The sequence below is a fragment of the Glycomyces mayteni genome, from assembly GCF_042428885.1.
Lineage (GTDB): Bacteria > Actinomycetota > Actinomycetes > Mycobacteriales > Micromonosporaceae > Glycomyces > Glycomyces mayteni.
Map to the genome: position 1 here is coordinate 615374 of NZ_JBHMBP010000004.1, position 56901 is coordinate 672274.

Sequence of the window (56901 nt, forward strand, 5' to 3'; positions counted from 1 at the left end):
AAACCTGCACATGCATCGTGTCGATTCAAGGGCCTCGCTCGTTGTGTCGGATATGGGACACAACCGAGTCGTCGCGCGCCGCGAACATCGACGCGCCTTCCGCAGGGCCTTCCTGACCGCCGCCGTCGCGACCGCCGTCGCGGCCGTGCTGGGGTACGCGATCGCCTTCTCGCCGCTCGCCGGATGGGCGGCGCTCGGCGTCGCCGCCGCCGGGGCGGTCAGCCTGTGGCTGGAGTCGCGCGCGGGCCGCGCCGCGACGCCGCCGCCGTTCTACTTCTGGGGCGACGGGGAGTAGCTAGTTGAGGCGGACCACCAGGCACTTGCCGCCTTGGTACACGCCGCCGTCCACGTTGAGGACGAGCCCGTCGCAGTAGCGGCGGGCCTGGGTCACCTGGGACGGTTCGAGCTCGGTCGTGTCGGGGATCGTGGAGTGCCCGTGGACGAGCTCCTCCCCGCCGAACGAGCGGAGCATCGAGCGGACCCGCGCGGGGCCCTCCTCCCCCATGAACTCGTGGCGGCGCGTCAGCTCCCTGAACAGCTGCCACCACTCCTCGGGCTCGTCGGAGGCGAGGATCTTGCGGACGGCCGCGTTGACCGCCTCCTCGCTGCGCCCGTACCCGAGGTACGACTCGGTGTCGGAGTGGACCAGGAGCGACTTGTCGACCACGTGGAGGACCCGGCGGGTCTCCAGCCAGCGCACCTCGTCCTCGGTGAGGGCGGCGAGGTCGTCCTCGAAGCCGCCGTTGAGGACCCACCAGTGGAGGAACTGGCGGTCCATGCCGTCGACGTCGGTGAACGCGACGTCTCCGAAGCGCCGGGACCCGAGCACGAGCACCTCGTGGTTGCCCACGAGCGTGTCGACGTGGCCGCCCTCGGCGGCGGCCTGCCCTGCGAGCCGGCGCAGGAGCCGGACCACGGCCACGCCCTCCTCGCCGCGGTCGAAGAGGTCCCCGAGGACCCACAGCCGGGCGTCGCCGCCGGTCCACTTCGCGTCCTCGTCGACGAGCCCGCGACCGCGCAGCGCCTCGGTCAGCGCGTCGTAGTGGCCGTGGACGTCGCTGGCCACGAACAGCGGACTCGATGCAGACATGGGGACGATATTAATCCGGGGCGGGGCCGTTCGGTGAGGTTGTCGCCTCGACTTCCGCGAGCGGAGCCATTCCACTTGCCGCGCGGCAGGCAAGGGCAATAGGATTCGGCCCACCGCCATTGGAAATGAACGCAGCGAGGAGCCAGCGTGACCGAGAACCCGTTTCTGAACCCCTCAGAACTCCCCTACAAGCTCCCGCCGTTCGCGGACATCGCCAACGAGCACTACGTGCCCGCGTTCGAGGCGGGCATGGCCGAGCAGCTCGCGGCCGTCGAGGCCATCGCGGCCGACACCGCGGAGCCGACGTTCGACAACACCGTCGTGGCCCTGGAGCGCTCCGGGCTCGGCACGCTCCGGCGGGTCTCCCTGGTGTTCTTCAACAAGTACTCCTCGGACACCGACGACGAGCTCAACGCCATCGAGGCCGAGCTGAGCCCCAAGCTCGCCGCCCACGGCGACAAGATCCTCCTCAACGGCGACCTGTACGCGCGCATCGACGCCCTGTGGGGCAGGCGCGAGGAGCTGGGCCTGGACGAGCAGGACCTGCGCCTGCTGGAGCGGTACCGCACCGAGTTCGTGCGCGGCGGCGCCGCCCTGGACCAGGAGGGCAAGGACCGCCTCGCGGCGATCAACACCGAGCTGGCCGAGCTCGCGTCCAAGTTCAACCAGGTCATCCTCGCCGACATCAACGACGCGGCCGTCCACGTCACCGACGTCGCCGAGCTCGACGGCCTCGGCGAGGACCAGATCGGCGCCGCGGCCGCGGCCGCGAAGGACCGCGGCCTCGACGGGTACCTGATCACCCAGTCGAACTTCTCGCGCCACCCGCTGCTGGAGGACCTGAAGGACCGCGCGCTGCGCGAGCGCCTCTACAAGGCCACCGTCGGCCGCGGCCGCGACAACGCCGCCACGCTCCTGCGGATGATCCGCCTGCGCGCCGAGAAGGCGCAGCTGCTGGGCTTCGAGCACTTCGCCGCGTACGTCGCCGCGGACGGCACCGCCGGGAACGCGGGGATCATCGCCGAGCGCCTCGCCGGGCTCGCCGAGGCGTCGGTGCGCAACGCGCGCCGCGAGGCCGCCGAGCTCCAGGAGGTCATCGACGGCCAGGGCGGCGGCTTCGCGCTCGCCGCCTGGGACTGGTCGTTCTACTCCAAGCAGGTCCGCCAGGACAAGTACGGCTTCGACGCCGAGGCGCTCAAGCCGTACCTCGAACTCGACCGGGTCCTCGTCGACGGCGTCTTCCACGCCGCCGAGCAGGAGTTCGGCCTGACCTTCGCGCTCCGCGAAGACCTCCAGGGGTACCACCCCGAGGCCCGCGTGTGGGAGGTCCTCGACGGCGGGCGGCCGCTGGGCCTGTTCGTGGGCGACTTCTTCACCCGCGACTCCAAGAAGGGCGGCGCGTGGATGAACCCGCTCGTCGTCCAGTCCGACCTCACCGGCGACAAGCCCGTGGTCGTGAACAACCTGAACATCGTCAAGCCCTCCGAGGGGCAGCCCGCGCTCATCTCCGTGGACAACGTGACGACCCTGTTCCACGAGTTCGGGCACGCGCTCCACGGCCTCCTGTCGGCCTGCCGCTACCCGAAGACCTCGATGACCTCGACGCCCCGCGACTTCGTGGAGTACCCGTCGCAGGTCAACGAGATGTGGGAGGACTGGCCCGAGGTCGTCGCGAACTACGCGCGCCACCACGAGACCGGCGAGCAGGCCCCCGCCGAGCTCATCGAGCAGTGGAAGGCCGCCGCCAAGTTCGGCGAGGGCTTCGCCTCCACCGAGTACCTGGGCGCGGCCCTCCTCGACCAGGCGTGGCACCGCCTGTCCCCCGAGGACGTCCCCGACGGCGGCGACGACCCGTACGCGGCCGTCGAGGCGTTCGAGCGCCAGGCCCTCGAAGCCGCCGGGATCTACCTGCCGGAGATCGCCCCGCGCTACCGCTCGGGCTACTTCGCGCACATCTCCATCGGCTACGCCGCCGGGTACTACTCGTACATCTGGTCGGAGATCCTCGACGCCGACACCGTCGAGTGGTTCAAGGAGAACGGCGGCCTCACCCGCGCCAACGGCGACCACTTCCGCGAGACGCTCCTGTCGAAGGGCGGCTCCATCGACCCGATGGAGTCCTTCCGGCGCTTCCGCGGCCGCGACGCCGAGATCGACCCGCTCCTGGAGCGGCGAGGACTGAAGTAGCGATCAGGGCCCGGAGCATCCGCTCCGGGCCCTTTCGCTTACAGCGCCAGGCCCTTCTCCCAAGGCGAGGCCACCGGGAAGTACGCGTCCAGGAACCGCTGCATGAGCGCCGAGCGCTCCTCGGCCAGCTCCGGCGGGAGCCCGGCGTCGTTGATGCAGAACGTCTCGCGGTCGCGCCGCTCCAGCAACAGCTCCAGGCGCTCGGCGACGCCCGGCATCGACAGCTCCAGGTACTCGACCTGCGCGTGGCCGGAGACCGCGCGGCCCGAGAGGTACGCGTAGTAGTGCTGGAGGGTCACCGTCGAGACGTCGGTGACGTTGCGGAAGGCGCTGCGGGCCGTCCGCTCCATCTCCTCGTCGAACTCCTTCTCCATCTCGGCGAGGACGCTGCGCTGCAACGGGTACGGCACGTGCTTCATCATCCGGGAGATGGTCCGCCCGAAGGCCCGGTCGATGAGCGCGCGGTCGTTCTTGAACGCGGCATTCGGGGGCGTGTCGGCGCGTGAGACCGGGTCCATGTCGATGAACGTCTGCGCGGGGAAGAACCGCGCAAGGCCGTTGGGCTCGAAGAACAGCTGCGGGCCCACGGGGCGGCCGATGAACATGTCGTCGTTGAAGTACAGGAAGTGCTCGCTCAGGCCCTCGATGCGGTGAAGCTGCGTCTCGATCGAGTGGGAGTTGAAGGTGGGCAGGGCGTCCGGGTCCTCGAACAGGTCGGCGTGGTCGACGACGGTGAGCCCGGGGGCGTCGGCGTCGAGCCAGTGCGGGCGCTGCCGGTCGGTCACGAGGTATACGTGGCGCACCCACGGCGCGTTCAGGTGCAGGGAGCGCAGGGAGTACCGCAGCTCCTCGCGGTCGAGATAGCGGGCGTCGTTGTCGGACTCGGCGTGGTACGGCGACTGGTCGGCGTCGGCGCGGCGCCGCCGCCAGGCGTGGTCGGCGCCGTCGACCCAGGTGTACACGACGTCCACGGGGAAGCCGACGTGGTCGGGCCCGGGGCGCGCGAACTCGGTGCGGGTCGGCAGGCTCGGCAGGTCCCGGTGGCCGCCTCCGGCGAGGGTCGTGAACAGGCGCCCGGGGGCCGACACGCGGGCGCCGCCCTGGCGCACGACCGGGCTGATGCGGTTGTGCCTGGGCGCCAGGAGGTGCCCGTCGCCGGTGTCGGTCCAGAACTCGACGTCGCAGCCGTAGTCGGGGCCGAAGACGAGGTCCCGCCCGGTGTCGGTCCACAGCCAGGAGGCGCGCACGAGCGGCACGTCCCCCATGTCGGCGCGGCGGGCCCACTCGGGGCGGTTCAGGCCCAGCTCCGACTCGCGGAACGCCGGCTCGGGCACCGAGAGGCGCCCGCCGGTCGACTCGCAGAGCATGGCGAGGGCGGTGCAGACGCGCTGGCGGTCGGCCGCGGCCACGCCGAGGACAGGCCGGGTCAGGCTGAAGCCGGGGACGGCGAAGAAGTCGACGCCCGCGGCCGTGAGGATCGCGGTGACGATCTCCAGGTTGCGGCGCCACACCTCCAGCGGCGTGGGGGCGCCGAGCGCGTAGGCGGGGCGGATCTCCCCGGAGTGGAGGATGTGGCCGGAGTCGAGGTCGGTGAAGAAGCCGTAGGGCTCGGTGACCTCCGTGCGGGCGGCGGCGGGAGGGTCGAGCGGCTTGGGCTCCACCAGTTCTTCGGCCGGTCGGACGAACTCTGTCGCTCGGGTTGCGATGCGACGGTCATCGGCTGCGAACAATCGACACCTCCTGACGCTTGCGGCTTTCGCCGATCCGGGGTCTACCGGGACTGCTGCCGGCGCAGGGCGGAGGCGCGTCTTCGTCGACCACGCCTGAACGCCACGTGGCCGGTCTCTGACACGTGTCTCAACAGTAGGCCACAGGGCAGTGACAAAATGGTTGCAGATTCGCGTCCCAGGCGTCAACCGCAACGGGCGCCGCCCGGAGGCGACGCCCGTTGGTCAAATGAGATCCCTACGCGCCCAAGGGAATCCGCGCCACGTGCTCCCACGTGTACGTCGAGGCGTCCTCGCTTTGGATGACTCGGACGAGGTCTACCCCGGTGACTGTGATTTCCGTCCGACCCGGCCGCACGTCGCGCAGCTTGTTCTGGATCGCGCCGCGGGTGGCGTCCACGCCGACCGCGCCGGAGCGGTAGGACAGCGACACGTGCCCCGGCCCGCCGCACGGGCGGCCGACGTCGCCTTCCACGATCTCGTTGATCGCCTCGACGCAGTTGCCCACCAGCGCATCGAAACTCGTGCCCGGGAACGTGTCGAGCAGGACGCCGCCGGTCGCGGCCAGCGCGGGCCCGACGGTGAGTTTGAACGCGGGGATCTCGGCGGCCTTCTCGCGCAGGCGGTCGACGAGCTTGCGGCGCACGTCGTCGCCGATTCCGGCGGCGTCGCACTCGACGGAGGCGATCGTGGCGTGGAGCCACTCGTGGGGGACGGGCTTGTCCGCGGCGAGGTCGATGACCGGGCGGTAGGACTCCGCGACGGCTTTGACCTCGTCGAGGTCGGTCAGGTAGACGTGGAGCTTGGTCCATCCGTCGGGCCAGCGCTGGCCCGAACTGGGCGGCTTGGGTCCGGTCGTGGGAGCAGATGTGTTCACTGCTGCATCAATGCCTTAGGCGAGTCGGAAGGCCCCGGACGGGGCCGGTTCTATGCAATTCCACCGCTCGGTGCGGCTAGCACCGTTCCGGGAGTCTACCCACGTTGCGCCAGGTCCAAAAGCGAACTGAGCGGCGCGTCACGGGGAGCGGGCACGGGCGGGCGCAGATGCACGGTCCGGTCGACCACACCGTCGGGCAGCGGCCGGTGGGTGATGATGACGGCGGTCTTGCCTTCAAGAGCGGCGGCGGCGGTGCGGAGTACGCGTTCGGCGGTGGCGGCGTCGAGGTGGGCGTCGAACTCGTCGAGGACGAGGACTTCGCGGTCGGCGAGGAGGCAGCGGGCGAGGGCGATGCGGCCCCGCTCGCCGCCGGAGACGGCCCGGCCGTGCTCGCCGAGCGGGGTCTGGAGCCCCAGCTCAAGGCCGTCGAACCAGTCGCGGAGCCCGGCCCAGCGCAGGGCCCGCACCAGCTCGTCGTCGGTGGCGGAGGTGCGGGCGAGGCGGAGGTTCTCGGCGAGTGTGGTGTCGAACACGTGGGCGTCCTGGGAGCAGAGGCCGACGGTGCGTCGCACGTCGTCGCCGTCGTACTCGGCGAGTTCGACGCCGCCGAAGCGCAGCGATCCCTCGTAGGGCAGGAAGCCCATGAGGGCGGCGGCGAGCGTGGACTTGCCGGACCCGGAGGGGCCCATGACGGCGACGCGCTCGCCGGGCTGGATCTTGAGGTCGAAGCCTTCGAGGGCGGGCCGGTCGGCGCCGGGCCAGGTGACCGAGAGGCGCTTGATCTCGATGAACGGGGGGCCGCCGAGCGGGTTGGGCTCGAAGTCCATGGGCTCGTCGGGGTCGGGCCGCGGTTCGCTCTCGCGGGTGATCTCGACGAGGCGGCGGCCGCTCTCCTTGGCGGCGGCGGTCTGCTGGGCGGCGGCGGGTAGGGCGAGGACGGGCTCGAACGCGGCGAGCGGGACGAGCGCGAGGCACGCGAGGAGGACCCCGTCGAGGGTGCCCGCGGCGACGGCGGGGATGCCGGTCCACAGGGCGCCGGTGACGGCGGCGGCCATGGCGAGGAGCCCGGCGGCCTGGCCGAGTCCGGCGCTCCAGGCGATGCGGGCGTGGGCGCGGCGCAGGCGCTCGTCGCCGGCGAGGGCGCGTTCGAGGGCGACGGCGTCGGTCCCGGCGGCGACGAGTTCTTCGCGGCCGTGGAGGCAGGCGCGCACGTTCTCGGTGAGGTCGCCGCGTTCGGCGGCGGTGGCGCGCAGGGCGTACCGGGCGGACCAGGACGCGAGCGCGGGCCCGGCGAGGGCCGCGGCGAGGAGCGCGGCGGCGAGGATCGCCCCGGCGGCGGGGAGGATCGCGGCCTGGATGACGACGGCCGCGGCGGCGGTGATGACGGCGGCGGCGAGGGGGAGGGCGCCGCGCAGCCACCGGTCGCCGGTGCCGTCGACGTCGTCTACGAGGCGGGCCTGGAGGTCGCCGGAGCGCCACACGGGGAGCCCGGCGGGGGCGAGGCGCACGAGCTTGCGCCACACGGCGACGCGGAGGCGTTCGAGTCCGCGGAAGGCCGCGTCGTGGGAGACGAGGCGTTCGGCGTAGCGCAGGACGCCGCGGCCGATCCCGAAGGCGCGCACGGAGGTGATGGCGACCATCAGGTACAGGATCGGGGGCTGCTCCCAGGCGCGGGAGATGAGGTACGCGGAGACGGCGAGGAGGCCGAGCGCGGACAGCTGCGCGAGGGACCCGAGGACGGCCCCGAGGCCGAGCCGCAGGGCGATCGTGTTGGGTCGCTTAGGCATTACCAGTCCACCTCTCGGTCGGCGATCGCGCGCACCGCTTCGCGGTGGGAGGCGATCAGGACGGTGCGGTTCTCGCGGTAGGGCTCGAAGGATTCGAGGACGGCCCGCTCGGTGTCGGCGTCGAGGTGCGCGGTCGGCTCGTCCAGCAGGAGCACGGGCGTGTCGAGGAGGTCGGCGCGCAGCAGGAGCCGCGCGAGGCCGACGCGGGCGGCCTCCCCGGCGGAGAGCCCGGCGCCGCTGGCGGCGACGCGACGGCGCCCGTCGGGCGCGTGGGCCGCGGCGAGGGCCTTGGCGACGGCCGGGTCGGAGGGCTCGTAGGGGACGGCGAGGCGCACGTTGTCGGCGACCGTCCCGTCGATGAGGACCGGCTTCTGCGGGAGCCACGCGATGGAGCGGCGGATCGCCTCCAGGTCGAGGCGGGTCAGGTCGGTGCCGTCGAACGCGATCGAGCCGCCGGCGGGCCGCCGGAACCCCAGGAGCGCGGCGAGCAGCGTGGACTTCCCGGCGCCGGAGCGGGCGGTGAGGACGGTGGTCTGCGCGGCGGGGACCGTCAGGCTCAGCTCTTGCAGCGGGTCGCGGCCCGGGTAGGCGAAGACGGTGCGGCGGAACATGATCGTGGGCGCGCGGCGCAGCGGCGGCGCGATGTGCGGGGCGCTGGGGAGCGCGGCGGCGCCGGTCTGCGGGGCCTCCGGCGCGGGCTCGGCGCCCGGTTCGGGGGTCTCGGCGAGGATGCCGAAGACCTGTTCGGCGGCGGCGAGCCCTTCGGCGCTGGCGTGGTAGTGGGCGCCGACATTGCGCAGCGGCAGGTACGCCTCGGGGGCGAGGATGAGGACCAGGAGCGCGGTCTGGAGCCCGGCGGCCCCGGCGAGGCCGCCTTCCACGAGCTGGACGCCGACGGTGACGGCGACGACGGCCACGGACAGGGACGCGGCGAGTTCGAGGACGAGCGCGGAGCAGAACGCCACGCGCAGCAGCGACATCGAGCGGCGCCGGTACTCCCCCGTGGTTGCCTGGATGGCCCCGGCCTGCTTGGCGGCGCGGCCGAAGGCCTTCAGGGTCGGGAGTCCGGCGACGAGGTCGGCGAAGTGGTGCGCGAGCGCGGAGGTGGACGCCCACTGGCGTTCGGCGCGGGCTTTCGTGTAGCGGCCGATGAGGATGCCGAACAGGGGGATGAGCGGGAGCGTCAGGAGCACGATGAGCGCCGCGGGCGGGTACGCGATGAGCATGACGACGAGGACGCCGACGGGGACGACCGCGGCGAGCACGAGCTGGGGCAGGTACCGCGCGAAGTACGCGTCGAGGGCGTCGATGCCGCGGACGAGGAGGTTCGCGGTCTCGCCGGTGTGGCGGGTCCCGGAGGGCAGGTGCATGAGCTTGTCGAGGGCTTGGCGGCGCAGGCCGGACTTGACGACCGCGGCGGCGCGGTTCGCGGCGGCCTCCTGGACCGAGGCGAGGAGCGCGCGGGCGGCGAGGACCGCGGCGAGGCCGATGAGTTCGGGACCCAAAGCGGCGAGGTCTTCGCCTCCGGCGAAGGCCCTCGCGATGAGCGCGGACATGAGCCAGGCCCCGGCGACGACCAGCGCGGTCTGGGCGAGCCCGAGCCCGGCGCACACGCCGATGTAGACCTTGGCGCCCTCGGCGCGGTGGAGCAGGCGGCGGTCGAACGCGCCGGCGGCGGGTTTCGGGGCGAGCTGGGTCATGCGACCGGGATCCTCTCTACTGCGACGCGCTTGCGGAAGACCCAGTAGGTCCAGCCCTGGTACAGCAGGACGATCGGCAGGAAGACGATCGCCACCCAGGTCATGATGCCGAGGGTCTTCTGCGTGGCGGCCGCGTTCTCGTGGTTCAGGCTGTTGGCGGCATCCGATGTGGACGGCAGGACGTCGGGCCACAGGGCGCAGAACAGCGCCGCCGACGCGAGACCGATGGTGACCGCGGTGGCGGCGAACGCCCATCCGCTGCGGCCCTTGAAGTCCAGTGCCAGGCCCGCGACGAGCGCGAGCACGGCCACGACGATGAGGACCAGCGACACGGCGTTCCCGTGGGCGATCTGGGTCCACAGCAGGAACGCCAGCGCGGGCACGGCGGTGGCGGCGCCGAGCCGCAGCCCGAGGGCGCGGGATCGGGCGCTGAGGTCACCGGTGGTGCGCAGGTGCAGGAAGTACGCGCCGTGCGTGGCGAACAGGAGCAGCATCGTCAGGCCGCCGAGGAGCGCGTACCCGTTGAGCAGGCCCCAGAACGAGCCGGTGTAGTCGAAGTTCGCGTCGAGGGGCACGCCGCGCACGATGTTGGCGACGACCGCGCCCCACAGGAACGCGGCGAGGGCCGAGCCCGCGGTGATGCACAGGTCCCAGCCGCGCCGCCACTTCGCGGTGTCGCCCTTGCCGCGGTACTCGAAGGCGACGCCGCGGACGATGAGCGCGAGGAGGATCAGGAAGAACAGCAGGTAGAACCCGGAGAAGAGGCTGGCGTACCAGTGCGGGAAGGCCGCGAACATGGCGCCGCCCGCGGTGATGAGCCAGACCTCGTTGCCGTCCCAGACCGGGCCGATGGTGTTGATCATGGCGCGGCGCTCGCGCTCTTCGCGTCCGAGGACGGGCATGAGCATCCCGACGCCGAAGTCGAAGCCTTCGAGGATGAAGTAGCCGGTGAAGAGCACGGCTATGGCGATGAACCAGATCGTCGTCAGTTCCATTGGGCGTCCTCGGCTAGTAGGCGAAGGCCATCGGCTTGTCGGGGTCGTCGGACGGGCTCGACGAGGCGAGCGCCTGCTCCTCGGGGGGCGGGCCCGCCTTCGCGTACTTGAAGAACAGCTTCAGCGCGATGACGGCGAGGACGAGGTACACGAGGGTGAAGCCGATGAGGGAGGTGGCGACGGTGGCGGCGCCGACGCGCGGCGACACGGCCTCGCTGGTCTGGTAGAGGCTGAACACGACCCACGGCTGGCGGCCCATCTCGGTGAAGATCCACCCGGAGCTGTTGGCGAGGAACGGGGTCACGGCCATCCACATGGCGATCGGCCAGAACAGGCGGTGCTCGGGCAGGCGGCCGCGGCGGGTGAACCACCAGACGATCACGGCCATCGCCATGGACAGGAGGCCGAACCCGATCATGAACCGGAAGGACCAGTAGGTGAGCGGGATGTACGGCACGTAGTCGCCGGGTCCGAAGAGGTCGTTGTACTGGGCGTTCAGGTCGTTGATGCCTTGGACGGTGCCGCCGAAGGAGCCGGTGGCGAGGAACGACAGGAGGCCGGGGATCTCGATGATCGGGGTGCCGTGGCGCCCGTCGAGGGACCCGATGGTGAGCACGGAGAACGGCGCGTTCGAGGTGGTCTGGTAGAGGGCCTCGGCGGCGGCCATCTTCATCGGCTGCGTCGAGGTCATGACCTTCGAGAGCGAGTCGCCGGAGAGGATGAGGCCGAGGCCGCCGACGAGGGTGGTCATGACGCCCAGGCGCATCGCGGGCCGGTGGACGTCGAGGTCGCGGCGGTGCATGAAGTGGTAGCCGGAGACGGCGACGACGACGACCCCGGCGGTGAGCCAGGACGCGAACACGGTGTGGGGGAACGCGGCGAGCGCGACGGGGTTGGACAGGACCGCGCCGAAGTCGGTGAGCTCGGCGCGCCCGGCGGTCTCGTTGAGCTGGTAGCCGACCGGGTTCTGCATGAACGCGTTGGCGGCGAGGATGAAGTACGCGGAGGCCATGGTGCCGAAGGCGACGAGCCAGATGCACGTCAGGTGCAGGCCGGGTTTGAGGCGGTCCCAGCCGAAGATCCACACGCCGATGAACGTCGATTCGAGGAAGAACGCGACGAGGGCCTCGAACGCGAGCGGGGCGCCGAACACGTCGCCGACGAACCGGGAGTACGCCGACCAGTTCATGCCGAACTGGAACTCCTGGACGAGGCCGGTGACCACGCCCATGGCGATGTTGATGAGGAAGAGCTTCCCCCAGAACTTGGTGGCGCGCAGGTACACCGACTTGCCGGTGGAGCGCCACATGGTCTGGAGGATCGCGACCAGGAGCGAGAGCCCGATGGTCACGGGCACGAACAGGAAGTGGTAGACGGTCGTGACGCCGAACTGGATCCGCGCCAAGTCGAGAACGTCCATAACGCCCCAATCGCCCTTGAGTGCCTGAGTCCGATTATCGTGGCAGCTCGGCCGGACCAAGGTGACGAAACGCGCAATACATCTACTTTTCGCATTATGGGACAGCATCGCGCCCGTTCGGCGGGTCGCGAGGCACAATCGACTGGCAGTCGTACGCGAGAGGAGCGGTGATGCGGAGAGTCGCGGTACTGGGAGCGGGGAAGATGGGGCAGGCCATCGTGTCGGGCCTGCTGCGCGCGGGGTGGTCCCCCGAGGCGGTCACGGCCACGGCCCGCAGCGAGGAGCGCGCGGCGGCGCTGTGCGAGCAGTACGGGGTGCGGGTCGCGCCGAACGCGGCGGCCGTCGCGGACGCCGACGTCGTCGTGGTCGCGGTGAAGCCGCAGGACGCGGGAGCGCTCCTCGACGAGCTGTCCGGCGCGTTCCGGCCGGACACGCCGCTGGTGAGCATCTGCGCGGGGCTTCCCGTGGCGTTCTTCGAGAAGCGCCTGCCCGACGCGACGCCGGTGGTCCGCGCGATGCCGAACACCCCCGCGCTCGTGGACGAGGCGATGACGGTCCTGTCCCCCGGGACGCACGCTGACGCGCGGTGCCTGGAGGCCGTCGAGGAGCTGTTCAAGCCGCTCGGGCGGACCCTCGTCGTGGATGAGAAGCACCAGGACGCGGTCACCGCGATCTCCGGCTCGGGCCCGGCGTACTTCTACTACCTGGCCGAGGCCATGACCGAGGCGGGCGTCCTCATGGGACTGCCGCGCGACGTGTCCAAGGAGCTGGTGACCCAGACGGCCCTGGGCGCGGCCCGGATGCTCCGCGAGAGCGGCGACTCCCCCGTGGCGCTGCGCGAGGCCGTCGAGTCCCCGGCCGGGACGACGATCAGCGCGGTGCGGCAGCTGGAGAACCACCGGGCGCGGTCGGCCGTGACCGATGCGATCGAGGCGGCGAGGGACAGGGCCCGTGAGATAGCGGACGAGTACGCGTAGCTTGCGGAGCGTCCAACGGGCACAGGCGCGTAGCTTGCGGAGCGTCCAGAGGCACAGTTGCACGAGCGTCCAACCGCTCGAACGGGAACGCTGCTCTAATGGCGGGTATGCGTGAAATTCGACAGGGCCGCTTCGGCGAACTCGACGGGCCCACGGTGTTCGCCCTGGCCAGACTCCGGCAGAACGTGTTCGTGGTCGAGCAGGAGTGCCCGTATCCGGACCTCGACGGCCACGACACCGCCGCCGCGACGGTCCACTTCTGGGCCGACGGCGACGAGCCGGGCGAGGCCGTGGCGTGCCTGCGGCTCCTCCACGACGGGACGAACCTGCGGATCGGGCGCGTCTGCTGCGTCCCGGCCGAGCGCGGCACCGGGCTGAGCGGGCGGCTCATGGCCGCGGCGCTCGACCTGGCCGGGCCGGAAGCGGACGTGGTGCTCGACTCGCAGACGTACGCGGCGGGCTTCTACCGCAAGTACGGGTTCGTCGAGGACGGCGACGAGTACGTCGAGGACGGCATCCCCCATGTCCCCATGCGCCGCCCCGGAAAGTGAGCCCGGGAGCGGGGCCCCGGATCTGAACGCCCCGCTCCCGGACGTCTCTAGGGGAGCGGTTCGAGCTGGGAGGGGTCCACGACGCCCCAGTACGCGGCCTTCGCCTGGAGGCGGTCGTCGAAGAACAGCGGCGCCTCGTGCGGGCGCGGCACGGGCCAGGTCCGCAGCCACGAGACCGCGTCGTACAGGCCCCACACGGTCACCGATTCGAGGTCGCGGGAGCGTTCGCGCAGCACGTCGAACAGCTCCTTGTAGTACCAGCCCTGCGCGACCAGGCGCTCCGGCGGCGTCGCGGGCAGGGACTCCTCCATGTAGTCGGAGACCGACACGTCGAGTTCGGTGACGGTCTGGAGCACCCGCAGGCGCTTGAACGCGTCGATCGTCTCGCCAAGGAGCTGCGGGTCCCGCTTGTAGTCGACGTGCGCCTGGTGGCCCACGCCGTCGATCGGGACGCGCTTGCGTTTGAGGTCCTGCACCAGGTTGTAGACCGCTTCGCGCTTGTCGGGGAACTCGGTGTTGTAGTCGTTGAGGAAGAGCTTCACCTTGCGCGGGAGCACCCGGCGGGCGATCTTGAAGACCTCGCCGATGTAGGCGCCGCCGCCGAAGACCTCGTACCAGCGCGAGCGGCGCAGCCCGTCGGACTGCTCGGGGTCGACCACCTCGTTGACGACGTCCCAGGCCCACACGCGGTCGCCGTAGTGGTCGGCGATCGCCTTCGCGTGGGCCTCGAAGCGCGCGAGCAGGAGCGCCCGGTGCGCGCGCGTGCTCTGGAGCGGGTTCCCGGCGGCGTCCAGGAACCACCACGCGGGGGTCTGGTTGTGCCACAGGAGGGTGTGGCCCCACACGCGCATCCCGTTTGCCTCGGCGAAGGCCACGATCTGGTCGGCGTTGGCGAAGTCGAAGACCCCTTCGGTCGGCTGGATCGCCTCGGGTTTCATCTGGTTGCCGGTGGTGACCTGCGCGAAGTGCTTCGCGAGGAGTTCGGCGGGCTTGCCGACGACCTCGCGCGGCTCGACGGCGCAGCCGATCGGGAAGTCGCATTCGAGGACGTCTTTGAGCGGGGGCAGGTCCTGGATCTCGGGCTCCTCGATGCGGGTGAGCGTGAAGTTGTCGACCAGGACCGGCGTGAGGCTGGACGCGGACTCGACGTAGAACTGGAGCTGGTCGGCGGCCTGGGTGATCGAGTACGTGCCGGTGAACTCGGTCCAGGCGTCGGGGGTGACGGCGGTGTTCCACGTGACCGACTCGTAGGCGGTCGATCCGGCGGCGTCGCGCTGCACGGTGGTCCGCAGGTCCGCCGCCTCGGTGCCCGAGGGCAGGCGCATGAGGACCCGCAGCTGGTAGCGGGCGCCCACTTCGATGTGGGAGGTGAGGTCGATGGCGGCGCCGTTCCAGGTGGCGGTGCGGCCCTCCACGAGGAGGTTCCCTTCGGCGTTCACCGAGAGGGACACCGCGCCGCGGACGTACCAGCCCTCGGTGGTGCCGGACGAGAAGTCCGTGGACAGCAGCAGGTCGTCGGCGTGCGCCGGGCTCGCGAACGCGAGGGGCAGCACGGCGGCGCCGCTCGCTGCGGCCGCGCCGGCGAGGACGGTGCGGCGGGTGGCGGTGGGGGAAGCGGGGGCGTGAGGGGAGGAATGCGGCATGGACGCTCCTTCGCGTAGGGGTACGCCGCGGCCGGAGTCGTGGAGTGCCGGCCCGCGACTGCTCGCTCAGCATAGACCGTCTCCGAAACTCTCGGAAACTTCCATTCAAAGTATTGATATGTTACGATCCTTGCGTCGGCGCTGTCAAGGCGGCGACCTACCACTGTGGTGGAGATGTGAGGGGCTCTGCCGCAAGAAGAAAGGGGGCCGGCGAAAGCCGGCCCCCTCAAAGCGCGTGCGCGCCTAGGCTTCTTCGGGCTGCTCGATGAGGCTCTGGATGTAGAGCGGCTCGCCGATCTTCTCCAGGATCTCCAGCTGCGTGTCCAGGTAGTCGATGTGGTGCTCCTCGTCCTTGAGGATCGACTCGAACAGGTCGCGCGAGACGTAGTCCTTGACCGACTCCATGTGCTCGATGCCGCGCTTGAGGCGGTCGATCGCCTCCACCTCGATGAGGCGGTCGCACTCGAAGACCTCCTTGATGGAGGTGCCGATGCGCAGCGGGAACAGGCGCTGGTAGTTCGGCATGCCGTCGAGGAAGAGGATGCGGTCGGTCAGGATCTCGGCGTGGCGCATCTCGTCCATCGACTCGGCGCGGGTGTACTTCGCCAGCTTCGTGTAGCCCCAGTTCTCCTGGAGCTTGTAGTGGAGGAAGTACTGGTTGATCGCGGTGAGCTCCGCGGTCAGCTGCTCGTTGAGGAATTCGATGACCTTCTTGTCGCCCTGCATCGGCGGTGTCCTTCCCGGTCGTCCAGTGGCCCGGTCCGCGACCGGTGGCCCAACCCTAGGCACAGATGAGGGGCCAAATCCAGCCAGGAATACCTAAAATAGGACAACCTATCCTAACGGAGGACCGCCTAAAGGGCCGGGAAAATGCCGACAATCCGGGGCGGTCAGGCCGCCGCGGGAGCCGCCTCCGTGAAGTAGCTCTCGATCATGTCCTGGAGGCGGTCGTGGCACGTGCCGCAGCTCGTGCCCGCGTCGCACGCCTCGCCGATGGCCTCTTCCGTGCGCGCGCCCGCGCTGATGCAGTCGCGGACCTCGTTCTCGTGGACCGCGTGGCAGATGCAGGCGTACACGCACCGACCTCCGACAGGTTAGGCAGGACTAATAAAGGCATGCCTAACCTACCTAAGCCGGACGACTTCGGCAACCGTCCGTTCGGTCACTTGCCGAGCAGCGTGCCCAGGACCTTCACCGCGTGCTCGATCCCGGCGTCGTCCACGTCCAGGTGCGTGAGCATCCGGCCCCAGTCGGCCCCGAGCACCGAGATCTTCACGCCCTGGTCGGCGGCGGCCGCCGCGACCTTCGCGATCTCGGGGATGCGCACGAGCACGATGTTGGTCTCCACCTGCGCGGCGTCGCAGATCCCGAACGGCTCCAGCGACCGGGCGAGGTGCTGCGCGCGGGCGTGGTCCTCGGCCAGGCGGTCGATGTGGTTCGCCAGCGCGTAGCTCCCGGCCGCGGCGAGGAACCCGGCCTGGCGCATGCCGCCGCCGAGGCGCTTGCGGATGACGCGGGCGCGCTGGGCGCGCTCGGCGTCGGTGATGAGGAGCGAGCCGACGGGCGCGCCGAGGCCCTTGGAGAGGCACACGGAGACGGTGTCGAAGAGGCGGCCGTACTCGGCGAAGGGGGTGCCGGTGGCGGCGTGGGCGTTCCAGATGCGGGCGCCGTCGAGGTGGAGGCCGAGGCCGTAGGCGTCGGCGAGGTCCTTGAGGCGCCGCAGCTCCTCGACGGGCTGGACGGTGCCGCCGCCGATGTTGTGGGTGTTCTCGACGGCGATGGCGCGGGTGACGGTGACGTAGGGGTTGGGCCGGTTGATGAGGGGTTCGACCTGGTCGGCGTCGATGCGGCCGTTCGGTCCGGCCCAGGTGCGGGTGGAGATGCCGCCGAGCGCGGCGGCGGCGCCCATCTCGAAGTTGACGACGTGGGCCTTGACGTCGGCGAGGAGCTCCTCGCCGGGGCGTACGAGGAGCTGGAGGCCGATCTGGTTGGCCATGGAGCCGGTCGGGGTGAACACGGCCGCCTCCTTGCCGAACAGGGCGGCGGCTTCGGCTTCGAGGGCGTTCACGGCGGGGTCCTCGCCGTAGACGTCGTCGCCGACGTCGGCGCTGCTCATGGCGGCGAGCATGCCCGGGGTCGGGCGGGTCACGGTGTCGGAGCGGAGGTCGACGATCATGATCCGATTCTAGCCGCGCGGCTAGTTGGTTCCGGCCGCCGCTAGTAGGGGTTCTCGCCGTTGCCGATGCCGAGGACCGGGAGGTACATGCGCTCGCCGTCGGCGGTGAAGCCGTCGTAGACGATGTCGAAGAGGTCCTGGATGCCGAAGGCGCGCAGGGCGTCGACCATCATGTGGGCGGCCTGGTTGGTGGCGGTGCGGTCGGTGGAGTTGAAGGTGCGCGACCAGTTCGGCTGGGTGCCGCTGGGGGCGCGGAAGCCCATGCTCGGGAGGTTGGAGAGCCCGCCGCGCCAGGAGCCGCTGACGGCGGCGCTCGCTTCGACGCGCAGGCCGTCGTCGACGAACGCGGCGACGTAGCGGGCGGACCAGTCGCCGGTGCGCAGGAGGACGGTGCCGGAGGTGTCGACGACGGGGACGTCGGCGGCCATGTCCTGGAGGAGGGAGCTGAGGCGCTCGGTGAACTCGCCCATGTCGTGGCAGGCGGGCTCGGGGGGCCGCGAGCCGGAGCGGGCGTAGGCGGACCAGCCGGAGATGTCGCCTTTGCCGATGGCGTGGGCTTCGAGCTGCTCGAACAGGTCGGGCGAGAGGAGGCGCAGGGTGACGCCGCCGTGGAAGCGGCGCAGGTGGAGCTCGAAGATGAGGCCGTCGCGGTACCAGCGGATCCAGGGGCCGCCGTCGCCGCCGCGGATCTCGGGGGCGCCGAGTTCGGCCATCATGGTGCGGAGGACTTCGCGGAAGATGAGGGTGCGGTGGTTCTCGCCTTGGCGGCCGCGTTCGGCCGAGCGCAGGACCATGACCTCGATCGAGTAGAAGTCGGCGCGTCCGGTGACGGGGGTCTGGGGCGGGACCGAGTCGGCGATGGCGTTCCCGGTGTCGTAGCCGGTCTCGGCGCGCCACATGCCGATGTCGACTTCGGCGGAGCGGACCTGCCAGCCGAGGTCGGACATGCCGCGGACGAGGTCGGCCTTGTTCCAGCGGCCGAAGTCGGTCTTTCTGGCACGGCGGAGCAGGTCGACGAGCTGCGTTTCGGTGATCCGATGTGTGCCGAGCATCCGGTACCGTGCCAATCCATCCGTAGTCGAGGCCGCGGGCCTGACGCCCGGCCGGCCACTGCGGTTAGGGTAGCCTTGCCTGAGATACCGGGTCGAGAGGTGAGGGTCGGGAGTTGTCCGATACTGTGCGGCAAGACACGCTCGTCAGCCTACTAGGCGGCAAGCGCGGAGCCTTCGACGCCACCGCCCCGCTTGTGGTGTTCGTCCTCACCTGGCTCCTGACCGGGAACTCGATCGCCTGGGCCGCTGGGGCGTCGCTCACATCGGCCGCCGCGATCGCGGTCGTGCGGCTCGTTCAACGACAGCGGCCACGGGCCGTGGTCCTCGGGCTCCTGAGCGTGGCCGTCGCGGCCCTGATCGTCCTCCACACCGGACGCGCCCAGGACATCCTCCTCCCCCGCATCGTCTCGAACGCCGCCAGCGCCCTCGTCTGGGCCGGCTTCATCGTCTTCCGCCGTCCTCTCCTCGGCCTCATCGTCGGCGGCCTCCTGGGCCAGCGCACCCACTGGCGCCTCGACCCGGCCCTCCTGCGCGCCTACTCCCTCGCCTCCTGGATCTGGGTCGCCATGTACGCCCTCCGCGTCGCCGTCCTCACCCCGTTCTGGAACGCCGCCAGCGACGACCTCGCCGTCATCGGAGGCGGCCTCGCCCAAATCCTCCTCTCCTGGCCCCTCCTCATCCTCTGCCTCATCATCAGCGGCTGGATCATCAAAGCAACCCTCCCGCAAGACCACCCCGGCCTGAGACACCCCGTCCTCCCCACCGGGGCCCCCGAACCGGAGAAGACCGCTTCGTAACCCAGTCCCCTTCAGCCCCAAGGGAACCAACTTCCAGTCGGATTCACGACACTCCGGCGGCTCATTGCCGAGATCTCCTTGTGTGTACCACTACACTCAACAACATGTCCGGCAACACACAAGCGAGTGGATTCCTCACACAAGAGGAACTCGACCGCCTCCTGCCCGCCGGCCACCCGGTGTCCTACCCGACCGGCACGATCCTGGTCCGAGAAGGCGACCAAAGCGACTTCGTCCTCTACCTCCGCTCCGGCCACATCAAGGCGATCACGGGCGAGCCCAAACGGATCATCTACATCTACTCGCCCGGAAGCATCGCCGGCGAACTCGCCGCGATTCTAGAGAAACCACGCTCAGCCGACCTCGTCTGTATCAACGAGGTCGAGGCCCACTTCATACCAGGTCCGGTCTGGCTTGAGTTCCTCATGGCCGAGACGCGAGTGAACCTGGCCATGATGCGGCATCTCGCCAACCGGCTCCTCGTCAACGATCGGCCAGAAGTCGAATCCGCGACGACAAGCGAGTTCAAGATCGCGAAAGGCATTTGGCGCCTGCTCTCGGCAGGCATGGGCAAGCAGGTGGCTGATGGCATCCGTATCAGCGGTGTGACCCAGCGAGATCTCGGCTCACTGAGCGGACTCTCAAGGGAATCCGCAGCGGCGGTCCTGAAGCGCCTGCGCGAGACCGGGGTCGTGACCACCGGCCGCGCAAGCCTCATCGTCAAGGACCCGGCTGCGATCGAGCGCCTCCTCCTCAACGAAAGGAAGGCGCCGTTAACGACCAGAGCTGCCCATGCGCGCGTCCCGTCGTTCCAACGGTACCGGCATCGCCTCTGATCGTCGCCTTCTCCGTCAACACACTGCTGCCCAGCTAGAGAGAGTCAATGGCGGACATCCGCGACGTCGTCGAAGACGGCGCATACTTGATCGGCCTTGTCCGATCACTGGTTGAGTACTCCGGATTCGATCCGAACGACTTCGTGCTCGCGGGAAGCGCCCGCCTGCTGCACGACCGGGTGATCGACGGGATCTCCGACATCGACATCGTCGCACGCGGTGCTTCACTCGACCTGGCGTTCGATCTGACCTTCCAGGACCATCACGGAGGAATCGAGCTCGGCGAGCAGACCGGGGACAAGATCGCGAGGTTGTTCGGAGGCAAGGTCAATGTCAGCGCTCGCTGGCTCAGGGGTCTTGGCAGTGCCGACGAGCTCATCCAACGCGCCGACGTGTTCGACGGCCTGCGTTATCTCTCTCTACCCGATGTGGTCGGCTACAAGCGAAAGCTCGGCCGGGAGAAGGACAGGGAGGACCTCGCTGCGATCGAGCGGCATTTCTCGGCACCCGACAGGGAGTCGTACCGTGCGATGCTGTTAATCAGCATTGAGACCTCGGAGGTTGCTTTGAGTGCCCCGCATCCCGAGTTGGTCAAGGCCGCACTCGCGGAAATCCATCGTCAGATCGACCACGCCCGGATCAACGTGAGTCACGCCGACACAAAGGCGGCACTGCTCGCGGCTGGAGCGATTCCGATCGCGGCTGTGCTCATCGCTGCACCCTCATTAACCCGGCCCCTCGGCCTACACAGCACGGCCGCTTGGACAGCTGCCGTGTTCTTGTTCCTGGGCATCTTCATGTTGGGCATGGTGGTCTGGCCGCGGCTCTCCGGCGGGTCAGGCATCAAAACCGGTGCCCGTCGAAAGCCCTCGCAGATCATCGAGACTGCTCTGCGTGTCTCCGCAAGCCCTGAACGGAAACTGAAGTACGCAGCGGCTGAGTTGTCCTTGCTGGCAACACTCGCGTACGTCAAGTACAGGAGGATTCAAGCCGCCATCCTGTGCTTCGCGGTGGCCGCAGTGTTCATGGTGGTTGCTGCCATCGGGTGAATGCTGGGCGGGTGGGGGTTGGTGGGGAGGGGTTAGGGTCTGGGGGGCAGCGGGTTGCTGTTACCCCTTTGGTGAGATGGACGTTGGATGGGCGAGTGGGCTGGCTCTTGCGGTGAGTCGGTTCGCGCGTGATCGCGGTGTACCTGTCTACGTTTGCGAGTGGGTTGGTGTCGGCGTTTTTGCCTGTTGCTCCTGTTGAGCCGTATGTGGTGGGGGTGGTGGCGGTGGCGGGGTGTTGGCCGGTCGGGGTGGGGTTGACGGCGGCGGCGGGGCAGACGGTGGGGAAGACCGTGATCTTTCTGGGGGCGCGGGGGGTCTTTCGGTCGGAGCGGGTGCGGGAGTGGGTGAGTGCGGCTTCGGAGCATCGGAGGCGGAGGCGGGCGGTGCGGGGGAACCGGCCGGTTTCTTTGGTGCGGGAACGGGTCGGTAGGTTGGCCGGGCCGTTGAAGGCGGCCGGGGCACGGTTGACGGTGCTCTTGGAACGGCCTGCCTTGACCATTCCCGTCCTGTTCGTCAGTGCCTTTTTGGGGTTGCCTCCGTTGTTGGCCACCAGTATTTACATTGCCGGTACGCGCGTTCGGACACCGGTTTTCGTTGTGGTTTGTTTTGTCGGGCGTTCGGCCCGGTTCATTGTGATCGCCTACGCGCCGCAGTTCATTCTCGGATGACCGCCGTTTCGCCGGGCGCGAGTTCACCGGTCCACTGCGTTCCCGTCAGCAGGTTCTGGCCGGAGGCGTCCACGGCGTGGAGCTGGTCGGTGTGGTTGATCGCGAAGAGGTACGTCCTGCCGTCGTCGTGGCGGCGGCGGACCAGTTCGAGGCCCTCGGGGGCGTCGGAGAACAGGCCGAGGCGGTTGAAGAGCGGGTTGAGGTCGGCGGGGCGGGTGGCGAGGTACCAGACTTCGCCGCGGCCGAGTCGGCGGTGGAAGACCGCGCCGGTGGACGGGTAGTCCTTGAAGCTGGCGAGGACGTCGGCGTCGATCGCGTGGGCGGCCTCGGTCCAGGTCTGGCCTTCGGTGCCGTCGTCCAACAGGGCGCGTTCGCCTTCGGGGAGCGGGACGAACTCTTCGACGCGGACGCCGGTCAGGTCGCGGATCGCGCCCGGGAGGCCGGGGTGGACGTGGTCGTTGCGGTCCACGACGCCGGAGTACGGGCCGATGACGAGTCGTCCGCCGTTCTCGACGTAGGCGCGGAGGTTCGCGTCGGAGTCGAGGAGGTAGAGGTGCGGGGCGAAGACGTACTCGTAGCCGGACAGGTCCCAGGCGGGGTTGGCGAGGTCGGTGGTGACGCCCCGGCGCCAGAGGGCGGCGTGCCAGCGGCGGAGTTCGGGGTAGGTCGCCATGTCAGAGAACGGCTGCCCCGGTGTCTTCGCGGCCCAAACCGATTCGAAGTCAAGGAGGATCGCAGCCCTGGAGACTACTTTGGAGCCCTTGATCTCTCCCAGGCGCTTGAGCTGGGCGCCGAACTCCTTCACCTCGCGGAAGACCTTAGAGTCCTCGCCGCCGTGCGGGAGCATCGCCGAGTGGTAGCGCTCGGCGCCGTATCGCGAAGCGCGCCATTGGAAGTACATGGCGCCCTCGGAGCCGCGGGCCACATAGGAGAGGGAGTGGCGGAGCTGGTCGCCGGGGCGCTTGGCGAAGTAGCCGCGGCGCCAGGCGCTGGAGTTGGTCGACTGCTCCATGAGGAGCCAGGGGGACCCGGCGGCGAGGCCGCGGGAGGCGTCGGCGCCGAAGGCCACCTGGGCGGGCCATTCGATGTCGCTGTCGTGGGGCGGGATGAGGTAGTGGTCGGTGGCGACGAGGCGGTTCGGGCCCGTGACGTGGTCGCCCCAGCGGTGGTAGTCGAGGCCGGAGAAGTCGCCGGTGACCATGAGGTTCGTGGTGATCGGCTTGTCGGGGCTGAAAGCGGTGATCGCGTCGGCCTCGGAGCGGAAGAGCGCCAGGAGCGCGTCGGAGGAGAAGCGCTGCCAGTCCAGGAGGAGGCCCGGGTTGGGGGTCTCGGCGCAGATGCGGGGCGGGAGGACCTGGGACCAGTCGGTGTAGGTCTGGGACCAGAACGTGGTGCCCCAGGCGTCGTTCAGGCCCGCGAGGGAGCCGTGGCGGTCCTGGAGCCAGGCGCGGAAGGCGTCGGCGGCGAGGTCGCAGAAGCAGGAGCGGTAGTACTCGTTGCCGACGTGCCACATGGCGAGCGCCGGGTGGTCGGCGTAGCGCTCGGCGAGGCGGGACGCCATCTCGACCACTTTGGACTGGAAGGCCGGGGCGTGCGGGCAGTACTCGGCGCGGGCGCCGGAGTTCAGGCGGATTCCTTCGGCGTTGACCGGGAGGGTCTCGGGGTGGAGCTGGGAGAACCAGGGCGGCGGGGACGCCGTGGAGGTCGCCAGGTCGGCTTTGATGCCAGCAGAAGCGAGGAGGTCCATGACGGCGTCGAGCTGCTCGAAGTCCCACGTGTCGGGCCCGGGATGCACACTGGCCCAGGCGAAGATGTTGACGCTGACGATGTTCACGCCCGCGTCGCGCATGAGCCGCACGTCCTCGTCCCAGACCTCGCGCGGCCACTGCTCGGGGTTGTAGTCGCCCCCGTAGGCCAGGCCCTCGACGGTGGGGATGATGTCGGAGTTCGGGTGTGCCACTACCGGCCCTTCAAAATCGTTGGCAAGCGCATTCAGGGAGTGTCTTCAGGATGGTGCCACGACGATGCCCTGGAGGTCAAGCTCCCCGCGCCGCACGCAGCGGGCCCCGTCTTCCAGGGGGATCGCGCCGGTGTCGCAGCGGCCCGGCTCGGCGTGGCGGCAGCGGCGCGCGAAGGCGCAGCCCGGGGGCGGGTTCGACGGGTCGGGGAGCTCGTCGGGCAGGAGGATGCGGCCGCCGCGGCCCTTCAGGGCCGGGTCCGGGATCGGGACGGCCGACATGAGGGCCTCGGTGTACGGGTGCCGCGGCCGCTCGTAGAGGTCGGCGGTCGACGCGAGCTCGACGATGCGCCCGAAGTACATGACCGCCACGCGGTCGGCGAGGTTCTCCACGACGGAGAGGTCGTGCGAGATGAACAGGTACGTCAGGCCCAGTTCGGCTTGCAGTTCGCGCAGGAGGTTGAGGATCTGGGCCCTGACGGAGACGTCCAGTGCGGAGACCGGCTCATCCGCGACCACCAGGCGCGGGTTGACGATCAGGGCCCGCGCGATGTTCACCCGCTGGCGCTGGCCGCCGGAGAACGCGTGCGGGTACCGGTCCATGTAGTCCGGGCTCAGGCCCACGCGCCGCATCATCTCGGCGACGCGGTCCTCCAGCTCCGAGCCGCGGGCCTCGCCCGTGGCGACGAGCGGGTCGCCGATGATCTGCCGCAGCGTGAAGCGCGGGTTCAGCGAGGAGAACGGGTCCTGGAAGACCATGCGGATCTGGCGCCGGTAGCGGGCCCGGTCGCGGTCGCGCATCGCCGTGAGGTCGTTGCCCTCGAACAGGACCGAGCCGCTCGTGGCCTTCTGCGCTCCGACGATGGTGCGCCCGAGCGTGGTCTTCCCGCACCCGGACTCCCCCACCAGCGCGAGGGTCTCGCCGGGCACCAGGGCGAGGTCGACGCCGGAGACGGCGTGGTTCTCCACCGTGGTGCGCCCCAGGAGGTTGCGGCGCACCGGGAATCGGACGTGGAGGTCGCGGACTTCCAAAAGCGGGTCGCTCATGCCTGGGCCCCTTCCGTGTCGTAGAGGACGCATTCGACGCTGCGGCCGCCGAAGTCCACTTCGGGCGGTGCGTCGAGGTCGCACTTCCCGGCGACGGCCTCGGCGCAGCGGGGGTGGAACGAGCAGCCGGACGGGCGGTGCAGCGGGTTGGGGACGGTGCCGGGGATCGTCGGCAGGTCGCGCCCGCGGTCGCGGCCGAGGACCGGAACGGAGGCCAGCAGCGCCTTCGTGTAGGGGTGCTTGGGATCGGCGAAGAGCTCGTCCACGGGGGCGCGCTCGACCACGCGGCCGAGGTACATGACGGCGACCTCGTCGGCGAGCTCGGCGACCACGCCGAGGTCGTGGGTGATGAACAGGACCGCCATCCGGTGCTTCGCCTGGAGCGAGCGGATGAGATCGAGGATGCGGGCCTGTGTGGTCACGTCGAGGGCCGTGGTCGGCTCGTCGGCGATGAGCAGGGAAGGGTTGGCGCACAGGGCGATCGCGATCATGGCGCGCTGGCACATGCCGCCGGAGAGCTGGAACGGGTAGGCGTCGATGCGGCGCTTCGGGTCGGGGATGCCGACCGCGTCGAGCAGCTCGATCGCGCGGGCGCGGGCGGCCCTCTTGTCGAGTCCGGTGTGGATTCTCAGGGTCTCGACGAGCTGGGCGCCGATGGTGCGCAGCGGGAGCAGGGACGCGGCGGGCTCCTGGAAGATCATGCCGATGTCGCCGCCGCGGAGCTTCTGGAGGCGCTTGTCGCGCGGGTCGAGGGCGAGCACGTCGAACGGCTCGCCGGTGCCGTCGAGGGCGTCGCCGTGCCAGGTGATGGTCCCGGCGTCGATCGAGCCGGAGTCCTCCACGAGGCGCAGGATCGAGCGGGCGGTGACGGACTTGCCGCAGCCGGACTCGCCGACCACGCAGAGGGTCTTGCCGGCGTGGACCTCCAGGTCGACGCCGTCGACGGCGCGGACCTTCCCGTCGAAGGTGCCGAAGCTGGTGTGCAGCCCCGAGATCTCCAGCAGCGGTTTCAAGGGTTGCTCCATTGCTCACCTAGTGCTTGTAGGGGTCGGCGGCGTCGCGCAGGCCGTCGCCGACGAAGTTGAACGCGAGGACCACCAGGACCACGCACAGGCCCGGGATGAGCAGCCACGGCGCTCCAGAGAGGACGCTCCACTTGCTCGCGTCCTGGAGCTGCACGCCCCACGAGACCGCAGGCGGGCGCAGGCCCATGCCGAGCCACGACAGGGCGGTCTCGGCGAGGATCATGCCCGGGATCGACAGGCTCAGCGCGGCGATGACGTGCGAGGAGAACGAGGGGAGCATGTGCCGGAACATGACCCGCGCGTGGCTGGAGCCGTCGAGCCGCGCCGAGGTCACGAACTCCTCCGAGCGCAGCGCGAGGAACCGGCCGCGCACTTCTCTCGCCAGGCCGGTCCACGCGACGAGCGCGAGGATCGTCGTGATGATGAAGTACCTGCCCACCGGGCCCATCGTGGCCGGGAGCGCGGCGGCGAGGCCGAGCCACAGGGGGATCGACGGGACCGACATGATGAGCTCGATGACGCGCTGCACGACGTTGTCGATCCACCCGCCGAAGTACCCCGAGACGCCGCCGAGGACGATGCCGAGCAGGAACGCCAGCAGCACGCCGATGATGCCGACCGAGGCGGAGACGCGGGTGGCGTACACGAGCTGACTCAGCAGGTCCTGGCCGTCGGTGGTGGTGCCGAACAGGTACATCGGGTCGTCGACGTCTTCGGGCCCGATGAGGTGCCGGTCCATGGGGATGAGGCCGAAGAGCTCGTACTCCTCGCCTTTGACGAAGAGGCCGACGTCCACGCGGTCGTCGGGGTTGGGCTCGTAGGTGATCCGCAGGGACCGGGGGTCCTGTTCGGACGTGTAGCCGTCGACGTGGAGGCCGAAGCGGAACCCGTCGGGGCCGTCGGTGTCCCAGAGCTTGAGGACCTGCGGCGGGGCCGTCGTGTACTCCGAGTCGCGGTGGCGGTCGGTGAAGGGGGCCATGAACTCGCACAGGGCGATCACGACGAGCATCGCGGCGAGGAGCCACGCGGAGACGAGCGCGAGCCGGTGCTTCTTGAAGGCCCACCACACGAGTCGGCGCTGGGAGGCGCGGGTGCGCCGGGCCTCGCTCGGGCCGGGGGTCGAGCCGGGGGCGTCCGATTCTTTGAGCGTCATCGGGGCGTCACCTCTGGTGTCCGAGTCGGATGCGGGGGTCGAGCCAGCCGAGCAGCAGGTCCGAGACGAGCGTGCCGATGACGGTGACGACGCTGAGGACCATGATGATCGACCCCGCCAGGTACATGTCCTGGGACTTCAAGGAGCCCAGGAGGATCGGGCCGAGCGTCGGCAGGCTCAGGATCTGGCCCACGACGATGTCGCCGACCAGCAGGAGCGGGAGGATCCACCCGATCGTGGACACGAACGGGTTGAGGGCCACGCGGAGCGGGTAGCGGCGCAGCAGCGGGCCCTCGGGGACGCCGCGGGCGCGCGCGGCCGTCACGTACGGGCGGCGCAGCTCGTCGAGCAGGTTGTTGCGGATGATCCGCACCAGCCCCGCGACGCCGCCCGTGCCGATGACGATCATCGGAATCCACAAGTGGCCCAGCAGGTCGAGGAGCTTCCCGAGGTTCCAGGACGCGTCGCACCACTCCGGGGAGCACAGTCCCGAGGGGACGGACCCGAACCAGGTCACGCTGAAGTAGATGAACACCAGCGCGATCAGGAAGTTCGGGGTCGCCAGGCCCAGGAAGCCGACGGTGGTCACCGCGTAGTCGCCGATCGAGTGCTGCTTGACGGCCGAGTAGACGCCGATCGGGAACGCCAGCGCCCACGTCACCAGGAGGGTGATGAGCGAGACCGCGATGGTCCAGCCCAGGCGCGGCGCGATGACCTGCGAGACGGGCTTCTCGTGCTCGAAGGACATGCCCAGGTCGCCGTGCAGGACGATCTGCGTGAACCAGTGCCAGTACTGCTGGAGCAGGTTGCCGTCGAGGCCGTACCTGACGCGCAGGTTCTCCAGGTCCTGTGTGGTCAGTCCCTGTCCCTGTGCGGCGTAGCGGGACTGGAGGGCGGTCACGTAGTCGCCGGGCGGCAGGTTGATGATCACGAAGACCACCAGCGAGATCGCCAGCAGCGTCGCCGCCATGTAGAGCGCGCGGCGACCCAGGTATCGAAGCACGGTCGTCCCTCTGCCTGACTAGTTCTCGTCGATGTACCACTGCTCGGGCGCGGCGGGGCCCGGCGTCCCGTAGCTGGGGTTCTCGGGCATGGTGCCGCCGACGTTCTTGAGCCGGTCGGCGACCACGGCCCAGGCGCCCTGGCCGCGGACGGTGCCGATGGCGAGGAACTCGTCCTTGGCGATGGCGAGGATCTGCTTGAAGATCTCGTCGCGGGCGGCCTCGTCGGGCTCGGCCTTGAACTGGTCGTAGAGGTCCCACTGCTCGGTGATGAACGCGGGCGGGTCCGCGACGAGGGGGTCCTGGGTGGTGCCGTTGGTGTACAGCTCGGACCACTGGCGGGCGAAGAACGCGCCGCCGCCGGGGCCCGCGGCCATGTACCAGTAGGTGGACGTGGTCTCGTCGATGTTGCCGCCGTCGCCGGTCCACACGGTGAGGTCGAAGTCGGACTCGTTGACGACGACCTGCCAGTTCTCGCGGGGCTGGCTGCCGATGTGGAGCTGGACGCCGACTTCGGCCCAGGTGTCGACGATCATGTCGAGGGCGTTGATCCAGATGGTGCCCAGGAGCGCGTCGTCGGCGACCGCGGCGGTGAATTCGAGGCGGGTGCCGTCGGCGGCGGCGCGCACGCCGTCGGAGCCGAGGGCGTAGCCGGCGTCGTCGAGGAGCTGGTTGGCGGTGTCGGGGTCGTATTCGAGGTACTGGGTGTCGAAGGCCTCGTCGTAGAAGCGGGACTCGGGCCGGGGGGCGGCCTGGGCGGGTTCGCCGACGCGGTTCCAGAGGACGTCGATGAGCTCCTGGCGGTTGATGGCGTGGGACATGGCGATGCGGAACTGCTTGTCCTGGAAGATCGCGCGCAGGGCGGGGTTCTCGTGGTTCATGTTGAACGCGAGGTTCATGTCGCTGGAGTAGGTCGATTCGAGGTCGAGGACGGTGTAGCCGCCGTTCCCCTCGTTGTCGACGGCGTCGGCGCGGTGGGCGTTGTCGTTGAAGTGGCGCGAGTGGAAGTCGTAGTCGCCGTTGATCGCGTGGGCGAACATGGTCTCGACGTCGGCGATGATGTTGTAGCGGACCTCGTCGAGGTACGGGAGCTGGCTGCCGTCCTCGTCCACTTTCCAGTAGTAGGGGTTGCGCTCGAAGAGGGCGTAGTCGGCGTCGGAGATCGGCTTCTTGCAGATCCACGGCAGGAGCGTGGGGAGGTCGGGGTTCTCCCACATGAAGTTCCAGAGGTTGCCTTTGGAGGTGAAGCGGGCGACCCAGCCGTCGAAGCCCTCGTCGATGGCCTCCTGGTCGGCGTTCGGGTTGAAGTCGAGGTGGAACTGCTCCAGGTAGTGGCGGGGGTACATGGTGAAGCGCTGGCCGGAGGTGCCGGCGGCCATGTCGTCGCGGAAGAGGGGCTTGGGCGAGTTGAACCGGATGATGAACGTGTAGTCGTCGACGATCTCCAGTTCGGCGGGGCTGCCGTCGATGGAGGAGAGCTCGGTCGGGAAGCCTTGGGTGAGTTCGGGGTTGGAGGCGACGTTGACGAAGGCGAACTCGACGTCGGCGGTGGTGAGCGGCTCGCCGTCGGACCACTTGACGCCTTCACGGAGGACGATCGTGAACTCGGTGGCGTCGGCGTTGGGTTCGAGGCTGACGGCGATGTTGGGGCGGATCTCGGTCCAGTCGCGGGAGCGTTCGAGGAGGTGGCCGTCGTTGATGGTGCGCCACAGCCAGGGGCCGTCGGCGGCGCCGGTGACGGCGGTGGTCCAGGTGCCGCCGTACTGGCCGGAGGACTCGGCGGGGGTGACGACGAGGGGTTCCTTGGGGAGGCGCTCCTCGACGGGCGGGAGGTCGCCGGCTTCGACGCGCTCGGCGAGCATGGGGGCTTCGGGGCCCTTGTCGCCGCCGCCTTCGGCGGCGTCGTTCTCGGTGGAGAAGAAGCTGCATCCGGCGGCGGAGGCGGTGATCGCGGCGGCGCCGCCGAGGACGAGGCCGCGGCGAGTGAGGGCGGGGTGCCATTGGAGGGCGGGCCGTTCGGAGGGGTTGCTGCGGGGCTGCTGAGTGCTCATCGGTGAGCGCTCCTTCCGTGGTCGCGCAGTGCACATGAAGGGGTCCGCCGGAGCCCTGCACGACTCCGCGGCGTACCGAAACTGTTGGGGGATTTCCGGAAGAGGTCCGAAAACTTTCGGTAATAGCGGTGAGCGTACGGCAGCGCAAAAACCGGGTCAAGGCTGGTAAGTCGCCGTAAAGGTCACGATAGCGTCACGATTGGCAATCGCATTCCGCCTCGGTGGCACTGAAATGTTTCGGAAGTTTCAGGATGTGAGTGCGCTTGCCGACAGTGACGCTGGTCGATGCCGTTATTCGCCGGAGCGGCGCGGCGGGAGGCCCCGCCGGTACCCCTCCCAGAGGGACCGCATGACGAAGATCTTCTCGTCCAGTTCGGCGTCGGCCGAGAGCGCGCGGCCGGAGTAGGGGGCCCGGAGGCGCCAGGGCTTCTGCGCCGGGTCGCTGACGTAGACGACCGGGACGGTGCGGCCCGCGCGGCGCTCGGCGCGGATGTCGGCGACCTCGGTCCACGCGGCGTACCGTTCGGCCTTCGGTTGCGTCCCTTGGGCGTCGAGCGGGTGGATGCCGCGCTCGTCGAGGACCACGCCGTGGCGGCGGGCCCCGGCGTAGGCGACCGCGAGGGCCACCGCGGCGGCGACGAGCACGAGGCCGCCGAGGGTGAGGTGGGACCAGTGGCCCGCGGCGAGCATGTACCCGACGGCGGGCACGAGCGCCACCAGCGCGGAGACGCCGCCGAGGAACAGGGCGCGGCCGATGACCTGTCGCGTCGTCGGACGGAATGTGATCTTGACGGCCACACTCACCCCCACCAGGCTCGTTCCGCTGCCGATGACCTGATCGTGCCACGTGCGACGCTCACGTCAAGCGACAATCGGACAGAAACCGGACCGGCACTGTGCGGACCCCGCGCCCGGGTGTGTCAATCTGGACCCATGACGCCCGCAGACTCCCCGCTCCCGACCCGCCGCCTGCGCATCCGCCGCTCCGCGGCCATCACCGGCGCGGCCTTCGTCGCCTGGCTGACCGTGGCCCCGCTGTCCCTCTCGCTCATGCTGGAGCAGCCGCTCTGGAGCCCGGTCTCGATCGTCCTCGGCGCGCTCCTGCTCCTCGCGCCCCTCGGGATCTCCATGTGGGCGTGGCGCTCCGGCGTCGACGTCACCACCGACGGCATCAGCGTCCGCGGCGTGTTCACCACCCGCGAGATCCCCTGGAAGCAGATCGACGGCTTCGCCACCGGCAACGAGGGCGTCCAGGCCATACTCGCCGACCAGTCCCAGATCAAGCTCGACCCCCTCAAGCCCGAGAACCTCCCGCAGGTCCTGGAGATCGGCGGCCAGGAACTGCGCGAGAACGCCCCCGAGGAGCGTCAGTAGCCGTCGGCGACGACGTTCTCCAGGGGCTGTCCTGCCGCGAAGCGGCGGATCTGGGGGCCCACCGGGGCGTAGGCGCGGTCGAGGGTGCCGTCCACTGACGCTCCCGCGTGGGGGGTGATGAGGGCGCCTTCGAGGTCCCAGAGGGGGTGGCCCGCGGGAAGGGGTTCGGGGTCGACGACGTCGAGGGCGCAGCGGAGGCGGCCGGAGGCGACCTCGGCGACGAGGGCGTCGGTGTCGACGATCGGACCGCGGGCGGCGTTGACGAGGAGGGCGCCGTCCTTCATGCGGGACAGGAACTTCGCGTCCACGAGGCCGCGGGTGGCGTCGGTCAGCGGGAGGATCAGGACCACGATGTCGAACTCGGGCAGGAGGGTCTCGACCGCGGCGATCGGGTGGACGCCGGGGCGCTCGCGGCGGGCCACTTTCTCGACTTCGACGCCGAGGACGGTGAGCACCTCGGCGACCTTCTCGCCGATGTCCCCGGCGCCGACGATCAAGGCGCGCTTGCCGACCGCGGTGGTGGTCCACTCGACGCGCCACTCGTGGCGGGTCTGCTGGCGGGCGAACAGGTCGAAGCCGCGCATCGACGCGATGACCGCCCCGACGGTCCACTCGGCGGTGACGCCGGTGTGGACGCCGCGGGCGTCGCAGAGGGTCACGCCGGGCGGGACGACCGGGACCCAGACCTCCGCGCCCGCGCTGAGGAGCTGGATCGCCTTCAGGGACGTCATGTCCCGCAAGGGGGTCGTGACCTTCGACTGGGCGAGGAACGGCGGGACCCAGAAGTCGACGGCGGCGGGGTCGGACGGGTAGTCGGACTTGCCGTCGTAGACCTCGACCTCGACGTCCGCGGGGAGTGGGCCCAGGAGTGCGCGGCCCGCTTCGTGGGCGATCCAGACTTTCACAATTCCCGAGCCTAGCCGCAGCAATCGCTTTCGACCGCCGGGGCCGTGCATAGAACCGGGCCGCCCTGGGGACCCCGGGGCGGTGGATCGCGGGGAGCGGGACGTGTCGTGGACGGCCTATAAGGTTGTCGCCATGCGCAGGTTGCTAACGGCCGCGGCGGCTGCCGCCGCCGCATTCTCGCTCGCCTCGTGCTCCTTCGGCGAGCCGCCCGAGCCCGAGTCCGGCGAGCCCCCGAACCTGCCGACCCCCTCGGGCGCGCCCGAGAGCCCGGCCACGTTCATGGACGTCGTCGCCGAGGGGCTCGAAATGCCGTGGGGCCTGGACTTCCTCCCCGACGGCACCGCGATCGTCGGCGAGCGCACCGGGCGGCTCCTCCAGATCCCCGTCGCCGAGGACGGGACCGCGGGCGAGCCCGCCGAGCTGCGCACGATCGACGTGGACGACACCGGCGAGGGCGGTCTCCTCGGCGTCGCCGTCTCCCCCGCCTACGACGACGACCACGCCGTGTACCTCTACTACACGAGCGACGAGGACAACCGGATCGTCCGCATCGACCCGACCACCGACGCCGCGCCCGAACCGGTCCTCACCGGCATCCCCGCCTCCGACCACCACAACGGCGGCGCGCTCGAATTCGGCCCCGACGGGTTCCTGTACGCGGCCACCGGCGACGCCGGGAACGGCGAGGCCGCGCAGGACCCGGACTCCCTGGCCGGCAAGATCCTCCGCATCACCGCCGCGGGCGAGCCCGCCGAGGGGAACCCCGACCCCGCGTCCCCCGTCTACTCGCTGGGCCACCGCAACATCGAGGGCCTCGCGTGGAACGCCGCGGGCGACCTGTACGCCACCGAGTTCGGCCAGGACATCGCCGACGAGGTCAACCTGATCGAGCCCGGCTCGAACTACGGCTGGCCGTACTACGAGGGCCCCGGCGGCGACGACCAGTACGCGGACCCGGTCCTGACCTGGGAGCCCTTCGAGGGGTCCTGCGCCGGGGCCGTGTTCCTGGAGGACTCGCTCGTCACCGCGTGCCTGCGCGGCCAGCGCCTGTGGATCGCGCAGTTCGACTCGTCCGGCGCGCCCGCGGGCGAACCGCAAGCCGCCGTCGTCAGCGAGTTCGGTCGACTACGATCGGTCGCCATGGGCCCCGACGGGATGCTGTGGGTGACGACCTCGAACCGCGACGGCCGCTGCGTCGAGGAGCGCGGCTGCACCGCGAACGAGGCCGACGACCGCATCATCCGCTTCTCCACCAGCTACGCCGCACAAGGAAGGGTCTAGATGAACGACCGGTCCCCCGCCCTGCGCCGCCTCCGAGACGCCGCACGCCCCGTCGCACGGCGCGCGAGATCCCTGTGGCGCAGGACGGCCGCGGGCTGGTCGCGCTTCAGGAACTCCCCCGCGACGCGCCGCGGGGCCGTCGCCGCCGCGATCCTGGCACTGGGTGTCGGGGCCGCCGCCGCGGGGCTCGCGCTCGTCGGCGGCACGAAGGCCGACATCGGGCCGTTCGACACGACCGTGTCGATCCGCCCGGACGTCAGCGGCGAGACGACGGTGAACATCCCGCCGCTGGGCGACATCATATTCGACAGCCACGACGGGCCGATCGGCCTGGACCTGTCGCTCGACTCGATCGACCCGGTCGAGGCGCAGTACATCATGAACTCCCCCGACGGGTTCACGACCGCGTCGCAGAACCTCGCGAAGGACGTCACGGACGCGGTGATCCGCGTGGCCGTGGAGGCGCTCGCGATCGTGACGCTGTGCGGGCTGCTGGTCGGGGCGCTCGCGTTCCGGAACATGCGCCGCGCGCTGCTCACGGGGCTCACGTCGCTCGCGGTCACGACCGCGCTGGTGGGCTTCGCGGCGGGCACGCTGCGGACCGAGTCGATCTCGCAGCCGCGGTACGAGGGGCTGCTCACGTACGCGCCCAGCGTGGTCGGCAGCGCCGAGAACATCGCGGAGAACTACGAGGAGTACGTCGGGGACCTCCAGCAGATCGTCACGAACATCTCCGGGTTCTACACGCTGGCGATGGACATGCCGCAGGTCGGCATCGAGGACGACTCGATCCGGGTCCTGCACGTCTCGGACCTGCACCTGAACCCGAACGCGTGGCACCTGATGGAGACCGTGGTCGGGCAGTTCGACATCGACGCGGTCGCCGACACCGGCGACATGAACGACTGGGGCTCGGAGCAGGAGGCCGAGATCTTCTCGCGCGGCGTGGAGCAGATCGACGCGCCGTACGTGTTCGTCAAGGGCAACCACGACTCGGCGACCACGGTCGCCGCGCTCGCGGCCTACGACAACGTGGTGATCCTCGACGGCGAGGTGCGGGAGATCGCGGGGCTGCGCTTCGGCGGGGTGCCCGACCCGCAGTTCACGCCGGACAAGGGGAACCTGCCGGGCAAGGAGTACGTGCAGCAGATGCTCGCCGAGTCCGGGGAGCGGCTGGCGGGCGCGATCACCGACGCGGGCGGCGCGGACGTGGCGATGGTCCACGAGCCGCCGATGGCCGAGCCGCTGGCCGGGGTGGTGCCGCTGGTGCTGGCCGGGCACATGCACGAGCGGTCGGTGTCGGACCTGGGGGACGGCACGATGCTCATGGTCGAGGGGTCCACGGGCGCGGGCGGGCTGCGCCACTTCACGTCCTCGTCGTCGGGGAAGATGGAGATGGACATCCTGTACTTCGACCCGAACACGAAGGCGCTCACCGCCTACGACTCGATCTCGGTCGGCGCCGGGGACTCCACGGACGTGACGCTGGACCGGACCGTGATCCCCCTGGACGACCAGGTGAACGAGGGCGAGATCCAGAGCGGCACGGAGTCGACTGCGCCGCAGGAGGATTAGCGACTTCCGTTCATCTCCCGTCCGTCTTGAGCTGATCTTGAGTTAACCCAGAGTTCAAAATCAGTTTGCGCGGTTTGACTCATTGCGTTCCCGATTGACAAGGAGCGCCAATGACCGGACCCGACGCCGGACACCTGCGCCGCACCGCCAGCGCACTGCACTCGTTCAACCGCTTCGAGATCAAGTACCTCCTCTCGTACGAGGAGGTCCCGCGGCTCCGCGAGGAGCTGGCCGCCCGCATGGAGGCCGACCCGTTCACCGTGCACGGCGGGTACCCGGTCGCGAGCCTGTACTACGACTCCGCTTCGCTGCGGTACTACTGGGAGAAGATCGAGGGCCTGCGGTTCCGCCGCAAGGTCCGGGTGCGCGCGTACGGCGAGCGGCACGAGCTCACCGACGACACGCCCGTGTACATCGAGATCAAGCAGCGGGTCAACCGGGTCACGCAGAAGCGGCGCGTGAAGGTGCCGTACCTGCTGGCGCGCAAGCTGTGCGACGAGGCGGTCCTCATCGACCACCTGCCGGAGCAGCGGCCGTTCCTCGAAGAGGTCATGGGCCTGGTCGAGGGGCACGGGCTGCGGCCCACCGCGATCACCGCGTACAGCCGCGAGGCGTACCTGGGCTCCGACGCGGACCTGGGGCTGCGCGTGACGATCGACCACCGGGTGCGGGGGCGCGACCGCGACTTCCACCTGGGCGCCGAGGTCGAGAACCGGCTCATCATCCCGCCGCACAAGGCGATCGTGGAGGTCAAGGCCAACGAGCGGGTCCCGTACTGGGTCACCGACATGGCCGCGCGCCTCGGCATGTCCGTCGTGCGCATCTCCAAGTACTGCCAGAGCATCGAGGCGCACGGCATGGCCCCGCGCTCGGTCTTCCACGTCCCCACCGAGGACGACTACTCGGTCCACTCCAAGAACGAGGCCTCGGCCTCCGTCTAACACCAGAAAGCGACCATGGACTTCCTTACCGGTTTCAACGACCTCTCGGCCGAGTTCAGCGTGGCGGACATCGCCATCTCGCTGACGCTCTCCTTCATCCTGAGCTGCGTGATCGGGCTCGTCTACCGGTGGACGCACCGGAACGTCTCGTACAGCCAGTCGTACGTGCAGACCCTCATCGTCATGGGCATGATCATCGCGGTGATCATGCTGATCGTCGGCTCGAACGTGGCGCGGGCGTTCGCGCTCGTCGGCGCGCTCTCGATCATCCGGTTCCGCAACGCGCTCAAGGAGACCCGCGACGTCGGGTACATCTTCCTGGTGATGGGCGTGGGCATGGCCTGCGGGACCAGGTTCTACCTGCTCGCGATCATCGCCACGGTCGTCGTGTGCCTGGTGCTGGTGCTCATGTACCGGTTCAACTGGTTCGCGCACAACGTGCAGCGCCAGGTCGTCAAGGTGCATGTGCCGACCGACGAGGACTACGCCGACCGGATCGACGACGTGCTCATCCGCAACACCGACGAGTACGAGCAGGTGAGCATCGAGACGATCCGCGGCGGCGCGCTCCTGGAGTACACGTACACGGTGCGCCTGAAGAAGGCCAAGAACGCCGCGGGGCTCCTCGGCGAGCTGCGCGAGGTGACCTCGGGGCAGCAGGTGACCGTCCTGACCGGTTACGACCAGACGGACCTGTAGCCGTGGCCCGCAAGAAGCTCCGGCACCGCATCCCGGTGAGCCTCAGGCACTACTGGAAGCTCATCGCCGGTTCGGTCGGGCTGATCGCGGTGCTCACGCTGGCGGTCGGGACGGTGCGCGCCACGGCCCTGGTGTACTCCGACGCCAACGAGGGCTTCGTGGTCACCAACGACATCCAGGGGACCGTGGACCTGTTCGACACCTCGGTGGCGCACGAGATCGGCCTGTCGTACAGCGACGCGGACTACGACGAGATGGTCGAGGAGTTCGAGGACTCCGGCGAGAAGGGCTGGATCAAGGCCGACATCACGATCGACGGCGTCACGATCGCCGACGTGGGGATCAGGCTGAAGGGCAACTCGACGCTGTCGGCGCTCGGCGGCGGCATGTCGATGGGCGGCGAGGACGGCGGCGGGTTCCCCGGCGGGGGCGAGATGCCCGAGGGCATGGAGCTTCCGGAGGGCATGGAGATGCCCGAAGGCATGGAGTTCCCCGGCGGCGGCGAAGGCGGCGCCGGGGGCATGGGGGGCATGGGCGGATCGACGCTGAGCTTCGACGACCCCGAGGGCCTGCCGTGGCTGGTGGACTTCTCGAAGTACGTCGACGGGCAGGTGTACCAGGGCAACAAGCAGATCAGCCTGCGCGTGGACTCCGCGATGGGCGGCGGGACCGAGGGCACTTCGCTCAACGAGGCCGTGACCCTGGAGCTCCTCGAAGCGAGCGGCCAGTCCTCCTACGACTGGACGTACTCGACGGTGTCGGTCAACGGCGGCGAGGCGGTCACCCGCCGGGTCGTGGACATCATGGACGTGACCTGGGCCGAGGAGGAGTACGGGGAGAACACCGGGGTGCTGTACAAGGCCCTGTCGACCGGCTCGTTCACGTACCAGGGGGCCGACCCCGACGAGTACGAGGACGACTTCAAGCAGTTGAGCATGGAGGGCTCCTCCGACGCGCAGCCGCTCATCGACTTCCTGGAGTGGATGAGCGGGGCCGACGACGCGACCTTCGACGCGGAGCTGGGCGACTGGATCGACGTGGCCTCGTTCGCGCAGTACACGGCCTTCCAGAACCTCGTGGCCAACGGCGACGACATGTCGGGGCCGGGCCAGAACTACTACCTCTGGTACGACTTCGACACCGGGCTCATCTCGATCCTGACGTGGGACGTGGACCTGACGCTCCAGAGCGCGGACCTCGCACCCGACGAGACCGCTTCGATCGGCGGCGGTGGCGGCATGGGCGGCGGCGGCTTCGGCGGCGAGCTGCCCGAGGGCATGGAGCTGCCCGAGGGCATGGAGCTGCCCGAAGGCATGGAGATGCCGGAGGGCATGGAGATGCCCCAGGGCGGCGAGGACGGCGGCGGCTTCAGTATGGGCGGCAACGAGTTGAAGGAGCGGTTCCTCGCGTCGGAGGCGTTCCAGGACGAGTACGACAGCGCCTACCAGGAGATGTACGACGCGCTGTACGCCTCGGGGGCGGCGCTGGAAGCGGTCGAGACCGCGCAGGCGGCGGCCGAGCTGAGCGGCGGCGACGCGGCCGCTTCGGCGGAGTCGCTGGCGGCGATCGTCCAGCAGCGCACGGACTTCCTTGCGGAAGCACTCGCGCAGTAGAACTGAGAGGCCCCCGGTGCGGCACGGCACCGGGGGCTTTTCGCTTGCGGCTCAGCCGGTCAGGGCCGGTCCGAGGACCAGCGCGGCCACCGAGAAGTAGATGAGCAGGCCGGTCGCGTCGCACAGGGTCGAGACCATCGGGGCCGACACGAGGGCCGGGTCGATGCCGACCTTCTTCGCCAGCAGCGGCAGCAGCGAGCCGACGAACGTGGACCACGTGCAGATCACCAGCAGGGTGATGCCGATGATGAGCCCGATGTCCCAGCCGTAGACGAAGCCGACGACGGGCCCGCCGACGAGCGCGAGCAGCGTGCCGAGGACGAAGCCCACGCGCGACTCGCGCCAGGTGATCCGGAAGGCGTCGGAGAAGCGGACCTCGCCGACGGCCATGGCGCGGATGATCGTCACCGACGCCTGCGACCCGGAGTTCCCGCCGGTGCCGGTGAGCAGCGAGATGAAGACCGCGAGGACGGTGACGTTCGCGAGGTACGTCTCGTAGTAGTTGAGGACGGTGACCGTGAGCGAGGCCGAGACGGCGAGGACGAGCAGCCACACGGCGCGCTTGCGCGCCAGCATGAACACGCCGGCCGAGAGGTACGGCCGGTCCAGCGGCTCGGCGCCGGCCGAGCGGGCGACGTCCTCGGTGTCCTCGGCTTCGAGGACCTCCATGGCGTCGTCCCAGGTGATGAGGCCGACGAGGCGATCCTCGTGGTCGACCACCGGGAGCGCGTTGAGGTTGGCCTCCTGGATGAGGCGCGCGGCCTCCTCCTGGTCGGTGTCGGTGGAGACCTGGTAGTGCTCGCTGGCGATGAGGTCGGCGACCTCGGTGTCGGGGTCGGCGCTGACGAGGTCGGCGAGGGTGACGGTGCCGAGGAGCTTGCGGTGCCCGTCGGTCACCGGCAGCACGTCGAGGTGCCGGGGGCGCTCGCGCAGGTGCCGGATGCGCTCGATCGCGGCGGCGGCGGTCATCGACGCGCGCAGCGACACGTAGTCGGGCGTCATGATGCGCCCGGCGGACTCGGGGTCGTACCCGAGGAGCTGGGCGGTCTGGCGCCGGTCGGCGGCGCTCAGCTGCGACTGGAAGCGGGTCGCGACCTTCGCGGGCATCTCGTCGAAGAGCTTGGCCCGGTCGTCGGCCTCCATGGATTCGAGCAGTTCGCGCACGAAGTCGGTCTTGAGGCCGTCGATGAGCTCCTGCTGGTGGACCGGGTCGAGCTCCTCGAAGACGACGAGCGCGCGGTCCTTGGGCAGCAGTCGGAACCGGAGCGCCTGGTCGGCGAGGTCCATGCGGGGGAGCTCTTCGACGAGCTCGACGGTCGAGAAGTCGGCGAGTTCGAGCCGGAGTGCGGCGAGTTCATCGACTGCCGCGGGCGAAATGGGCTGAATGGTCGTCGCCATGCGTCAGCCACCTCCTAACACGAGGAAAGGGCCGTGCCTCTCGGACGCGTCAGCAGAAAACGCAGGTCAGGCCGCCCGCTTTACGATAGGAGGGCGCGAGGCACGGTGAAAGCAAAATGGGAAGAACGCGGTCGTATCTCGACTAGATCCGGGGTCGTCGCCCATGGCCCTCACCTCCTCGGGTCGCAGTGCACCTGACCGCTCCAGGATACCCATCCTCTGTGAACAACATCGCTCTGTGGGGTACCCGGAGACTCGCAGCTCACACTGGGATTGAACGGACAGTGAACGCGAAAAGGCCGGGCGTGTCGCCCGGCCTTTCACGGTGGTGGACTAGCTCAGCCTGTCCAGGATGATCTGGCGGACCGTCCCGGCGTCGGCCTGGCCCTTGGTGGCCTTCATGACCGCGCCGATGAGGACGCCCGCGGCCGCGTGGGTGCCGCCGCGGATCTTGTCGGCGACGGCCGGGTTGGCGGCGATGGCCTCGTCCACGGCCGCTTCGAGCGCGCCGGTGTCGGAGACGACCTCCAGGCCGCGCTTGGCGGCGACGTCGGCCGGGGAGCCCTCTCCGGCGAGGACGCCGTCGATGACCTGGCGGGCGAGCTTGTCGTTCAGGCGCCCGTCGTCGACCATGCCCTGGAGCTCGGCGACCTGCGCGGGCGTGATGGCGAGCGCGGCGAGCTCCTCGCCGGACTCGTTGGCGCGGCGGGACAGCTCGCCGAGCCACCACTTGACGGCCCCCGAGGGGGTCGTCCCGGCGGCCACGGTCGCTTCGATGAGCCCGACGGCGTCGGCGTTGACGACCGACTGCATCTCCTTGTCCCCCAATGACCATTCGGCCTGGAGGCGCTCGCGGCGCTTGCGCGGGAGCTCGGGCAGCGTGGCGCGCAGCTCCTCGACCCACTCGCGGGACGGCTCCATGACGGCGAGGTCGGGCTCCGGGAAGTACCGGTAGTCCGTGGCCTCCTCTTTGGAGCGGCCGGGGCTGGTCTCGCCGGTGGCCTCGTGGAAGTGGCGGGTCTCCTGGAAGATCCGCTCCCCCGCGTCGAGGAGCGCGGACTGGCGGCGCACCTCGTAGCGGACGGCGCGCTCGACCGAGCGCAGGGAGTTGACGTTCTTCGTCTCGGTGCGGGTGCCCCACTCCTCGCCGGGCCTGTTCAGCGAGAGGTTGACGTCGCAGCGCAGGGAGCCCTGCTCCATGCGCACGTCGGAGACGCCCAGGGAGCGCACGATGTCGCGCAGCTCGGCGGTGTAGGCGCGGGCGACCTCGGGGGCGAGGGCGCCGGTGCCGGGGACGGGGCGGGTGACGATCTCCACGAGGGGGATGCCGGCGCGGTTGTAGTCCACGAGGGACTCGGTGGCGCCGTGGATGCGGCCGGTCGTGCCGCCCACGTGGAGGGTCTTGCCGGTGTCCTCTTCCAGGTGGACGCGCTCGATCTCGACGCGGTGGACCTCGCCGTCCACGACCACGTCGACGTAGCCGTTCTCGCAGAGCGGCTCCTCGTACTGGGAGGTCTGGAAGTTCTTCGGCATGTCCGGGTAGAAGTAGTTCTTCCGGGCGAAGCGGGTCCACTCGGCGATGGTGCAGTTGAGCGCCAGGCCGATCTTGATGGTGGCCTCGACGGCGGCCCGGTTGGCGACCGGGAGGGCGCCGGGGAGGGCCAGGCAGACGGGGCAGACCTGGGTGTTCGGCTCGGCGCCGAAGGCGGTGGCGCAGCCGCAGAACATCTTGGTGTTCGTGTCGAGCTCGATGTGCGTTTCGAGGCCGAGGACGGGCTCGTAGGTCTCGACGGCCTGCTCGAAGGTGTTCAACTTCGTCATGTGCTTACTTCCCCTCGGTCTCGGGCGCGGTGTCGGCGAGGAGGACGTCCTGGGTGGACTCCAGCGCGGCCGCGACGCGGTAGGTGATGTCGTCGCCCAGGACCGGGCCCATGACCTGGAGGCCCACGGGCATGCCCTCGGAGAGGCCGACGGGGACGGAGACGCCGGGGCCGCCGTACATGTTCGTCGGGATCGTGTAGAGGTCGGCGAGGTACATCTGGTACGGGTCGCCGGTGCGGGCGCCGAACTCGAACGCGATGAACGGCGTGGTCGGGCTGATGATCGCGTCGACCTGCGTGAAGGCCTTCTCGAAGTCCTGCTTGATGAGCGTGCGGACCTTCTGGGCCTTGCCGTAGAACGCGTCCACGTACCCGGCGCTGAGCGCGTAGGTGCCGAGGATGATGCGGCGCTTCACTTCCGGGCCGAACCCGGCTTCGCGGGTGAGGCTCATGACCTCTTCGAGCGAGTGCTTGCCGTCGTCCCCGGCGCGCAGGCCGTAGCGGACACCGTCGTAGCGGGCCAGGTTCGAGGAGGCCTCGGACGGGGCGATGAGGTAGTACGTCGGCAGCGCGTACGCGAACGACGGGCAGGAGACCTCGACGATCTCGGCGCCGAGCTTGACGAGCTGCTCCACGCCGGCCTCGTAGGCGGCGATGACGCCGGGCTCGGCCGCGTCGGCGCCTTCCTTGAACTCCTTGACGACGCCGAGCTTGACGCCGGTGAGGTCGCCGTTCGCTCCGGCCTTCGCGGCCTCCACGACGGGCGGCACGGGCGCGTCGATGGAGGTCGAGTCGCGCGGGTCGTACCCGGAGATGACCTCGTGCAGGAGCGCCCCGTCGAGGGCGTTGCGGGACACCGGGCCGGGCGTGTCGAGCGAGGAGGAGAAGGCGATGAGCCCGTAGCGGGAGTTGCCGCCGTAGGTGGGCTTGGCGCCGAAGGTGCCGGTGACGGCGCCGGGCTGGCGGATCGAGCCGCCCGTGTCGGTGCCGATGGCGAGCGGGGCCATCTTCGCGGCGACGGCCGCGGCGGACCCGCCGCCGGAGCCGCCGGGGATGCGGCCGGTGTCCCACGGGTTCAGGGTCTTGAAGTACGCGGAGTACTCGGTGGAGGAGCCCATGGCGAACTCGTCCATGTTCGTCTTGCCGAGGATCGGCATCCTCGCGGCCTTGATGCGCTCGACGATCGTCGCGTCGTAGGGCGGGATCCAGCCTTCGAGGATCTTGGAGGCCGCGGTGGTCGGGAGGCCCTTGGTGACCACGACGTCCTTGATCGCGATCGGGACGCCCGCGAGTGGGCCGAGGTCCTCGCCCGCGGCGACGGCGGCGTCGACGTCGGCGGCCACGGCGAGCGCGCCGTCGCGGTCGACGTGCAGGAACGCCTTGATGGTGCCGTCGATGGCGGCGATGCGGTCGAGGAACGCGGTGGTGACCTCGACGGAGGTCAGGCGGCCCTCGCGGATGTCCGCGGCCAGCTCGGCGGCGGTCCGGTCGATGATGCGGGACATCAGGCCTCCTCGTCCAGGATGCGCGGGACGCGGAAGCGGTCCTCGGCGGTGTCGGGGCCGCCCGCGAGGACGGCGTCGCGGGGCAGGGACGGCTGGGGCTGGTCTTCCCTGAACACGTTCACCAGCGGCACCGCGTGCGAGGTCGGCTGGACGCCGTCCGTGTCCACTTCGGCGAGCGTCTTCATCGACTGGAGGATGACGTCGAGCTGTCCGGCGAAGGCGTCGAGCTCGTCATCGGTGACCTCAAGGCGGGCCAGCCGCGCCAGGTGCGCGACCTCCTCGCGTGAAATCGTACTCACGACAGGTGTTTCCTAACGGTTACTAGCTGCGGGAAGACCAGTCGAGTCTAGGCCGTGCGCGGCGCGGGCCCGAGGCGGGCACGGCCGGGGCGCGGACGGGTCATAGCGCCGCGGACGGTCCGGTGCGGCGAGGCGGGCCCGACGGGTCGGGGAAACAGGCCGGCACGGATCGAGCGGGGTGGATACGGCACCCCTAGCCACGGCGAATGTGACGTGATACTCTCTCGGTACTGGTTCGGAACGGGTTTCCTGGTTTCCTTTCTGTTTCCTTGCTAAGAACGAGTCGGTGGGTGTTCCGACTTGTGGTGGTGTTCTCGGACCAGTACGGGCCCCGGGCTTTCGCTCGGGGCCCATTCTTTTTGCCTTACAACGGGTTCCCCACTGCGGCCAAGTCCTCGTCGCGGTGCTCGGGTTCGCCGTGCCAGGCCCGCCAGAGCCCCGCGTAGTGGCCGTCGAGCGCGATGAGCTCGTCGTGGTCCCCCAGTTCGGCGACGCGGCCGTCCTCGACGACGGCGATGCGGTCGGCGTCGTGGGCGGTGTGAAGCCGGTGCGCGATGGCGATCACGGTGCGGCCCTCCAGGACCGCGGCGAGGGCGCGTTCGGTGTCGCGGGCGGCCCGCGGGTCGAGCATCGCGGTGGCCTCGTCGAGGATCACGACGTCGGGGTCGGCGAGGATGATGCGCGCCAGGGCGATCTGCTGCGCGGAGGCCGCGTCGAGCTCGCGGGCCTTGCCGCCCAGGTCCGTGTCGAGGCCCTCGGGCAGGTCGAAGGCCCAGTCGGCGCCCACGGCGGCGAGCGCGTCCTTCAGCTCCTGGTCGGTGGCCTCGGCCTTGGCGAGGATCAGGTTGTCGCGGAGGGTCGCGGTGAAGACGTGGTGCTCCTGGGTGACGAGGGTGACGCGGCGGCGGCGCTCGTCCAGCGGGAGCGCGGCGACGTCGACGCCGCCGATGGCCGCGCGGCCCTCGCGGGGCGTGTCGGAGCCGGAGATGAGCCGCGCGAGCGTGGACTTCCCGGCGCCGGAGGGGCCGACGACGGCGAGGCGCTGGCCCGCGGGGACGGAGAGGCTGACGCCGTGGAGGACGTCGCGCGCGCCGGAGGGGTAGGCGTAGCGGACGTCGATGAGGTCGACGGTGCCGTCCACGGGACGCTCATTGGTGGCGTTGGCCTCGGTGTCCTCGGCTTCGGCGACGCCTTCGATGCGGGACATGGCCGCGAAGCCGCGCTGGACCTTCTCGACCCACATGAGGATGTGGTCGATCGGGAACATGATCTGGCGGGTGAGGACCGCGCAGGACGCGACGGTGCCGAGGGTGATCGCGCCGTCGAAGTAGAGCGCGCCGCCGACGAGGAGGACCGCGGCGGTGGGCAGCGCGTAGGAGCCGTCGAGGAACGGGAAGAAGACGCTGCGCAGGTAGAGGGTGTAGCGGGCGGCGCTCCAGTGGCGGGCGACGGTGGCGTCCCCGGCGCCGTCGCGCTGGGCGCGGAGGCGGTAGGCCTCGGTGGTGCGGGCGCCGTCGGCGGAGGCGCCGATGGTGTCGCCGATGCCGGACTCGGCCTGGCGTTCGGCGAGGTAGCCGTCGCGGGCGCGGTTGAGGTACCAGCGGGTGCCGACGACCAGGCCGGGGACGATGACGAGCATGCACAGGCCGAGGACGGGGCTGGCCCAGAGCATCGCGGCGAGGAACACGATCACCTTGAGGACCGAGACGATGATCTGCGGGAGGCCGTCGCGGAACAGGACCCCGGCTTCGGGGACGTCCGCGGAGGAGCGGGTCATGAGGTCGCCGGAGCCGGCCTGCTCGACCACGGGCATCGGCAGGCGCAGGGCGCGGTCGACGAACTCGACGCGCATCCGCGCGGAGAGCTTCTCGCCGAGGCGGTGGGACACGAACGTGCCGAGCCAGGTGAACGCGATGACGGCGACGATGGAGCCGATGAGGCCGAGCGCCAGCCGGTCGATGACCCCGGCGCCTTCTCCGGCGGCGAGCTTGTCGAGCATCTCGCCGAGGAGGAGCGGGGCGACGGCGGCGGCGACCGCGGCGACCAGGTGGAGGCCGATCGCGGCGGCGGCGCGGCGCTTCTCGGACAGGAGCAGGCGCAGGAAGGCGCGGCGCACGGCCGGGGTGTCGGCGACGGGCAGCTGGCCGGCGGCGGGGCGCTCGGGCGCCTTGGTGGTCATGCTTCCTCCCGGGAGACGAGTGCGCGGTAGTCGGGGTGCTCGGCGGCCAGGTCGTGGTGGGTGCCGGTGGCGACGACCTTGCCGCCCTGGACGAACGCGACGCGGTCGGCGCGGCCGAGCCACAGCGGCGAGGTGGTGGCGACCGCGGTGGCGAGGCCGGAGCGGGTCGCGGAGAGCCGGTCCACGATGCGGGCCTCGGTGTGGGAGTCGACCGCGGAGGTCGGCTCGTGGAGCAGGAGGGCCTCGGGGGCGGCGGCGACGGCGCGGGCCAGGCGCAGGCGCTGGCGCTGCCCGCCGGAGAGCGTGCGGGCCTGGTTGTCGAGCTCGGAGTCCAGGCCCTGCGGGAGGGACTCGACGACGTCGGCGGCGGAGGCGGCCTCGATGGCGGCTTCGACGCGGTCGCTCCCGTCGCGGGCGCCGATCGCGGCGGCGAGGGTGCCCGCGAACAGGTACGCGTCGTGGTCGGCGACGAGGACGCGGCGGTGGAGCTCGTCGCGGTCGAGCACGGCGACGGGGACGTCGCCGAAGCGGGCCTCGGAGTCGGCGTAGCCGCCGAGGCGGTCGAAGACGCGGGCGACCTGCTCGGAGTCGGCGGAGGCGACGGCGAGGAGCTCGCCGCCTTCGACGGTGAGTCCGGACTCGGGGTCGTGGAGCTCGGCGCCGGAGGCGGGGCCGGGGAGGGTCTGGGCCGGGGCGTCGCGTTCGGGGGTGTTGAGCAGCTCGCAGACCTTCCCGGCGGCGACGCGGCCTTCGATGATCCGGTAGGTGCAGCCGATGAGCCAGTGGACCGGGAGCAGCAGGGCGCTGGTGTAGCCGAAGGCGGCGACCATCTGGCCGGGTGTGAGGTCCCCGGCGGCGACCTGGCGGGCGGCGATCCAGATGACGACGCCGAGGAGGACCGCGGGGGTGCCTTCGCCGAGGGCGTTGAGCCATGCCTGCGGGGCGGCGACCTTGTATCCGGCTTCGCGCAGGGCCTCGGAGTCCTTGCGGTAGGAGGCGGTGAAGCGGGCCTCGCCGCCGATGCCGCGCAGGACCCGCAGGCCCGAGACGATGTCGGAGGCGCGGCCGGTGATGTCGCCGACGCGCTCGCGGTAGGCCTCCTGGCGGTCCTGGAGCTTGTTCAGGACCGGGCCGGTGACGAGGCCGACGAGGAACACGCCGATGAAGATGGTCAGGCCCAGGGCGACCGAGGTGTTGAAGAGGAGGACGCCGACGGCGACGAGGCCCACGAGGCACCCGGCGGTCGGCGAGAGGGAGTCCACGGCCCAGGAGATCCGGTTGATGTCCGTGGCGCCCACGGAGACCACTTCGCCGGTGGTGAGCTTGCGGCGCAGCTCGTCGCCGAGTCGGTTCACTTTGCGGGTGGCGAGCTGGAGCGTGCGGTACGAGGCGTCCATGCGCCAGTAGACCGTGAGTCGGTGGGACCAGACGATCATCGCGGCGGAGGCGAACCCGGCGAGGATCATGCCGCAGGCCCAGAACGTCAGGGTGCCCCAGTCGCGCTCGCGCAGGCCGCCGTCGACGGCGCCGGTGAGGAAGTACGGCAGGACCGGGAGCGAGCCGAGGGCGAGGCCGGAGGTGAAGAGCGCGCTGATCGCGAGGCCCTTGTTGCGGCTGGCGAGCCAGGCGAGGAGGCGCCAGGGGGTGCGCGGAGGTTCGAGGGGGTCGCCGCGCGAGCCGTCCGGGAGGAGCGGGTCGGCGAGCGGGTATTCGGGAGCACGGAGGAACCTCACTTGCCGAGCGTAAAGGGAGGGTCCGACAACCGGCAATCGATTAACCGCCGATGTGAGGCTGACCTGGTATTTCGCCGGATTTCGGGGTACCTGGGCGTATCTGAGGGGCCTTCGCAGACGATGAAGTACGCTGTCCGTGAATCCGGGGAGGACCGACATTCACCGACAGCGCGCGATCAGCCTGAACCTGTTCACCGCCGCCGCGGTGCTCGTGTTCGGATATCTCGCATGGGTTGCGGCCCATCCGCTCTCGGTGTGGATCCTCGGCCACTGCCATGTCACGGACCGGGCGTCCCTCGTCATCGCGCACCTCGTGTACGGCCTCGTGCTGGCCGTCATGTCCCTGGTGTGGCGCGGCTGCCTGACGGCGGGCCGGGAGGCCGCCTGGCTGGTCGCCGACGGCGGCGAGCCGGAGGCGGACCGGGTGTCCGCGGGGCCGGGCCGCCGCGGGACTGTCGCGCTCCAGGTCGGGGCCTGGGTCTACTCGGGACGGGCCCCGCCGCCCGCACGGTGACCCCAGCCTGCACGCCGACGCACTGACCGTGCGGTCCTGCGGCGTGCCGTCCCGTTGCCGCACTCCCCCGACTGGAGCACTTCGTGCCGACCCTGTATTCCGAGAACCTGCTGGAGCCCGAGTGGACCGGCGAGCTGTGGGGCGCCTCCGGGCGTCCCGTGCTGCTGCTGACCGAGACCGGCGAGGACCGGTCCGCGTGGTGGCCGGTCGCGGCGCGGCTCGCCGCCGTGCACTCCGTGGCCGTGCTCGACCTGCCTTCCGGCGGGCGGATCGGCGACCGCGCCGAGACGCTCGCCGAGTTCGTCGCGGGCATGGGGACCCGCGCGCCCGTGATCGCGGCCCACGGGAGGGCCGCGGTCATCGCCTCGCTGTTCGCGTGCCGGTACGTCGCCCACGGCGTGGCCGCCATCGAGCAGGCCCTCGACGCGCCCGCGGAAGACGGGGACACGGCCGCGGCGCTGGAGGAGATCACCGCGGGCCCGCGGAAGGTCGAGTGCCGGTACCTGTCGGTGTTCGCCGCCGAGCCGCGGCCGGGCTACGCGGCGTGGCTCGCCGAGCGCATCCCCGGCGCCGAGTGCGCCGTGTACGGCACCGAGGGCCGGTATCCGCACCTCAGCGCCCCGGACCGGTTCACCGAGGACGTGAGCGCCCTGGCGTCCTGAGCGGGAATGCGACCGTCCATTTGACACGGAGCGACGGTCCGGGGACGGTCACGTGGAGTTTTATTTCATCCGAGTTCTTCTCAACGAAGAAAATCTTCGGTATGGTCTCAATCACGATTCGATCCTCTACCCCCCGAACGATCCCCGCTCCGTCAGCGGCGGCGAGCAGCGCCGCCGCACAGGAAGTCCGAAGGGACGCAATCGCATGACCCACAATGAATCGCGCATCCCACGCTCCCGCCGCTGGGTGCTCTCCCGGGCCCTCATGGTCGGCGGCGCAGTGGGCGCCGCCGCGGTCCCGACCGTGTTCGCGCTCCAGTCCGCGAGCGCCGCCGTCTCGGTCGACATGGAGCTCGTGCTCGTGGCCGCGATGGTCGACCCGCAGAAGTCCGGCACCGGGACCACGCTCAACGCGGCGGCCTCGGTCAAGGCCGTCGAGCAGGCGCTCGACGCCAAGAACCACCTCGCGACCTCCGCGGTCGACGGCCACTACGGCACCTCCACGATCACCGCGTACTCCGCGTGGCAGAAGGCCCTCGGGTACACCGGCATCGACGCCAACGGCATCCCCGGCCCCACCTCGCTGACCCGCCTCGGCAGCGACACCGGGATCTACACCGTGACCCGCCAGGTCAGCATCGGCTCCAACTCCGACGCCTACGGCGGCAGGCGGGTCAACACCCGCACCAAGAACATGCTCGCCGCCGCCGACGCGAAGCTCTCCTGGAGCATCACCCTGACGCAGGGCTCCTACACGACCGGCAACCCGTCCTCGGCGGGCACGCACGACGGCGGCGGCGTCGTCGACATCAGCGTCAGCGGCCTGTCCACGACGCAGCGCTGGCAGACGGTGAAGGCCCTCCGCGACGTCGGCTTCGCGGCCTGGCTGCGCACCCCCGAGCAGGGCTTCAGCTACCACATCCACGCGAACGCGGTGGGCGACACCGACATGGTGGCCGTCGCGCGCGCGCAGGTCCACGACTACTTCTACGGCAAGAACGGGCTCGCGAGCCACGCCGCCGACAACACCCCCAGCGCCTACAAGGGTTCGTTCACCTGGTGGGAGCAGTACAAGCGGAGCTGACAACAGCTCGACATTGAAAGACCGGCGGGCGGGGCCACACAATGGCCCCGCCCGTCGCTTGCTGCGATCAGTTGCCTTGCAGGCGGTCGATCCAGCTGGAACTGGAACTGGAACTGGAACTGGAGCTCTGGGACTGCTGACTGCGGCGGGTTCCTACGAAGTCGACGACGGTGTCCACGAGCTCCTCCGGCATGTTCGTGGCGACGGCTATGCGCGGGTGGACGAGCGAGCGGACCGCGGGGACGTCCGAGAAGATCGCGACCGGGGTGGGAACGCTCGCGGCGACCATCCGGTCGACCAGGTTCACCCCGGCGTTGCCCCCGTCTGGCTCGTTCGGGCGCCCCAGGTCGCTGATGACCAGGTCGTAGGAGCTCCTCGCGAGGTCGCTCATCGCATCATCGGTCGACACGGCGGTATCGACCCTGATTCCGGCGCTGCGGAACAGCCGGGCGAGCGCCTCGTTCCACTCGGGATGGTCGTCGACCCAGAGGATGGCACCGCCGTTGAGGAGGTCGGTCGCAAGCGCGAGCCGGGAGGCCGCACGCAGGCCGCGCTGGGTGTCGGGAGAGGCGTAGATCGGCTGCGGGTAGGGCGGGACGGGTACCGCGCCGGGGTATTTGCCCTGATTGGCCGGCAGCGGCGGGGCGTAGTAGGTGGTGGGCCGGGGCTCGGTGAGGGGGCCCGCGATCTCGTCGGTCTTCGGCTTGGCGCCGTTGTCGTTCGGTTCGTCGGCGGGCGGGGTGTTCATGGGGCGCAGGGTGACGGGCTCGGCGGGTTCGCCGGTGCCCTCGGGGGGCAGGGGCGGCGCGGTGAAGTCCGGGGGCGCGTAGCCGCCGGGCTGGACGGGGAGGGGCGGCAGGGGGCCGTTCCAGTCGGGCTGTGGCAGGGCGGCGGTGCCGCCGCGGGCGTAGGACTCCTCGATGGCCTGCTGGGCGAGTTCGACGGTGACCCAAGGGGTCTCGACCTTCGTCATGCGGGGAGCCTGCTGTGAGAAGAGGCGTTTGGCGACGGCCAGGGCGATGAAGCCGAAACCGATCCAGAGGAAGGCGGGGAGCACCTTGATCAGCTCGATCCAGATGGCTTCGCTCATGAACGGCTCCAAGAGGGAGGGGGTACCGGGCCGGGCATCTCAACCTTAATCGCCCTGCGCCATCGGCCCGGCACCCCCTTGCGCCTATCGGGTGAGGGCTTTGTACAGGGCGATCCACTTGTCGGGGTGGACGAGGCCGACCGGGGCGTCCTTGGCGATCCCGGCCTCGGCGCAGGCGCGGGCGGCGGCGCGGGCCGAGACCGCTTGGCGCAGTGAGGAGGCGAGGGAGCCGCCGACGCCGGTGAAGCCGAGGGCGACCATGTCGCGGTAGTCGCGGAGGGCGCGGCGCGGCAGCAGGGGCCTCGGGCGGCGGGTGAGGTGGAGGACGGCGGCGTCGACGTTCGGGACGGGCCGGAACTGCTCGCGGCCGATGCGCAGGCCGAGGGCGAGTTCGTGTTCGGGCCAGGCGTCCACCGCGAGCTTGGACCAGCGGCCGTAGTCGCCGGTGTGCTTGCGGGCGAACTCGCGCTGGACGACGAGGCTCGCGGTGGTGAGGGCGGGCGCGTCGAGGCACCAGCGGACGATGTCGGTGGTGATCGCGAAGGGCACGTTGGCGACGACGCGGAACGGCTCGCGCGGCGGTTCGGCGTCGCGGAAGTCGCCGGTGCGGAGCCGGAAGTGGCCCAGGTGCCCGTAGCGGGACTGGAGTCGTTCGGCGAAGTGGCGGTCCTTCTCGTAGGCGAGCACGCGGCGGGCGCGGTCCAGCAGCGGCGCGGTGAGCATGCCGCCGCCGGGGCCGACCTCGACGACGAGGTCGTCGGGGCCGACGTCGGCGGCGAGGCGGCGCGCGAGCTGCGGGTCGGCGAGGAAGTTCTGGGACAGGCGCTTGCGGTCGGAGGCGCGGGAGAAGCTGGAACGCGGAGTACGGCTGCGGGACATGGGATACCTCTGCGGAAGTGGTCGAATCAGGATGATCGATTCGCCTGGACCGCGCAGTGGCGCAGCAGGTGCCGTCAGATGGCACCGTCAAAGACCGGCCGAGGCCGGTGAAGGCGTGCGCGTGCGGGGCCTAGGCCGCCGCGCGGAGCCGCATGAAGCAGGGACCGAACGCGGCGCACGCGTTGGACCCGGGTGATCCCGACATGCGCGCCAGGTTACCGGAGCGGCCGGGCGCCGTCGAACCGTTTATCGGTGCGGATCGGGCCGGTGTCGCCGGTCGAGTAGCGGCCGGGCACGTGGAGGCGCAGGACCGCTTCCCCGGCCCAGTCGGGGACCGAGGAGGGGCGGGAGGCGGCGGCCATCGTGAGGAACGCCAGCGGGACCGTCCACAGCGCGGGCTGCGCGAGGAGGATCGACCAGGTGCCCGGGGGCAGGTCGAGGATCACGGAGGCCAGGGCCGCGCCGGTGGAGGAGGCCGCGCCGACGAGGAGCCCGGCGGTCGCGCCGGTCGCGGTGAGGCCGCGCCACCAGATGCCGAGGGTGAGCAGCGGGCAGAACGTGGAGGCGGCCACGGCGAAGGCCCAGCCGACGAGGACGTTGATGTCGACGTCGGCGGCGGGCAGCGAGAGGACCACCGCCAGCGCGGTGCCGACGAGGACGCCCATGCGGAGCTTGGAGAGCGAGCCGCCGAACAGGTCGTGCGAGAGGCCCCCGGCGAGCGCGAGGAGGAGCCCCGAGGAGGTCGAGAGGAACGCGGCGAACGCGCCCGCGGCGACGAGCGCGGTGAGGACCGCGCCGACGGTGCCCGGGGCGATGGCCTCGGGGACGAGGACGGGCACGACGTCGGTTTCTTCGGGGTTGGGGACGGCGATGCGTCCGAGGAGTCCGTAGACGACCGGGAACAGGTAGAACAGGCTCAGCAGCATGATGACGGAGACGGCGACGCGGCGGGCCGCGCGGGCGCCCGCGACGGTGTGGAAGCGCATCACGACGTGCGGGAGTCCCATGGCGCCCAGGGTGGTGGCGACGAGGACGGAGAGGGTCGCGAGGAGCGAGTGGCCCGAGCCGTCGAGGTCCAGGAGCGGCCGGGCCCAGTCGGGGTCGGGGCCGTGGGCCGCGAGCGCGGCTTCGCGGCGGTCGGGCCCGGCGAGGACGATGAGCACGACGGCGGGGCCTGCGATGAAGGCGAGTTTCACGAGGTAGTGGAACGCCTGCACGTAGGTGGCCGAGCGCATCCCGCCGACGGCGATGGTCGAGGAGACGACGAGTCCGGCGCCGATGACGCCGATCCAGTAGGGGATGCCGGAGACGAGTTCGAGGACCACTCCTGCGGCTTTGAACTGCGGCAGGAGGTACAGGAGCATGATCACGAGGACCACGAGCCCGCACATGCGGCGGATTCTCGGTGAGCCGAGCCGGTACTCGGCGAAGTCGGGGACGGTGTAGGCGCCGGAGCGGCGCATGGGGCCCGCGACGAGGGCGGCGACGAGCACGTACCCGGCGGTGAAGCCCACGGCGTACCACATCGCGCCGACGCCGTTCTTGACGAGCAGGCCCGCGAGGCCGAGGACCGATGCGGCGGAGACGTACTCCCCCGCGATGGCGAGGGCGTTCCAGCCGGGCACGATCGAGCGGGAGGCGACGAGGAAGTCGGGGGTGGACCGGGCGGCGCGCACGCCCCACACGCCGATGACGACGCTGGAGACGAGGACCAGCGTGATGGAGGCGAGGCCGAGCATCAGGGGCCGTCCGGCGCGTGGTCGTCCTCGACGCGTTCGGCGCGGCGCACGTGGACGGCCGCCAACGCGAGGAGCACCGGGTAGGGCGCGAAGAAGAGGACGGCCCAGCCGAGGCGGCCGGGCACGAGCGCGGCGGCGGCGAGGAGCGCCGCGAGGGCGGCTCCGAGTGCGAGGGCGGTGCGGACGGCGAGGCGGCGCTGGCGGCGCAGGGCCCGTTCGGCCGCTTCGAGGTCGATCGCGGAGGAGGGGATCGCGGGCCGCCCGGCGAGATGGCTGAGCCGCCCCATGGCGTCCGCCCCGCGCCGTTGCGCGAGGCGGGTCTGGGGGCTGGTGACGCGGACCCTCTGAATCATGCGTCTCCGCGCACAGCTTGGAGGAGGCGTTCCCGGAGGAGGCGGGAATGGCGGCGGCTCACGGGGACTTCGCCTGCGCCGGTGACGGCGACGAGTCCGGCGGTGGAGGTCACTCGCAGCTCGGTGATCGACGCCAGGTTGACGAGGAATGAGCGGTGCGCGCGCACGAAACCGGCTGCGTCCCAGACCTCTTCGAGGTAGGTGAGGGACTGGCGAAGGAGGTGGGAGTGGCGGCCGGAGTGGAGGCGCACGTAGTCGCCGTGGGCTTCGGCGTAGGCGATGTCGTCGCGGCGGACGAAGACCGTGCGGCCCGCGAGTTCGACTTGGACGACGGCGAGGTCGTCGGCCTTGTCCCCCGCCGGGGCGGGGCCGGAGCGGCGGCGGCCGATACGGGCGACGGCTTCGGCGAGGCGTTCGGGCCGGAAGGGCTTGAGCAGGTAGTCCACCGCGCCGAGGCCGAAGGCTTCGACGGCGTGGTTGTCGTAGGCGGTGACGAACACGATGGCGGGCGGGTCCGAGAGGCGGCGCAGGATGCGGGCGACGTCGATGCCGGTGAGGCCGGGCATGGCGATGTCGAGGAACGCGGCGTCGAAGGTCCCTTCGCCGAGGAGGCGCACGGCCTCGTCGCCGCCTGCGGCGCATTGGACCTCGCCGACGCTCGGCTGCTCGGCGAGCTGCCCGGCGAGCTCGGCGCGGGTGGAGGACTCGTCTTCGACGACGAGGACGCGAAGTCCGTTGCCGCTCATGCGTGGACTCCTCTGGCGTAGCGGGGGATTCTCACGGTGGCCTTGGTTCCGGCGCCGGGGGCGGTGTCGAGCCAGAGGCCGTACTCGGGACCGTAGACGGCGCGGAGGCGCTTGTCCACGTTCGCGAGGCCGATGCGGCCCGATCCGGCGCGGGAGCCGGTGAGGATCGCCTTGGCGACGTCGGGGTCCATGCCGTCGCCGTCGTCCTCGACCTCGATGACGCACAGCGGCCCCTCCGAGAAGCCGCGGACGGCGATGTGGCCGGTGCCGGGCTTGGTCTCGAAGCCGTGGCGGACGGCGTTCTCGACGATCGGCTGGACGACCAGGAACGGGATGGGCACGGGCAGGACCTCCGGGGCGATGCGCACGGTGATGTCGAGTCGGTCGTCGAAGCGGGCCCGCTGGAGCTCAAGGTAGGTCTGGACGGCGTGGAGCTCGTCGGCGACCGTCGCGAAGTCCCCGGTGCCCGCGAAGGAGTAGCGCAGGTAGTCGGAGAAGTCGGTGAGCAGTTCGCGGGCGCGTTCGGGGTCGGTGCGGGTGTGGGCGCTGATGGCGGCCAGGGCGTTGTGCATGAAGTGCGGGGAGATCTGGGCGCGGAGGGTGCGCAGGTCGGCTTCGGCGATGCGCTCGCGGGCGCGCACCAGGTCGGCGTGGTCGAGGGCGCGGGCGACGAGGTCGGCGGCCTCGGCGAGGTCGGCGTCGCTGACGTCCCCGGAGACGAGCAGGCACCCGGCGAGGTCGCCGGAGACGACGAGCGGGGCGGCGCGCAGCGGCGGGGCGGTGACCGGTTCGAGGACGTCCAGGGTCTCGGTCAGGAGCGCTTGGGCCGCATCGGGGTCGATGCTCCCGGCGACGGCGAGGATGCGTTCGCAGTCGGCGAGGGCGACGGCGTCGGCGGCGAGGAGCCGGGCGAGGCGGCGGGCGGCGACTTGGGCTCCTTTGCCGGTGAGCCCGTCGGCGAGGGCCTCGCCGGTCTGGCGCGACAGTCGCAGGGCGGCGAGGGTCGCCGCACTGCTGGTCCGCCGGCGCTGGCGATGAGGGGATCGCGCGATCACCATGTCACTGTAACGTGGCGCACATCAGGGCCCGTCCGCTGGACGGGCCCTGATGCCGTGGGGAGGGCCGCCCCGGCCCTCCCCCCTGGGGGCCGCCTAGTGTGCCGAGGCCCGCTCCGCACCCGCGCCGGTGAGCGCCCGGACTTGCATGGACGCGAACCGGTCGGGGTTCGATTCGGAGCTCATCAACGTGCCGACCACGGCGCAGATGAGACCCAGCGGGATGGACACCAGGCCGGGGTTCGACAGCGGGAACCATGCGATGTCGACCCCTTCGCCGAGCAGCGAAGTTTCCGTGCCTGAGAAGGTCGGCGAGAAGATCACCAGACCGATGGCGGAGATGAGGCCGCCGTAGATGCCCGCGACGGCGCCCGCGGTGTTGAACCGCTTCCAGAAGAGGCTGAACAGCAGCGTCGGGAGGTTCGCGGACGCGGCCACCGCGAAGGCGAGCGCGACCAGGAACGCCACGTTCAGGTCCTGTGCGAAGACCGCGATGACGACGGCGATGGCGCCGACGCCGACCGCCGCGAACTTCGCGAAGACGATCTCCTGCTTGCCGCTGGCCTTGCCGTGCTTGAAGACCCCGTTGTAGAGGTCGTGGGCGAGCGAGGACGAGCAGGCGATGATGAGCCCGGCGACCACCGACAGGATCGCCGCGAACGCGGCGGAGGCGATGAGCGCGAGCATGATCGCGCCGCCGGTCGATCCGGCGATGTCCTCGCCGATGACCTGCGAGAGCTGCGGCGCGGCCGAGTTGCCGGCCGGGTTCTCGGCGATGATCGCGTCCTTGCCGACCATCGCGGCGGCGCCGAAGCCGAGCACGAGGGTGAGCAGGTAGAACATGCCGATCAGGCCGATGGCCCAGTTGACGGACTTGCGGGCGGTCTTGCCGTCGGGGGTCGTGTAGAAGCGGATGAGCACGTGCGGGAGGCCCGCGGTGCCCAGGACCAGCGCCAGCCCGAGGCTGATGAGGTCGAGCTTGTTCCACAGTGTCTGGAGCGCGTCCCCTGGGACCTCGGCCCCGTAGCGCAGCCCCGGTTCGAGGAAGGCCGCGCCCTGGCCGGAGACGCTGGCCGCGTCGCCGAGCAGTGCCGAGAGGTTGAAGTTGTAGTGGACGAGCACGAGGATCGCCAGGACGAACGCGAGGCCGATCTTGACGCAGGCCTGGAAGATCTGGACCCAGGTCGTGCCCTTCATGCCGCCGAACGCCACGTACGCGACCATGAGCAGGCCGGTGACGACGATGCCGACGACCTTGGCGGCGCCCGAGTCCATGCCGAGGAAGGTCTCGCCCTCCTTGATGCCCAGGAGGAGCGTCACGAGCGCGCCGGTGCCGACCATCTGCGCGAGCAGGTAGAAGATCGAGATGCTCAGCGTCGCGATGGAGGCCGCGGTGCGGACGGGGCGCTGCTTCATGCGGTAGGAGAGCGCGTCGGCGACGGTGAAGCGGCCGGAGTTGCGCAGGGACTCGGCGACGAGGAGCAGCGCGACGAGCCAGGCGACGAGGAAGCCGATGGAGTACAGGAACCCGTCGTAGCCGTAGAGGGCGATGGTGCCGGCGATGCCGAGGAACGAGGCGGCGGAGACGTAGTCGCCCGCGACGGCGAAGCCGTTCTGCCACGCGGAGAAGCCGCGGCCGCCGGAGTGGAAGTCGGTGGCGGTGCTGGTCTTGCGTCCGCCTTGGATGGTG

The 56901-nt window shown here is 70.5% G+C and carries 49 protein-coding genes (1 of these 49 running past the window's edge); 16 read left to right on the top strand and 33 right to left on the bottom strand.

Annotated elements, in window-relative coordinates; translation table 11 throughout:
• Window positions 1-52: 52 nt before the first annotated feature.
• Window positions 53-295 (top strand): hypothetical protein, encoded by a 243-nt coding sequence (locus ACFFXY_RS18205; RefSeq protein WP_382353646.1) that lies wholly within the window; start codon window positions 53-55, stop codon window positions 293-295.
• On the opposite strand, the gene ACFFXY_RS18210 is transcribed toward ACFFXY_RS18205, so the two are convergent.
• Window positions 296-1090, bottom strand: a complete 795-nt coding sequence (locus ACFFXY_RS18210) for a metallophosphoesterase (protein ID WP_382353649.1) — start codon at window positions 1088-1090, stop codon at window positions 296-298. It lies immediately after the preceding gene.
• Between the two features lie 147 nt (window positions 1091-1237).
• Between ACFFXY_RS18210 and ACFFXY_RS18215 the strand changes: the two genes are divergently transcribed.
• A complete protein-coding gene (locus ACFFXY_RS18215; RefSeq protein ID WP_382353652.1) occupies window positions 1238-3277 on the top strand; it encodes a M3 family metallopeptidase in 2040 nt (679 codons plus the stop codon).
• 38 nt (window positions 3278-3315) lie between these two features.
• On the opposite strand, the gene ACFFXY_RS18220 is transcribed toward ACFFXY_RS18215, so the two are convergent.
• The 6 genes from ACFFXY_RS18220 to ACFFXY_RS18245 form a co-directional block, all read right to left on the bottom strand.
• Window positions 3316-4938 carry a stealth family protein gene (locus ACFFXY_RS18220; protein ID WP_382353655.1) on the bottom strand — a complete coding sequence of 541 codons (1623 nt, stop codon included), beginning with the start codon at window positions 4936-4938 and terminating at the stop codon, window positions 3316-3318.
• A gap of 304 nt (window positions 4939-5242) precedes the next feature.
• The gene (locus ACFFXY_RS18225; RefSeq protein WP_382353658.1) at window positions 5243-5881 is read right to left on the bottom strand and encodes a hypothetical protein; all 639 of its coding nucleotides are present in this window, start codon (window positions 5879-5881) and stop codon (window positions 5243-5245) included.
• A gap of 95 nt (window positions 5882-5976) precedes the next feature.
• A complete protein-coding gene (cydC, locus tag ACFFXY_RS18230; RefSeq protein WP_382353661.1) occupies window positions 5977-7668 on the bottom strand; it encodes a thiol reductant ABC exporter subunit CydC in 1692 nt (563 codons plus the stop codon).
• Window positions 7668-9368, bottom strand: a complete 1701-nt coding sequence (cydD, locus tag ACFFXY_RS18235; RefSeq protein WP_382353665.1) for a thiol reductant ABC exporter subunit CydD — start codon at window positions 9366-9368, stop codon at window positions 7668-7670. The genes cydC and cydD overlap by 1 nt, the downstream gene beginning before the upstream one ends.
• Window positions 9365-10363: a cytochrome d ubiquinol oxidase subunit II gene (cydB, locus tag ACFFXY_RS18240; RefSeq protein WP_382353668.1), complete on the bottom strand. Its 999-nt coding sequence runs from the start codon at window positions 10361-10363 to the stop codon at window positions 9365-9367. The genes cydD and cydB overlap by 4 nt, the downstream gene beginning before the upstream one ends.
• 13 nt (window positions 10364-10376) lie before the next feature.
• Complete coding sequence (locus ACFFXY_RS18245; RefSeq protein ID WP_382353671.1) at window positions 10377-11783, bottom strand: cytochrome ubiquinol oxidase subunit I; 1407 nt, start codon at window positions 11781-11783, stop codon at window positions 10377-10379.
• A 170-nt stretch (window positions 11784-11953) separates the two neighbouring features.
• Between ACFFXY_RS18245 and proC the strand changes: the two genes are divergently transcribed.
• Window positions 11954-12760, top strand: a complete 807-nt coding sequence (proC, locus tag ACFFXY_RS18250) for a pyrroline-5-carboxylate reductase (RefSeq protein WP_382353674.1) — start codon at window positions 11954-11956, stop codon at window positions 12758-12760.
• 107 nt (window positions 12761-12867) lie between these two features.
• Window positions 12868-13311: a GNAT family N-acetyltransferase gene (locus ACFFXY_RS18255; RefSeq protein ID WP_382353677.1), complete on the top strand. Its 444-nt coding sequence runs from the start codon at window positions 12868-12870 to the stop codon at window positions 13309-13311.
• 47 nt (window positions 13312-13358) lie between these two features.
• Here the strand turns inward: ACFFXY_RS18255 and ACFFXY_RS18260 are convergent, their stop codons facing one another.
• The 5 genes from ACFFXY_RS18260 to ACFFXY_RS18280 all read right to left on the bottom strand — a co-directional run bounded on the left by ACFFXY_RS18260 (window position 13359) and on the right by ACFFXY_RS18280 (window position 18182).
• A complete protein-coding gene (locus ACFFXY_RS18260; RefSeq protein ID WP_382353680.1) occupies window positions 13359-14954 on the bottom strand; it encodes an endo-1,4-beta-xylanase in 1596 nt (531 codons plus the stop codon).
• A 243-nt stretch (window positions 14955-15197) separates the two neighbouring features.
• The gene (gene bfr / locus ACFFXY_RS18265) at window positions 15198-15680 is read right to left on the bottom strand and encodes a bacterioferritin (protein WP_382353683.1); all 483 of its coding nucleotides are present in this window, start codon (window positions 15678-15680) and stop codon (window positions 15198-15200) included.
• A gap of 164 nt (window positions 15681-15844) precedes the next feature.
• Complete coding sequence (locus ACFFXY_RS18270; protein ID WP_382353686.1) at window positions 15845-16030, bottom strand: (2Fe-2S)-binding protein; 186 nt, start codon at window positions 16028-16030, stop codon at window positions 15845-15847.
• Between the two features lie 86 nt (window positions 16031-16116).
• Complete coding sequence (locus tag ACFFXY_RS18275) at window positions 16117-17127, bottom strand: threonine aldolase family protein (protein WP_382355498.1); 1011 nt, start codon at window positions 17125-17127, stop codon at window positions 16117-16119.
• A 44-nt stretch (window positions 17128-17171) separates the two neighbouring features.
• Window positions 17172-18182, bottom strand: coding sequence for a TY-Chap domain-containing protein (locus ACFFXY_RS18280; protein WP_382353689.1), 1011 nt, complete (start codon window positions 18180-18182; stop codon window positions 17172-17174).
• A gap of 125 nt (window positions 18183-18307) precedes the next feature.
• On the opposite strand from ACFFXY_RS18280, the gene ACFFXY_RS18285 reads away from it, so the two are divergent.
• The 3 genes from ACFFXY_RS18285 to ACFFXY_RS18295 all read left to right on the top strand — a co-directional run bounded on the left by ACFFXY_RS18285 (window position 18308) and on the right by ACFFXY_RS18295 (window position 20864).
• The gene (locus ACFFXY_RS18285; protein ID WP_382353692.1) at window positions 18308-18979 is read left to right on the top strand and encodes a DUF3159 domain-containing protein; all 672 of its coding nucleotides are present in this window, start codon (window positions 18308-18310) and stop codon (window positions 18977-18979) included.
• Between the two features lie 104 nt (window positions 18980-19083).
• Window positions 19084-19815 (top strand): Crp/Fnr family transcriptional regulator, encoded by a 732-nt coding sequence (locus tag ACFFXY_RS18290; protein WP_382353695.1) that lies wholly within the window; start codon window positions 19084-19086, stop codon window positions 19813-19815.
• Between the two features lie 47 nt (window positions 19816-19862).
• Window positions 19863-20864 (top strand): Pycsar system effector family protein, encoded by a 1002-nt coding sequence (locus ACFFXY_RS18295; RefSeq protein ID WP_382353698.1) that lies wholly within the window; start codon window positions 19863-19865, stop codon window positions 20862-20864.
• Window positions 20865-21518: 654 nt separating this feature from the next.
• On the opposite strand, the gene ACFFXY_RS18300 is transcribed toward ACFFXY_RS18295, so the two are convergent.
• The 7 genes from ACFFXY_RS18300 to ACFFXY_RS18330 form a co-directional block, all read right to left on the bottom strand.
• Window positions 21519-23492 carry a beta-galactosidase gene (locus tag ACFFXY_RS18300; protein WP_382353701.1) on the bottom strand — a complete coding sequence of 658 codons (1974 nt, stop codon included), beginning with the start codon at window positions 23490-23492 and terminating at the stop codon, window positions 21519-21521.
• Window positions 23493-23537: 45 nt separating this feature from the next.
• Entirely contained in the window at window positions 23538-24536 is a 999-nt protein-coding gene (locus ACFFXY_RS18305) for an ABC transporter ATP-binding protein (RefSeq protein ID WP_382353704.1), read from the bottom strand.
• Window positions 24533-25561: an ABC transporter ATP-binding protein gene (locus tag ACFFXY_RS18310; RefSeq protein WP_382353707.1), complete on the bottom strand. Its 1029-nt coding sequence runs from the start codon at window positions 25559-25561 to the stop codon at window positions 24533-24535. The genes ACFFXY_RS18305 and ACFFXY_RS18310 overlap by 4 nt, the downstream gene beginning before the upstream one ends.
• A 7-nt stretch (window positions 25562-25568) precedes the next feature.
• Window positions 25569-26714, bottom strand: coding sequence for an ABC transporter permease (locus ACFFXY_RS18315; protein WP_382353710.1), 1146 nt, complete (start codon window positions 26712-26714; stop codon window positions 25569-25571).
• 7 nt (window positions 26715-26721) lie between these two features.
• On the bottom strand, window positions 26722-27717 hold the full coding sequence (locus ACFFXY_RS18320) for an ABC transporter permease (protein WP_382353713.1): 996 nt from the start codon (window positions 27715-27717) through the stop codon (window positions 26722-26724).
• 18 nt (window positions 27718-27735) lie between these two features.
• On the bottom strand, window positions 27736-29766 hold the full coding sequence (locus tag ACFFXY_RS18325) for an ABC transporter substrate-binding protein (protein WP_382353716.1): 2031 nt from the start codon (window positions 29764-29766) through the stop codon (window positions 27736-27738).
• Between the two features lie 291 nt (window positions 29767-30057).
• Window positions 30058-30570 (bottom strand): hypothetical protein, encoded by a 513-nt coding sequence (locus ACFFXY_RS18330; RefSeq protein ID WP_382353719.1) that lies wholly within the window; start codon window positions 30568-30570, stop codon window positions 30058-30060.
• 129 nt (window positions 30571-30699) lie between these two features.
• Between ACFFXY_RS18330 and ACFFXY_RS18335 the strand changes: the two genes are divergently transcribed.
• The gene (locus ACFFXY_RS18335; protein ID WP_382353722.1) at window positions 30700-31140 is read left to right on the top strand and encodes a PH domain-containing protein; all 441 of its coding nucleotides are present in this window, start codon (window positions 30700-30702) and stop codon (window positions 31138-31140) included.
• Here the strand turns inward: ACFFXY_RS18335 and ACFFXY_RS18340 are convergent.
• Window positions 31134-32045, bottom strand: coding sequence for a 2-hydroxyacid dehydrogenase (locus ACFFXY_RS18340; protein ID WP_382353725.1), 912 nt, complete (start codon window positions 32043-32045; stop codon window positions 31134-31136). The two genes, ACFFXY_RS18335 and ACFFXY_RS18340, sit on opposite strands and share 7 nt — an antisense overlap.
• A gap of 133 nt (window positions 32046-32178) precedes the next feature.
• On the opposite strand from ACFFXY_RS18340, the gene ACFFXY_RS18345 reads away from it, so the two are divergent.
• From ACFFXY_RS18345 to ACFFXY_RS18365, 5 genes are all read left to right on the top strand, one after another.
• Complete coding sequence (locus tag ACFFXY_RS18345; protein WP_382353727.1) at window positions 32179-33327, top strand: PQQ-dependent sugar dehydrogenase; 1149 nt, start codon at window positions 32179-32181, stop codon at window positions 33325-33327.
• A complete protein-coding gene (locus tag ACFFXY_RS18350) occupies window positions 33328-34902 on the top strand; it encodes a metallophosphoesterase family protein (protein WP_382353729.1) in 1575 nt (524 codons plus the stop codon).
• Window positions 34903-35012: 110 nt separating this feature from the next.
• Window positions 35013-35843 (top strand): polyphosphate polymerase domain-containing protein, encoded by an 831-nt coding sequence (locus ACFFXY_RS18355; RefSeq protein ID WP_382353731.1) that lies wholly within the window; start codon window positions 35013-35015, stop codon window positions 35841-35843.
• Window positions 35844-35858: 15 nt separating this feature from the next.
• Window positions 35859-36542, top strand: a complete 684-nt coding sequence (locus ACFFXY_RS18360; RefSeq protein WP_106364429.1) for a DUF4956 domain-containing protein — start codon at window positions 35859-35861, stop codon at window positions 36540-36542.
• 2 nt (window positions 36543-36544) lie between these two features.
• Window positions 36545-38155 (top strand): CotH kinase family protein, encoded by a 1611-nt coding sequence (locus ACFFXY_RS18365; RefSeq protein WP_382353734.1) that lies wholly within the window; start codon window positions 36545-36547, stop codon window positions 38153-38155.
• Window positions 38156-38206: 51 nt separating this feature from the next.
• On the opposite strand, the gene mgtE is transcribed toward ACFFXY_RS18365, so the two are convergent.
• The 6 genes from mgtE to ACFFXY_RS18395 all read right to left on the bottom strand — a co-directional run bounded on the left by mgtE (window position 38207) and on the right by ACFFXY_RS18395 (window position 47089).
• Complete coding sequence (gene mgtE, locus ACFFXY_RS18370) at window positions 38207-39553, bottom strand: magnesium transporter (protein ID WP_382353737.1); 1347 nt, start codon at window positions 39551-39553, stop codon at window positions 38207-38209.
• A 333-nt stretch (window positions 39554-39886) separates the two neighbouring features.
• Window positions 39887-41374 carry an Asp-tRNA(Asn)/Glu-tRNA(Gln) amidotransferase subunit GatB gene (gene gatB / locus ACFFXY_RS18375; protein WP_382353740.1) on the bottom strand — a complete coding sequence of 496 codons (1488 nt, stop codon included), beginning with the start codon at window positions 41372-41374 and terminating at the stop codon, window positions 39887-39889.
• A gap of 4 nt (window positions 41375-41378) precedes the next feature.
• Window positions 41379-42878, bottom strand: coding sequence for an Asp-tRNA(Asn)/Glu-tRNA(Gln) amidotransferase subunit GatA (gene gatA / locus ACFFXY_RS18380; protein ID WP_382353743.1), 1500 nt, complete (start codon window positions 42876-42878; stop codon window positions 41379-41381).
• Entirely contained in the window at window positions 42878-43177 is a 300-nt protein-coding gene (gatC, locus tag ACFFXY_RS18385; protein WP_091054223.1) for an Asp-tRNA(Asn)/Glu-tRNA(Gln) amidotransferase subunit GatC, read from the bottom strand. Before gatC ends, gatA begins: the two co-directional genes overlap by 1 nt.
• Before the next feature lie 364 nt (window positions 43178-43541).
• On the bottom strand, window positions 43542-45356 hold the full coding sequence (locus tag ACFFXY_RS18390; RefSeq protein WP_382353748.1) for an ABC transporter ATP-binding protein: 1815 nt from the start codon (window positions 45354-45356) through the stop codon (window positions 43542-43544).
• A complete protein-coding gene (locus ACFFXY_RS18395; protein WP_382353751.1) occupies window positions 45353-47089 on the bottom strand; it encodes an ABC transporter transmembrane domain-containing protein in 1737 nt (578 codons plus the stop codon). The genes ACFFXY_RS18390 and ACFFXY_RS18395 overlap by 4 nt, the downstream gene beginning before the upstream one ends.
• Before the next feature lie 136 nt (window positions 47090-47225).
• Here ACFFXY_RS18395 and ACFFXY_RS18400 point away from each other — a divergent pair, with 136 nt between their 5' ends.
• The 3 genes from ACFFXY_RS18400 (at window position 47226) to ACFFXY_RS18410 (ending at window position 49349) form a co-directional block, all read left to right on the top strand.
• Window positions 47226-47603, top strand: a complete 378-nt coding sequence (locus tag ACFFXY_RS18400) for a hypothetical protein (RefSeq protein WP_382353754.1) — start codon at window positions 47226-47228, stop codon at window positions 47601-47603.
• A gap of 83 nt (window positions 47604-47686) precedes the next feature.
• Window positions 47687-48265 (top strand): alpha/beta fold hydrolase, encoded by a 579-nt coding sequence (locus ACFFXY_RS18405; RefSeq protein ID WP_382353757.1) that lies wholly within the window; start codon window positions 47687-47689, stop codon window positions 48263-48265.
• Window positions 48266-48470: 205 nt separating this feature from the next.
• On the top strand, window positions 48471-49349 hold the full coding sequence (locus ACFFXY_RS18410) for a peptidoglycan-binding protein (RefSeq protein WP_382353760.1): 879 nt from the start codon (window positions 48471-48473) through the stop codon (window positions 49347-49349).
• A 67-nt stretch (window positions 49350-49416) separates the two neighbouring features.
• Here ACFFXY_RS18410 and ACFFXY_RS18415 read toward each other — a convergent pair whose 3' ends face one another.
• The 7 genes from ACFFXY_RS18415 to ACFFXY_RS18445 all read right to left on the bottom strand — a co-directional run.
• Complete coding sequence (locus ACFFXY_RS18415; RefSeq protein WP_382353763.1) at window positions 49417-50439, bottom strand: response regulator; 1023 nt, start codon at window positions 50437-50439, stop codon at window positions 49417-49419.
• Window positions 50440-50523: 84 nt separating this feature from the next.
• The gene (erm, locus tag ACFFXY_RS18420; RefSeq protein WP_382353766.1) at window positions 50524-51318 is read right to left on the bottom strand and encodes a 23S ribosomal RNA methyltransferase Erm; all 795 of its coding nucleotides are present in this window, start codon (window positions 51316-51318) and stop codon (window positions 50524-50526) included.
• A 215-nt stretch (window positions 51319-51533) separates the two neighbouring features.
• On the bottom strand, window positions 51534-53060 hold the full coding sequence (locus ACFFXY_RS18425; protein ID WP_382355501.1) for a sodium/solute symporter: 1527 nt from the start codon (window positions 53058-53060) through the stop codon (window positions 51534-51536).
• Window positions 53057-53410: a hypothetical protein gene (locus tag ACFFXY_RS18430; protein WP_382353769.1), complete on the bottom strand. Its 354-nt coding sequence runs from the start codon at window positions 53408-53410 to the stop codon at window positions 53057-53059. Before ACFFXY_RS18430 ends, ACFFXY_RS18425 begins: the two co-directional genes overlap by 4 nt.
• Window positions 53407-54156: a LytR/AlgR family response regulator transcription factor gene (locus tag ACFFXY_RS18435; RefSeq protein WP_382353772.1), complete on the bottom strand. Its 750-nt coding sequence runs from the start codon at window positions 54154-54156 to the stop codon at window positions 53407-53409. Before ACFFXY_RS18435 ends, ACFFXY_RS18430 begins: the two co-directional genes overlap by 4 nt.
• Window positions 54153-55148, bottom strand: a complete 996-nt coding sequence (locus ACFFXY_RS18440) for a sensor histidine kinase (protein WP_382355504.1) — start codon at window positions 55146-55148, stop codon at window positions 54153-54155. The genes ACFFXY_RS18435 and ACFFXY_RS18440 overlap by 4 nt, the downstream gene beginning before the upstream one ends.
• A 159-nt stretch (window positions 55149-55307) precedes the next feature.
• Window positions 55308-56901 carry the 3' portion of a monocarboxylic acid transporter gene (locus ACFFXY_RS18445; protein WP_382355506.1) on the bottom strand. The gene runs 68 nt beyond the window's last position, so only the last 1594 of its 1662 coding nucleotides appear in the window; the start codon falls outside the window, past its right edge; it ends in the stop codon at window positions 55308-55310.

Bases quoted from the DNA above. Each gene is read 5' to 3' on its own strand.
- ACFFXY_RS18205 (WP_382353646.1), top strand. From the start codon at position 53: ATGGGACACAACCGAGTCGTCGCGCGCCGCGAACATCGACGCGCCTTC.
- ACFFXY_RS18210 (WP_382353649.1), bottom strand. From the start codon at position 1,090: ATGTCTGCATCGAGTCCGCTGTTCGTGGCCAGCGACGTCCACGGCCAC.
- cydC (WP_382353661.1), bottom strand. From the start codon at position 7,668: ATGCCTAAGCGACCCAACACGATCGCCCTGCGGCTCGGCCTCGGGGCC.
- cydD (WP_382353665.1), bottom strand. From the start codon at position 9,368: ATGACCCAGCTCGCCCCGAAACCCGCCGCCGGCGCGTTCGACCGCCGC.
- cydB (WP_382353668.1), bottom strand. From the start codon at position 10,363: ATGGAACTGACGACGATCTGGTTCATCGCCATAGCCGTGCTCTTCACC.
- ACFFXY_RS18245 (WP_382353671.1), bottom strand. From the start codon at position 11,783: ATGGACGTTCTCGACTTGGCGCGGATCCAGTTCGGCGTCACGACCGTC.
- proC (WP_382353674.1), top strand. From the start codon at position 11,954: ATGCGGAGAGTCGCGGTACTGGGAGCGGGGAAGATGGGGCAGGCCATC.
- ACFFXY_RS18255 (WP_382353677.1), top strand. From the start codon at position 12,868: ATGCGTGAAATTCGACAGGGCCGCTTCGGCGAACTCGACGGGCCCACG.
- ACFFXY_RS18260 (WP_382353680.1), bottom strand. From the start codon at position 14,954: ATGCCGCATTCCTCCCCTCACGCCCCCGCTTCCCCCACCGCCACCCGC.
- bfr (WP_382353683.1), bottom strand. From the start codon at position 15,680: ATGCAGGGCGACAAGAAGGTCATCGAATTCCTCAACGAGCAGCTGACC.
- ACFFXY_RS18280 (WP_382353689.1), bottom strand. From the start codon at position 18,182: ATGCTCGGCACACATCGGATCACCGAAACGCAGCTCGTCGACCTGCTC.
- ACFFXY_RS18290 (WP_382353695.1), top strand. From the start codon at position 19,084: ATGTCCGGCAACACACAAGCGAGTGGATTCCTCACACAAGAGGAACTC.
- ACFFXY_RS18295 (WP_382353698.1), top strand. From the start codon at position 19,863: ATGGCGGACATCCGCGACGTCGTCGAAGACGGCGCATACTTGATCGGC.
- ACFFXY_RS18305 (WP_382353704.1), bottom strand. From the start codon at position 24,536: ATGAGCGACCCGCTTTTGGAAGTCCGCGACCTCCACGTCCGATTCCCG.
- ACFFXY_RS18310 (WP_382353707.1), bottom strand. From the start codon at position 25,561: ATGGAGCAACCCTTGAAACCGCTGCTGGAGATCTCGGGGCTGCACACC.
- ACFFXY_RS18315 (WP_382353710.1), bottom strand. From the start codon at position 26,714: ATGACGCTCAAAGAATCGGACGCCCCCGGCTCGACCCCCGGCCCGAGC.
- ACFFXY_RS18325 (WP_382353716.1), bottom strand. From the start codon at position 29,766: ATGAGCACTCAGCAGCCCCGCAGCAACCCCTCCGAACGGCCCGCCCTC.
- ACFFXY_RS18335 (WP_382353722.1), top strand. From the start codon at position 30,700: ATGACGCCCGCAGACTCCCCGCTCCCGACCCGCCGCCTGCGCATCCGC.
- ACFFXY_RS18345 (WP_382353727.1), top strand. From the start codon at position 32,179: ATGCGCAGGTTGCTAACGGCCGCGGCGGCTGCCGCCGCCGCATTCTCG.
- ACFFXY_RS18350 (WP_382353729.1), top strand. From the start codon at position 33,328: ATGAACGACCGGTCCCCCGCCCTGCGCCGCCTCCGAGACGCCGCACGC.
- ACFFXY_RS18355 (WP_382353731.1), top strand. From the start codon at position 35,013: ATGACCGGACCCGACGCCGGACACCTGCGCCGCACCGCCAGCGCACTG.
- ACFFXY_RS18360 (WP_106364429.1), top strand. From the start codon at position 35,859: ATGGACTTCCTTACCGGTTTCAACGACCTCTCGGCCGAGTTCAGCGTG.
- mgtE (WP_382353737.1), bottom strand. From the start codon at position 39,553: ATGGCGACGACCATTCAGCCCATTTCGCCCGCGGCAGTCGATGAACTC.
- gatB (WP_382353740.1), bottom strand. From the start codon at position 41,374: ATGACGAAGTTGAACACCTTCGAGCAGGCCGTCGAGACCTACGAGCCC.
- gatA (WP_382353743.1), bottom strand. From the start codon at position 42,878: ATGTCCCGCATCATCGACCGGACCGCCGCCGAGCTGGCCGCGGACATC.
- ACFFXY_RS18390 (WP_382353748.1), bottom strand. From the start codon at position 45,356: ATGACCACCAAGGCGCCCGAGCGCCCCGCCGCCGGCCAGCTGCCCGTC.
- ACFFXY_RS18410 (WP_382353760.1), top strand. From the start codon at position 48,471: ATGACCCACAATGAATCGCGCATCCCACGCTCCCGCCGCTGGGTGCTC.
- ACFFXY_RS18415 (WP_382353763.1), bottom strand. From the start codon at position 50,439: ATGAGCGAAGCCATCTGGATCGAGCTGATCAAGGTGCTCCCCGCCTTC.
- erm (WP_382353766.1), bottom strand. From the start codon at position 51,318: ATGTCCCGCAGCCGTACTCCGCGTTCCAGCTTCTCCCGCGCCTCCGAC.
- ACFFXY_RS18430 (WP_382353769.1), bottom strand. From the start codon at position 53,410: ATGATTCAGAGGGTCCGCGTCACCAGCCCCCAGACCCGCCTCGCGCAA.
- ACFFXY_RS18435 (WP_382353772.1), bottom strand. From the start codon at position 54,156: ATGAGCGGCAACGGACTTCGCGTCCTCGTCGTCGAAGACGAGTCCTCC.